The sequence below is a fragment of the Halobacillus trueperi genome (assembly GCF_003386945.1).
Classification (GTDB): domain Bacteria; phylum Bacillota; class Bacilli; order Bacillales; family Halobacillaceae; genus Halobacillus; species Halobacillus aidingensis.
This window is the reverse complement of the sequence record NZ_QUAE01000016.1, coordinates 1-57,671: the sequence shown is the minus strand read 5'-3', so window position 1 is coordinate 57,671 and position 57,671 is coordinate 1. Positions and strand designations below refer to the sequence as shown.

51 protein-coding genes (1 of these 51 running past the window's edge) are annotated in these 57,671 nt (G+C 43.7%); 35 read left to right on the top strand and 16 right to left on the bottom strand.

Going from position 1 to position 57,671, the window contains the following annotated elements; all coding sequences use genetic code 11:
• A protein-coding gene (betA, locus tag DYE48_RS15855; RefSeq protein ID WP_089651669.1) for a choline dehydrogenase crosses the window boundary here: on the top strand, positions 1-1,185 show its 3' portion. The gene continues 522 nt to the left of window position 1, outside the view; 1,185 of the gene's 1,707 nt are visible here — the last part of the coding sequence; the start codon falls outside the window, past its left edge; its stop codon occupies positions 1,183-1,185.
• Between the two features lie 184 nt (positions 1,186-1,369).
• On the opposite strand, the gene ppdK is transcribed toward betA, so the two are convergent.
• Entirely contained in the window at positions 1,370-4,045 is a 2,676-nt protein-coding gene (gene ppdK, locus DYE48_RS15850; RefSeq protein ID WP_115824486.1) for a pyruvate, phosphate dikinase, read from the bottom strand.
• Positions 4,045-4,863, bottom strand: a complete 819-nt coding sequence (locus tag DYE48_RS15845; protein WP_115824485.1) for a pyruvate, water dikinase regulatory protein — start codon at positions 4,861-4,863, stop codon at positions 4,045-4,047. Before DYE48_RS15845 ends, ppdK begins: the two co-directional genes overlap by 1 nt.
• A 522-nt stretch (positions 4,864-5,385) precedes the next feature.
• Here DYE48_RS15845 and DYE48_RS15840 point away from each other — a divergent pair.
• Positions 5,386-6,570, top strand: a complete 1,185-nt coding sequence (locus DYE48_RS15840; RefSeq protein WP_115824502.1) for an MFS transporter — start codon at positions 5,386-5,388, stop codon at positions 6,568-6,570.
• A 110-nt stretch (positions 6,571-6,680) separates the two neighbouring features.
• On the top strand, positions 6,681-8,141 hold the full coding sequence (gene rlmD / locus DYE48_RS15835) for a 23S rRNA (uracil(1939)-C(5))-methyltransferase RlmD (RefSeq protein ID WP_115824484.1): 1,461 nt from the start codon (positions 6,681-6,683) through the stop codon (positions 8,139-8,141).
• Between the two features lie 125 nt (positions 8,142-8,266).
• Here rlmD and DYE48_RS15830 read toward each other — a convergent pair whose 3' ends face one another.
• The 3 genes from DYE48_RS15830 to DYE48_RS15820 all read right to left on the bottom strand — a co-directional run bounded on the left by DYE48_RS15830 (position 8,267) and on the right by DYE48_RS15820 (position 11,421).
• On the bottom strand, positions 8,267-8,713 hold the full coding sequence (locus DYE48_RS15830) for a staygreen family protein (protein ID WP_115824483.1): 447 nt from the start codon (positions 8,711-8,713) through the stop codon (positions 8,267-8,269).
• A gap of 304 nt (positions 8,714-9,017) precedes the next feature.
• A complete protein-coding gene (locus tag DYE48_RS15825) occupies positions 9,018-10,433 on the bottom strand; it encodes a hypothetical protein (protein WP_115824482.1) in 1,416 nt (471 codons plus the stop codon).
• Positions 10,434-10,593: 160 nt separating this feature from the next.
• Entirely contained in the window at positions 10,594-11,421 is an 828-nt protein-coding gene (locus DYE48_RS15820; RefSeq protein ID WP_115824481.1) for an alpha/beta fold hydrolase, read from the bottom strand.
• A gap of 265 nt (positions 11,422-11,686) precedes the next feature.
• On the opposite strand from DYE48_RS15820, the gene DYE48_RS15815 reads away from it, so the two are divergent.
• The 5 genes from DYE48_RS15815 to DYE48_RS15790 all read left to right on the top strand — a co-directional run bounded on the left by DYE48_RS15815 (position 11,687) and on the right by DYE48_RS15790 (position 18,423).
• Complete coding sequence (locus DYE48_RS15815; protein WP_115824480.1) at positions 11,687-12,853, top strand: iron-containing alcohol dehydrogenase; 1,167 nt, start codon at positions 11,687-11,689, stop codon at positions 12,851-12,853.
• Positions 12,854-12,951: 98 nt separating this feature from the next.
• Positions 12,952-13,896, top strand: coding sequence for a nuclease-related domain-containing protein (locus tag DYE48_RS15810; protein WP_167449530.1), 945 nt, complete (start codon positions 12,952-12,954; stop codon positions 13,894-13,896).
• A 445-nt stretch (positions 13,897-14,341) separates the two neighbouring features.
• Positions 14,342-16,489 (top strand): type IA DNA topoisomerase, encoded by a 2,148-nt coding sequence (locus DYE48_RS15800; RefSeq protein ID WP_115824477.1) that lies wholly within the window; start codon positions 14,342-14,344, stop codon positions 16,487-16,489.
• A gap of 364 nt (positions 16,490-16,853) precedes the next feature.
• The gene (locus DYE48_RS15795) at positions 16,854-17,519 is read left to right on the top strand and encodes a cupin domain-containing protein (protein WP_425269307.1); all 666 of its coding nucleotides are present in this window, start codon (positions 16,854-16,856) and stop codon (positions 17,517-17,519) included.
• A gap of 322 nt (positions 17,520-17,841) precedes the next feature.
• Complete coding sequence (locus DYE48_RS15790) at positions 17,842-18,423, top strand: 2OG-Fe(II) oxygenase (RefSeq protein ID WP_115824501.1); 582 nt, start codon at positions 17,842-17,844, stop codon at positions 18,421-18,423.
• A 120-nt stretch (positions 18,424-18,543) separates the two neighbouring features.
• Here the strand turns inward: DYE48_RS15790 and DYE48_RS15785 are convergent, their stop codons facing one another.
• Positions 18,544-18,666 (bottom strand): YfhE family protein, encoded by a 123-nt coding sequence (locus tag DYE48_RS15785; protein WP_115824475.1) that lies wholly within the window; start codon positions 18,664-18,666, stop codon positions 18,544-18,546.
• Between the two features lie 192 nt (positions 18,667-18,858).
• On the opposite strand from DYE48_RS15785, the gene DYE48_RS15780 reads away from it, so the two are divergent.
• The 16 genes from DYE48_RS15780 to DYE48_RS15710 all read left to right on the top strand — a co-directional run bounded on the left by DYE48_RS15780 (position 18,859) and on the right by DYE48_RS15710 (position 35,080).
• A complete protein-coding gene (locus DYE48_RS15780) occupies positions 18,859-19,821 on the top strand; it encodes an ATP-dependent 6-phosphofructokinase (RefSeq protein WP_115824500.1) in 963 nt (320 codons plus the stop codon).
• A 136-nt stretch (positions 19,822-19,957) separates the two neighbouring features.
• A complete protein-coding gene (locus tag DYE48_RS15775; RefSeq protein ID WP_115824474.1) occupies positions 19,958-21,139 on the top strand; it encodes an alanyl-tRNA editing protein in 1,182 nt (393 codons plus the stop codon).
• Positions 21,140-21,401: 262 nt separating this feature from the next.
• Positions 21,402-23,447, top strand: a complete 2,046-nt coding sequence (locus DYE48_RS15770; protein ID WP_115824473.1) for a BglG family transcription antiterminator — start codon at positions 21,402-21,404, stop codon at positions 23,445-23,447.
• 36 nt (positions 23,448-23,483) lie between these two features.
• Positions 23,484-23,969 (top strand): PTS sugar transporter subunit IIA, encoded by a 486-nt coding sequence (locus DYE48_RS15765; RefSeq protein ID WP_115824472.1) that lies wholly within the window; start codon positions 23,484-23,486, stop codon positions 23,967-23,969.
• A gap of 2 nt (positions 23,970-23,971) precedes the next feature.
• A complete protein-coding gene (locus tag DYE48_RS15760) occupies positions 23,972-24,256 on the top strand; it encodes a PTS sugar transporter subunit IIB (RefSeq protein ID WP_115824471.1) in 285 nt (94 codons plus the stop codon).
• Between the two features lie 30 nt (positions 24,257-24,286).
• Positions 24,287-24,571 carry a PTS sugar transporter subunit IIB gene (locus DYE48_RS15755; protein WP_115824470.1) on the top strand — a complete coding sequence of 95 codons (285 nt, stop codon included), beginning with the start codon at positions 24,287-24,289 and terminating at the stop codon, positions 24,569-24,571.
• Positions 24,572-24,612: 41 nt separating this feature from the next.
• The gene (locus DYE48_RS15750) at positions 24,613-25,872 is read left to right on the top strand and encodes a galactitol-specific PTS transporter subunit IIC (protein ID WP_115824469.1); all 1,260 of its coding nucleotides are present in this window, start codon (positions 24,613-24,615) and stop codon (positions 25,870-25,872) included.
• A 14-nt stretch (positions 25,873-25,886) separates the two neighbouring features.
• Positions 25,887-26,918: a zinc-binding dehydrogenase gene (locus tag DYE48_RS15745; RefSeq protein WP_115824468.1), complete on the top strand. Its 1,032-nt coding sequence runs from the start codon at positions 25,887-25,889 to the stop codon at positions 26,916-26,918.
• A gap of 24 nt (positions 26,919-26,942) precedes the next feature.
• Positions 26,943-27,113, top strand: a complete 171-nt coding sequence (locus DYE48_RS21220; RefSeq protein ID WP_167449529.1) for a hypothetical protein — start codon at positions 26,943-26,945, stop codon at positions 27,111-27,113.
• Between the two features lie 19 nt (positions 27,114-27,132).
• Entirely contained in the window at positions 27,133-28,188 is a 1,056-nt protein-coding gene (locus tag DYE48_RS15740) for a galactitol-1-phosphate 5-dehydrogenase (RefSeq protein ID WP_115824467.1), read from the top strand.
• Positions 28,189-28,361: 173 nt separating this feature from the next.
• Entirely contained in the window at positions 28,362-29,354 is a 993-nt protein-coding gene (locus DYE48_RS15735; protein ID WP_115824466.1) for a LacI family DNA-binding transcriptional regulator, read from the top strand.
• A 227-nt stretch (positions 29,355-29,581) separates the two neighbouring features.
• Positions 29,582-30,859 carry an ABC transporter substrate-binding protein gene (locus DYE48_RS15730; RefSeq protein ID WP_115824465.1) on the top strand — a complete coding sequence of 426 codons (1,278 nt, stop codon included), beginning with the start codon at positions 29,582-29,584 and terminating at the stop codon, positions 30,857-30,859.
• 79 nt (positions 30,860-30,938) lie between these two features.
• Positions 30,939-31,799, top strand: coding sequence for a carbohydrate ABC transporter permease (locus DYE48_RS15725; RefSeq protein WP_115824464.1), 861 nt, complete (start codon positions 30,939-30,941; stop codon positions 31,797-31,799).
• Positions 31,800-32,624, top strand: coding sequence for a carbohydrate ABC transporter permease (locus DYE48_RS15720; protein ID WP_115824463.1), 825 nt, complete (start codon positions 31,800-31,802; stop codon positions 32,622-32,624).
• A gap of 16 nt (positions 32,625-32,640) precedes the next feature.
• On the top strand, positions 32,641-34,287 hold the full coding sequence (locus tag DYE48_RS15715) for an alpha-glucosidase (protein ID WP_115824462.1): 1,647 nt from the start codon (positions 32,641-32,643) through the stop codon (positions 34,285-34,287).
• Between the two features lie 274 nt (positions 34,288-34,561).
• Complete coding sequence (locus DYE48_RS15710; protein WP_115824461.1) at positions 34,562-35,080, top strand: YehS family protein; 519 nt, start codon at positions 34,562-34,564, stop codon at positions 35,078-35,080.
• 61 nt (positions 35,081-35,141) lie between these two features.
• Here DYE48_RS15710 and DYE48_RS15705 read toward each other — a convergent pair whose 3' ends face one another.
• Positions 35,142-35,339: a hypothetical protein gene (locus DYE48_RS15705; RefSeq protein ID WP_115824460.1), complete on the bottom strand. Its 198-nt coding sequence runs from the start codon at positions 35,337-35,339 to the stop codon at positions 35,142-35,144.
• A 257-nt stretch (positions 35,340-35,596) separates the two neighbouring features.
• Here DYE48_RS15705 and DYE48_RS15700 point away from each other — a divergent pair, with 257 nt between their 5' ends.
• A complete protein-coding gene (locus tag DYE48_RS15700; RefSeq protein ID WP_115824459.1) occupies positions 35,597-35,986 on the top strand; it encodes a YbaN family protein in 390 nt (129 codons plus the stop codon).
• A 73-nt stretch (positions 35,987-36,059) separates the two neighbouring features.
• On the opposite strand, the gene DYE48_RS15695 is transcribed toward DYE48_RS15700, so the two are convergent.
• Positions 36,060-36,821, bottom strand: a complete 762-nt coding sequence (locus tag DYE48_RS15695) for a sporulation protein (RefSeq protein WP_115824458.1) — start codon at positions 36,819-36,821, stop codon at positions 36,060-36,062.
• 98 nt (positions 36,822-36,919) lie between these two features.
• Positions 36,920-37,642 carry a general stress protein gene (locus tag DYE48_RS15690; protein WP_115824457.1) on the bottom strand — a complete coding sequence of 241 codons (723 nt, stop codon included), beginning with the start codon at positions 37,640-37,642 and terminating at the stop codon, positions 36,920-36,922.
• Positions 37,643-37,860: 218 nt separating this feature from the next.
• Between DYE48_RS15690 and DYE48_RS15685 the strand changes: the two genes are divergently transcribed.
• From DYE48_RS15685 to DYE48_RS15670, 4 genes are all read left to right on the top strand, one after another.
• The gene (locus DYE48_RS15685) at positions 37,861-38,511 is read left to right on the top strand and encodes an SDR family oxidoreductase (protein ID WP_115824456.1); all 651 of its coding nucleotides are present in this window, start codon (positions 37,861-37,863) and stop codon (positions 38,509-38,511) included.
• Between the two features lie 231 nt (positions 38,512-38,742).
• Positions 38,743-40,362: an FAD-dependent monooxygenase gene (locus tag DYE48_RS15680; RefSeq protein WP_115824455.1), complete on the top strand. Its 1,620-nt coding sequence runs from the start codon at positions 38,743-38,745 to the stop codon at positions 40,360-40,362.
• A 315-nt stretch (positions 40,363-40,677) separates the two neighbouring features.
• On the top strand, positions 40,678-42,588 hold the full coding sequence (locus DYE48_RS15675) for an LTA synthase family protein (RefSeq protein WP_115824454.1): 1,911 nt from the start codon (positions 40,678-40,680) through the stop codon (positions 42,586-42,588).
• A 743-nt stretch (positions 42,589-43,331) separates the two neighbouring features.
• Entirely contained in the window at positions 43,332-43,727 is a 396-nt protein-coding gene (locus tag DYE48_RS15670; RefSeq protein WP_115824453.1) for a VOC family protein, read from the top strand.
• 19 nt (positions 43,728-43,746) lie between these two features.
• Here the strand turns inward: DYE48_RS15670 and DYE48_RS15665 are convergent, their stop codons facing one another.
• Entirely contained in the window at positions 43,747-44,241 is a 495-nt protein-coding gene (locus tag DYE48_RS15665; RefSeq protein ID WP_115824452.1) for a GNAT family N-acetyltransferase, read from the bottom strand.
• Between the two features lie 137 nt (positions 44,242-44,378).
• Here DYE48_RS15665 and DYE48_RS15660 point away from each other — a divergent pair, with 137 nt between their 5' ends.
• Positions 44,379-44,729 (top strand): YqfO family protein, encoded by a 351-nt coding sequence (locus DYE48_RS15660; RefSeq protein WP_115824451.1) that lies wholly within the window; start codon positions 44,379-44,381, stop codon positions 44,727-44,729.
• Between the two features lie 45 nt (positions 44,730-44,774).
• Here DYE48_RS15660 and DYE48_RS15655 read toward each other — a convergent pair whose 3' ends face one another.
• From DYE48_RS15655 to DYE48_RS15630, 6 genes are all read right to left on the bottom strand, one after another.
• Positions 44,775-45,539 (bottom strand): DUF1129 family protein, encoded by a 765-nt coding sequence (locus tag DYE48_RS15655; RefSeq protein ID WP_115824450.1) that lies wholly within the window; start codon positions 45,537-45,539, stop codon positions 44,775-44,777.
• Entirely contained in the window at positions 45,514-45,864 is a 351-nt protein-coding gene (locus DYE48_RS15650; RefSeq protein WP_115824449.1) for a PadR family transcriptional regulator, read from the bottom strand. The genes DYE48_RS15655 and DYE48_RS15650 overlap by 26 nt, the downstream gene beginning before the upstream one ends.
• Positions 45,865-46,048: 184 nt before the next feature.
• Entirely contained in the window at positions 46,049-46,993 is a 945-nt protein-coding gene (locus tag DYE48_RS15645; RefSeq protein WP_115824448.1) for a metal ABC transporter solute-binding protein, Zn/Mn family, read from the bottom strand.
• Positions 46,994-47,029: 36 nt separating this feature from the next.
• Entirely contained in the window at positions 47,030-47,887 is an 858-nt protein-coding gene (locus tag DYE48_RS15640; RefSeq protein ID WP_115824447.1) for a metal ABC transporter permease, read from the bottom strand.
• A gap of 3 nt (positions 47,888-47,890) precedes the next feature.
• Positions 47,891-48,631, bottom strand: coding sequence for a metal ABC transporter ATP-binding protein (locus DYE48_RS15635; protein ID WP_115824446.1), 741 nt, complete (start codon positions 48,629-48,631; stop codon positions 47,891-47,893).
• Between the two features lie 392 nt (positions 48,632-49,023).
• A complete protein-coding gene (locus DYE48_RS15630) occupies positions 49,024-49,590 on the bottom strand; it encodes a TetR/AcrR family transcriptional regulator (protein ID WP_115824445.1) in 567 nt (188 codons plus the stop codon).
• A gap of 215 nt (positions 49,591-49,805) precedes the next feature.
• Between DYE48_RS15630 and DYE48_RS15625 the strand changes: the two genes are divergently transcribed.
• The 5 genes from DYE48_RS15625 to DYE48_RS15605 all read left to right on the top strand — a co-directional run bounded on the left by DYE48_RS15625 (position 49,806) and on the right by DYE48_RS15605 (position 57,634).
• A complete protein-coding gene (locus DYE48_RS15625) occupies positions 49,806-51,806 on the top strand; it encodes an efflux RND transporter permease subunit (RefSeq protein WP_115824444.1) in 2,001 nt (666 codons plus the stop codon).
• Between the two features lie 2 nt (positions 51,807-51,808).
• Entirely contained in the window at positions 51,809-53,617 is a 1,809-nt protein-coding gene (locus tag DYE48_RS15620; RefSeq protein WP_115824443.1) for an Mce/MlaD family protein, read from the top strand.
• Positions 53,587-54,486, top strand: a complete 900-nt coding sequence (locus DYE48_RS15615; RefSeq protein WP_341865622.1) for a DUF3231 family protein — start codon at positions 53,587-53,589, stop codon at positions 54,484-54,486. The genes DYE48_RS15620 and DYE48_RS15615 overlap by 31 nt, the downstream gene beginning before the upstream one ends.
• 175 nt (positions 54,487-54,661) lie before the next feature.
• Positions 54,662-55,033: an ArsR/SmtB family transcription factor gene (locus tag DYE48_RS15610; RefSeq protein WP_115824441.1), complete on the top strand. Its 372-nt coding sequence runs from the start codon at positions 54,662-54,664 to the stop codon at positions 55,031-55,033.
• Positions 55,034-55,054: 21 nt separating this feature from the next.
• Positions 55,055-57,634: a heavy metal translocating P-type ATPase gene (locus DYE48_RS15605; RefSeq protein WP_115824440.1), complete on the top strand. Its 2,580-nt coding sequence runs from the start codon at positions 55,055-55,057 to the stop codon at positions 57,632-57,634.
• The last annotated feature ends 37 nt before the right edge of the window (positions 57,635-57,671 follow it).

The window sequence follows — 57,671 nt, the reverse complement described above, 5'->3', positions numbered from 1 at the left end:
ACACCTGATGTTAACGGATTTCGTCAGGAAGGGTTTGGCCCGTTTGATAAGCATGTGTACAAAGGGCAGCGTTTGTCCGCATCCCGTGCTTACTTGCACCCGGTCATGGACCGTGAAAACCTGACTGTTAAGACACGTGCTTTTGTTACGAGCATTGACTTTGATGGCACAAAAGCAAAAGGACTAACGTATAAGCGAAATGGAAAAATGCATCAAGTAGAAGCGGGAGAAGTCATCCTTGCCGGTGGTGCGATCAACACGCCACAGCTGCTTCAACTATCTGGTGTAGGCGATGCGAAGCACCTTCGTTCCCTTGGCATCGATCCAGTCGTTGATCTTCCGGGTGTAGGGGAAAATCTTCAGGATCACCTTGAAGTTTACGTCCAGCACGCATGCCCGGTTCCTGTTTCCGAACAGCCGAACCTTCAGAAACGACGCATGCCTTGGATCGGCCTACAGTGGATGCTTGGACGTACAGGTCCAGCTGCGACGAACCATTTCGAAGGCGGAGGTTTTGTCCGTTCCAATGATGAGGTCGACTACCCGAACTTGATGTTCCACTTCCTTCCGGTAGCGGTTCGTTACGACGGGCAGAAAGCACCGACAGATCACGGATTCCAAGTGCACATCGGACCAATGTACTCTGATGCCCGCGGATCATTGAAGATTAAATCAAAAGATCCGAAAGAGCATCCAAGCATGGTTTACAATTACCTTTCTACAGAACAGGACAAACGTGAGTGGATCGAAGCGATTAATATCACTCGTGAAATTATGTCCCAGCCTTCTATGAAGCCTTATAACGCTGGCGAAATTTCACCTGGTCCTACGGTTCAAACAGAGGAAGAAATCCTTGAATGGGTAAGAGAAGATGCGGAAACGGCTCTTCACCCATCTTGTACAGCTAAAATGGGACCTGAATCAGATCCAATGTCTGTTGTAGACCCGGAATCTATGAAGGTTCACGGACTTGATAATGTACGTGTAGTCGATGCGTCTGCTATGCCGTATGTTACAAACGGCAACATCCACGCACCTGTATTAATGTTGGCAGAAAAAGCAGCAGACTTGATCCTGGGACGTAAGCCACTGGATCCAATCGATGCTGATTACTACCAGCATGGTGTTCACCCAGCTGATGCAGGGACCGTTCCTAAATCCAAATCTAAAGCTGTAACAAAATAAAACGTAAATGGAGAAGGTCTCTTCAAAATGTATGGCTCGTGAAGCGTACATGGATGAAGGAGAGCCTTCTCTTTTTTGTTGTTTTTAATAATTTTGCTGGGCTTTCATAAGGAACATTCTTGAAAAAAGCGTTCCATCCGTTGTTTGGATGGAACGCTTTTTGTACAGAAGGAGCATCGCTCAATTAACTGTACTGTGGTTCTTTTCGGGACTTCTTCCGTTCACTGCGAATGGTTGACTGCGCGGCTGCAAGCCTGGCGGATGGCACGCGGAAAGGGGAGCAGCTTACATATTCCAACCCTAAGTCAAAGCAGAATTGGATGGATTCTTTTTCTCCTCCATGTTCTCCACAAATCCCTGTTTTCAGTGCGGGGTTTGTTGCTTTGCCCAGTTTCACACCATTTTCCACAAGTTTCCCGACACCATCCTGATCTAATGAAACAAATGGATTTCTTTTTAGTACATCGCTATCTACATAATGCTGGAGAAACTTCCCTTCTGCATCGTCTCGACTAAATCCAAACGTCGTTTGAGTTAAATCATTGGTTCCGAAAGAGAAAAAGTCTGCTTCTTCAGCAATTTGGTCGGCGGTGAGTGCCGCGCGCGGCGTTTCAATCATGGTACCAATAAGGTAATCGAATGCTAGGCCTGTTTCCGTCTGAACGTGTTGGCTGATCCGGATGACCAACTCTCGCATTTCTTTCAGTTCATTCACATGACTTACCAGAGGTATCATGATTTCAGGTTTAACTGTGATTCCTTTTTTCATGACGTTAGACATCGCCTGGAAAATGGCCAAGATTTGCATTTCGTAAATTTCAGGATGGATCATACCTAAGCGGCAGCCACGAAGGCCTAACATCGGGTTCGATTCTTCTAATAATCGTACTTTTCGTAAAAGGGTTTGCTTTTCCTGCAGCTCGTTTGAGTCAGGACTTGTGATTTGCAATCTTGTCACATCAACGAGCAGTTCTTCTTTGTCCGGCATAAATTCATGAAGCGGTGGATCTAGTAATCGTATGGTGATGGGATGTCCCTGCATCGTTTCAAAAATTTGTTCGAAATCTTGTTGCTGCATGGGCAGGAGTTGATCGAGTGACTCCTTACGTTCCGTTGTTGTTTCAGATAAAATCATGCTTTGAACGGTAGGAATGCGGGAGGCATCCATAAACATATGCTCGGTACGGCAAAGCCCAATGCCGCCGGCTCCAAATTCCAAGGCTTTCGCAGCATCTGTTGGATTATCAGCATTCGCCCGTACTCCGATCTTTCTTTCTTCATCTGCCCAATGAAGCAGCAATTGGAATTCATCGGAAAGTTCCGGTTCAATCATTGGGATTTCACCGAGGAAGATCTCTCCTGTGGATCCGTCAATCGTAATGATCTCTCCTTGGTTCACAGTCGTATCCCCTACGGCAAACTGTTTGGTGTCTAAGTGAATTTTAAGAGAGTCACAACCGCATATGCATGCTTTCCCCATCCCTCTAGCTACCACGGCGGCATGGCTTGTCATTCCGCCTCGGCTCGTAACCGTAGCTTGAGCAGCGACGATTCCATGGATGTCATCAGGTGTCGTTTCAGGACGAACAAGGATGACCTTTTTTCCATCCTTGGAAAGCTTATCGGCTTCATCAGCATCAAAAACGACTTGGCCTGTGGCCGCCCCAGGGGAAGCGGGTAAACCTGCAGCTAATTTTTCCCTCTTGTATTCAGGGTCGATGCGGTGGTGGAGCAATTGATTGAGCTGATCGGGATCGACACGTAAAAGGGCTTCGCGTTGATCCATGATTTTTTCTTTTACCATTTCAACAGCGATTCGAATGGCTGCCTGGGCGGTTCGCTTCCCTGTCCGCGTTTGAAGAATGAACAGCTTTCCGCGTTCTACTGTAAATTCAATGTCCTGCATATCTTTGTAATGGTCTTCTAATAACTGGCAGGTGTCTACCAGTTGTTGATAGACATCCGGCATTTCATCCTTGAGCGTCGCAATCGGCTGAGGCGTACGGATCCCTGCAACGACGTCTTCTCCCTGCGCATTAATCAAATATTCCCCATAAAGCTTAGACTCACCGGTGGATGGGTTGCGTGTGAAAGCGACCCCCGTGCCGGAATCCTCTCCCATATTTCCGAAAACCATGCTCTGAATGTTGACAGCTGTACCAAGGTGGCCGGGAATTTGATGAAGGCGGCGATACAGGATGGCCCGTTTGTTATTCCATGAGTCAAACACGGCTTGGATCGTAAGGAAAAGCTGTTCTTTTGGATCCTGAGGAAAGCTTCGCTTCGTATTTTTGAGCACAATCGATTTGAACGCTTCAATCACTTCTTTCCAATCTTCGGCTGTGAGTTCTGTATCGGATTGGTATCCTTTTTCTTCGCGGATTTCTTCCAACTGTTGTTCAAAAAAGTAGTTTTCTATATCCAGGACAACATTTCCGAACATTTGAATAAACCGGCGATAGGAATCATAGGCAAAGCGAGCGTTATTCGTAAGTTCCGCCATTCCTTTAACCGTTTCATCATTCATTCCAAGGTTCAAAACGGTATCCATCATACCTGGCATGGAATGTACGGCACCTGAGCGTACAGAAACGAGAAGTGGATTGGTTGGGTCCCCTAATTTTTTGTCTGTCTTCTCTTCAAGGACTTGAAGGGATTGTAATACTTGGGATTCGACTTCTGTTGATATGACTTTTTCTGCATCATAATAGGCGTTGCAGGCAGCTGTCGTAATCGTAAAGCCGTAAGGAACGGGTAAACCGATGCGTGTCATTTCCGCTAAGTTCGCACCTTTTCCACCCAGGAGTTCTTTCTTGCTACTTCCAGATTGATCAAACATGAATACAAAATTGTTTTCCATTATGCAAAGCTCCCCCTTTTATTAAACATGGCCAGGATGATATCGGCGGTCTCTTCAATTGCTTTATTGGAGACATCAATCACTGGACATCCGATTTTTTTCATAATGTCTTCCGCGCACGTTAATTCTTCAAAGATCCTATTCAATGAGGCATAACTGGCTGAATTTGTTAGTCCCAATCTTTTTAATCGTTCTCTGCGAATGTCATTTAATTTTTCAGGTGAGATGACTAATCCAACGCATTTTTTTCTTGGAATTTTAAAAAGTTCTTCTGGAGGCGGGACCTCCGGGATGAGGGGGACATTGGCTACCTTGAATTGTTTATTCGCTAGATACATAGAAAGAGGAGTCTTTGATGTTCTCGACACTCCGATGAGAACAATGTCTGCCTGTTTCAATCCTCTTACTTCCTGACCGTCATCATATTTCACGGCAAACTCAATGGCTTCCACTCGTTTGAAATAGTTCTCATCCAACTTTCTCATTTGTCCAGGTTCGCGGTTGGGCTGCCTATTGAACTTTTGAGTGAATGCATTCATCAAAGGGTACATTAAATCCACAGCAATGATTTGTTCTTCTTCAGCTCTGTGGTCAATGTATTCCTTTAACTCAGGCAGGACGATGGTGTAGGCAATGATGGATGGACGATACTTCGCCAAAGTGATGACGTTATTAATATCCTGCTTGTCCTCCACATAGGAGAAGTGCTGGATCTCAACATCCTGACCAAAAAATTGACTCGCCACAGCTTTCACCATTAATTCAGCTGTTTCCCCGACTGAATCTGACACGATATAAACCATTTCTTGATTAGTCACAATCCATCTCCCTTACGTTTAGTCCTACAGAAAGTGCATGAAATCGTTGGTATATGTACAGGTTCCTACTCTTTCATACCTTCCCGATCATTGTGTTACACTAATGTTATTTTTAAGAGTGAATGTGTCATACTATTACTGAATAGTATAGTATCATTGTTTGCGGATGGATACAACAAAAAGATCGTTTATTGTTCGAAGCCATTGTTAAAAGACTTGGTGGCTTGGCGGTGTAATAGAGCAAGTTGTCTAAAGTTCTAAAGCGTAATATAATGGAAATTAATCTTGTACATAAAGGAGGGAAAATCATGCCTACATTCACCTTAGACATCAAAAGTGAGGACAAACACCTGCTTTTCATGATGTCTATTATTGGAAATTCAGCTGTCCTAGGGACAAGTGTGTCCTTTTTTAGCTGAATTCCATAGTGTGAACGTACGTATGATTTCCTTTAAATAGCGGAAGCTGCCACACGGAATAATCACGTGTGGCTTTTTTATGTATAAGAGAGGACGAATGATGATGTTTAAAACAAAACGCAATATCTATATGCTGTATTTCTATATCTTTTTTGCCCAGTTGTTTTTTGACCGGGCCTTGTGGGTCATCTACCTTGGCGACAGAGGGATGACGTTCGGTCAAATTGGTTTGTTGGAAGCTTTTCTTCACCTGGCGATTGTGCTCTTTGAGGTTCCTACAGGGATGATTGCTGATTTGTATGGCCGGAAAGTGAGTTTAGTCATCGGGAATGTGTTCAGTATTCTTTATGGACTCTTTATGATGATCAGCGGTACTTTTTCCATATTCACGCTCGCCTTTTTATCGATGGGGATGATGGTCACTTTCCATTCCGGTGCTGAGCAGGCGTTTGCTTATGACACGTTGAAAAATGAAAACCGTGAGAAAGACTATACGAAAGTGATCGGAAGCATGACAGCTCTTGCTCTATTATCATTGAGCCTTGCCAAATTCCTCGGCGGTTTTATGGCGGATATCAGCTGGGGATGGGTGTATGGAACAACGATTTTCACCCATGTTCTCGCCCTTATTCCTTTGTTTTTATTGAAGGAGCCGGAACGTGAAAAGACGGAGGACATCGACGGTCGATGGTATAACCAGTGGGTCCACCAATTTAAATTAGGTGTAGTTGTATGGAGGCAAAATCAGGTCATTCACCGGCCTGTGGTGCTGTTTATTTTGGCGAGTGCGGTTATGGTGATAATCGTGTTTTATGGTCAGGAGTACTTCATTCAGTTAGGTTACTCCTCTGTTGTTGTAGGTGCTGTATTTACAGTGGAGGGGCTCTTGGGAGTCGTCATGGCGAAAATCGCTTACAAGGTCGAAAAGAGGTTTGAGTTCTTCAATATCTTACATTACGGTTTAGGGCTGTTTCTTTTATTTTTCATCCTATTCATCTTTGCCATGGACTGGGCCATTCTACTATCATTCTTATTCCTTGCGCAGCTGTTGAGTCTATTCGAACCGATCTTCAGTTCATTTGTGCAAAACTTATTAAAAAGTAATGTCAGGTCTACCTTCTTTTCTTTAATTGGTTTAATGGAAAGCTTCATCATTATGATCAGCTTTCCGTTGTTCGGGGTTGCGATTGAGCGTACCGGTTTTACCAACGGTTTTGCGGGTCTGCTGCTTATCTTTTTCACGGGAGCGGCCGGCTTCCTTATCGTTCAAAAACTTAGAAAGAATTAATGCAAAGAGCTTCCCACTCAAAGGGGAGGCTCTTTTTTCTTTCCTCTGTTTTACCGCCGGCTCCCGGTAGTTTATAATGAGGGGCAAACAAGCAAAGACAGGAAGTGCCTATGAGTAAACGAAAGAATCAAGGATATAAAAAAACGAAGAATAAACCGAACAGGTCAAGTAAGCCATATGGAAAACAGAACTCTTCACAAAATAGACCCTCTAAAGGTAAACCTACACGTGGGCAGAAACTCATAACCGCAGAGGTCACCTGCTCAGGTCTGACGGATGAAGGAAAGGGGATTGCCGAGTGGAAGGGCAAGCGGTTGGAAGTCCCTCTTCTGTTGCCTGGGGAAAAAGCTGAGGTAAACATCATTCAAAAGGGCCGGTTTTTGGACGCAGAGGTCAAGCGTGTCATCACTTCAGCCAAAGAACGGGTCGATCCGCCTTGTCCGTATTATTACGAATGCGGTGGGTGTCAGCTTCAGCATATGAGTAATGATGCGCAAGCACGTTTCAAGCAGGATACAATCGATCAATTGATGAAACCGTTCGGAAAGCCGGATCCTATTTTTACGATGGACCATCCGTATGATTACAGGAATAAGAACCATAATACATTCGGTCTGAATCACAAGCGTCAGGTCATTGGCGGGTTGTATGCGCAGCATACGCACGAAATCATCCCGATGGATCGTTGTCTTATCCATGACCCTAAGGCAGATGAAATCATCGATACCATCAAGGACTATCTCAAGAACTCAAAAATGCAGCCGTATGACGAAGACACGGGACGCGGCTTTTTACGGCATGTGTTAATCAAAGTCGGCAAAGTCAGTGGAGAGATCATGGTCGTGCTGGTCGCAGCCTCCTCTGAGTTCAAAGGAAAAAACAATTTTGTGAAAGCCCTGAGGAAAGCTCATCCAGATATTACGACCATGCTATTGAATGTGAATAAACGGGATACGAGTGTTGTTCTCGGCGAACAGGAAAAAGTATTGTTCGGGAAAGGAACCATCACCGACACGTTGTGCGGGCTTGAATTTGAGATTTCGGCAAAGTCATTCTATCAAATCAATCCGGTCCAGACAGAAAAGTTGTACGGAAAAGCGATTGAAATGGCCGAGCTCAGTGGAAACGAGACTGTGATCGATGCGTACTGCGGGATTGGCACGATCGGGCTCGTGGCCAGCCGCAAAGCTGGGAAAGTCATCGGCGTAGAGGTGAATAAGGACGCCGTACGGGATGCCATCCGTAATTCCAAGCGCAATGGCGTGACCAATGCACGGTTCTATCAAGGCGACGCTGGCGAATTCATGGTTGATATGGCCGCACGCGGGGAGAAAGCGGATGTCGTGATTATGGACCCTCCGAGAAGCGGGAGCGATGAAGCGTTCTTATCAAGTGTTGTGAAGCTCAAGCCGAAGCGTGTCGTGTATGTTTCCTGTAACCCTGAAACGCAGGCGCGGGACATGAAGTACTTGGTCAAGAACGGTTATGAGGTTGAAGGGATCCAGCCGGTGGATATGTTTCCACAGACGTATCATGTGGAATCCGTGGCGAAGTTAGTGTTGAAAAGGTAGTCACTACTTAAATACAAGGTTGTGGAACGTATCACAATCAACTTAACTAGAAAAAGGTTCATCCAGAGCAGTTGATGAACCTTTTTCTATATTTGCATGACTTGGGCAGATGACCTATATCGAATCTACCGGTAATCCTTTGGGGTACCCCAGTACTCATATCGATTATAACGGGGATCTGTGGAATCAAAACAAATGAAAATGGGAGCATGATTCAATTCAGGATAAAATTCAAAATAATATCGGTCTCCATACCTGATGGCTTCAAGGGCTAAGGGGAGTTCCCGCCTGAAAATAGTATTGCGAAGAGCGGGTTGGTTAGACCCATATTGTCCATCCACATAAACATAGACAAAGAGGTAGGGGCAACCGTTTTCTATCCTCCATTCAGCAAGTACTTCATCTCTCATTGGGGTAATCTTGTCATAGGCATACAACAATCCCAGGGTAAGAAAAAGCTCTGCTGTGATGTCTGAGTGGGTCAATGTGTACCTGCGTCCTAACAGGGGAGCGGTTTTTGTAACACCATGCCTGAACTCAACGAAAAGTTTATCTGGATTAAGCCTTTTCAAAGGAAACCTCCTTATAAGAGACATTCATATGTCCGGTAAACGGGTGCAATCCTTATTAATTGTGCTGTCATGAATTCCGTTTACTAACCTTTATTCATGTTCATGATTTCCCTCTTGAGTGTAGAGTTCAAAGCGCATATGAACCCAAACGACCGTTTTAAATCATATGCGAAGAACCCATCTGCCATTTCTTTTTTATGGAAGTGAACGTTCTTTTTATGTTTCAGTAAGGTAGCCTGGAAAAAAGGAAAAGTTGAGCCATAATAGGATGCTCAACTTTTTCGTAGGTTTTGATTTTTTTATCTTATAAGAAAAACAGAACAAACAGCTGGAGATAGATTTGGACCATGACATAAAAGGCAAGGGCATATTTATAATTGAACATCAGTCCGTTCTTAATGATGCTCAACTTGTTCACAGAACTCAAGATGATCGATGGTAAAATCAGTGGAGATAACATGATCGAAATCACGCTTCCTGAAGTAATTCCTAGTACAACGATCTCAGGTGGATAGGGAAGTTCGACCCCTTGCAAAATTCCTGAAACGAGTACGATGACCGTCAAGGGGCCGAGTCCTATGAATCCTAAAATGATCACCACAAATGGGAGTACCCATAGGAAGTTCAAGAATGGTACGGCGTCTGTGATGTAAAAAAGGCCGTCTATAATATACTCTCCATATCCTGACTGGTTCACCGCATTGATTAAAAATCCAGCTGCCAGTAGAATCGAGAACTGCTGGGCTTTGTTAGGGATGCTTTTCGTTACATAGGTCTTCCCATTCTCCGTAATTGCGCTGCTTCTCTTACGAATGATGAAGTAAAGGATGACCCAGGCCACGATTACGATCGGGATAATGAGCAGAAGCTGAACGTCCCAAAATGCGTTGAAAAGAAAAATGGAACCGAATAACGTTACAAAAAGTATGCCGAATTCGAGTGCATCCTGGTTCCCTTTTGTATCCTGTTTCTTTTGTTCGGTGATCTTCTCAAGCTGTTCCTGGATTCCTGCCGTGAGGTCCACGCCATAATGACGTTCCTGATAATAGGAGAACAGGACAGATAATAAGATACCTGCGAATGAAATGAAAAATCCTTGTAAAATCGATAAGCCTAATGATGCACCGAGCGCATCGACGGCAAAAATAAAGCTTGGGATGCTGACGACCCACATCGTCGTTAAAGAGAAAGCACGTAAGAGGGCCGTTCCTTTATAATTCTCCCACGCCTCTCCTTTTTGATTGCTTAAGAAGTCGTTGATCATGCTATAGACCATAGGGATTGATCCGAATAGGAGGAAGTAAGAAATGATTTGGGTGATTACCATCATTCCAAAATAGAACTTCCGGCTAGTATTAAGCAGATTCTGAGCGAAATTGATGACTGATTCGATATAGGGCTTTTCTTCCAGAACCCAACTGATTGTAGGAACAATCAATAAGAGCGCAATCAGTCCGCTCATCACTGTGAACCCAGATACAGTACCTTCTATGAGTGAAGTGCCAGCCGAGATGTGAACAATCAGGGCAATAATCAACAGCAGAAGGGAGATCGCCGCCTGTTTCACCGGCAAGAAGAAGTATCCGAGTACAAAGGCCGCTAAACCGAATAAGGAAAGAGTGGTGGAGAGCATTTCTCCACCTATGAAATATACGATAAAATGCATGAGGACATATAGACTGATAAAAAAGGTATACCCTCGCTTTGCCATTTGTACCATTGTAAATGCTCCGTTCTTTATTGAAATGTACCTTACATATCGTACCATAAGCGAAATTCAATCGCTCGATTTGTGCCCGGATTACTGAGGTGGAAGGTGAGAAGCATAAAAAAGCAAAAGGAATCGTGGTCGCTTCACGATTCCTTTTGCTTTCTTTATATCAATCCAGAGATCCTTTTAAAAATCCTTCCACGATCTTATTAAATTTCTCCCCATGTTCCCAGAACATAAGGTGACCTCCAAGAGCTTTCACAGACGCTTTCGGAGCAAGTTTTTCTAAATAGGGAATCGCTGTTTGAGCCCAATGTTCAGCGACCACATACAATGTCGGTGTAGTTTCACTACTTCTTGAGGCTTCTTCCCGGTAATCAGCGAAAAGTCCTGAAGAAAATAAGTTGGCCGCTATATAGTATGGCGTTCGAAGGGATTGCTCGACAATCCACGACAATTCTTTCTCCGTTAATTTTCGCTGGACCATCACTCCGGATGCATAGGCTGTAATAAATTCCCTCTGTCCCTTTGGATGCCTAAGGTAGTTTGTATAGGCGGCAGCTAAATCATCCAGCGGCCCTTCCACCCAATCTGTATCCTGCTTCAGAGAGAGGGATTTCGGCGGCATGTCAATGAAAACCAGAGATTTAATTCCTTCCGTACCAAACTGACGAATATACTCCCATACGGTCAGGCACCCGAATGACCAGCCGACAAGTGTTGCATTCGTAACCTTTAAAGCATGGAGCACTTTTTGTAAATCCCCACCGTGCGTGACGTAATCATTTCCTTGCACCGTCAGGGTTGATCGTCCGTGGCTTCTAGGATCAATGACAATCGTCCGATGAGTTTTTGAAAAGTGACGGATTTGTTCAGAGAAGACTTCCGTCGTGAATGTAAAGCCTGGGATAAACACTAAAGGTTCTCCCGATCCAACTTCTTGAACGAATAATTCAATACCTGGTTCTACTTCAATATAAGCTTCTTTCAATTTCATGACCTACCTCCTGAGTTCCTCTTCCTCGAATAAGATTTAAAACCCTTTGTTAATCTTATTCGAAGAATTGAGGATCTATTTCTTCTGCAGGAGGTTTGGAAAGTGGCATTTTTATAATGTATTAAGAAGTTATCCATCCATACTTTCATACTAGATTTGCAGGTATAAATGACTAAATGTAGTTGCTAAGCCTACCAATTTGTTTGATGAAAGACTAAAGCGGCAATATCCCCCAATGTAGTCAGAATATATAGGAGGAGATTACATGAACCGTTTTACAATACCGCGCGATATTTATTTCAGTGAAAATGCTCTTGATATATTGAAATCTTTAGAAGGAAAAAAAGCTTTGCTGGTGATCGGTGGAGGTTCTGTCAAAGAAAATGGCAACCTTGAAACGATTGAGAATAACCTGGCAGAAGCGAATATAGAGACAAAGCTTATTGAAGGGATCAAAGAAGAACCTTCCACAGACCTTGTGCAAGAACACCTGGAGACGGTGAAGGACTTTGAACCGGATTGGATTATTGGGATCGGCGGCGGTTCCCCGATGGATGCTGCCAAAGCCTTCTGGTTGTTCTATGAACATCCGAATCTTAGTTTCAAAGATGCGACCAAACCATTTGAGCTGCCTGAACTTCGTTCTAAAGCGAAATTCATCGGTATTCCAACAACAAGTGGCACAGCATCGGAAATCTCCAACCTTTCTGTAATTACCGACTCAGAAACAGGGGTAAAATATCCACTGGCAAGCTTTGAACTAACGCCGGATATAGCCATCATCGACCCTGTTATGGTTGAATCCATGCCGAAACGTGTGACAGCTTACAGCGGAATGGATGCTGTGACACACAGCATTGAAGCTTATGTGGCTAAACCACGAACAACATTTACAGATGCTCTTGCCAAAGAAGCGGCTGAGATCCTGAGGGAAAACCTTCTTTCTTCATACAAAGGAGATAAGGATAGCCGTGAAAAAGTCCACTATGCCCAGGCAATGGCTGGTATGGCCTTCTCCAATGCTGTATTAGGTAACGTACACAGCTTAGCGCATAAGAGTGGTCCGACATTCGGAGTACCGCACGGTTGTGCCAATGCGATTTATCTTCCGTATGTCATCCAATTCAACCGAAGTGTTGTAGAAGATCGTTTCGCCGCTCTGGCAAAAAGAATTGGTTTAGAGGGTCAAAATGATCAAGAACTCGTAGACGCTCTCATTGAGTGGGTCCGTGAGTTGAATCGTGAAATGGAAGTACCGAATACACTGCAGGAATTTGGGGTCTCCAAAGAGCTCTTTAATGAGCACGTCGATACGATGGCAGAAAATGCGGTAGAAGATCCATGTACAGGAACAAATCCACGTGAAACATCTGTTGCAGAAATGAAAAAACTCTTTGTCGCCGCTTATTACGGGCAGGAAGTTGACTTTTAATAGAGGATTAGTAGAGGCCAACCCATCACTGGGTTGACCTCTTTTTTCTGGACAAATATATGGGCATCCATTTTAATAGAATGGAAAGGAGCGGACTTATGATCATTAAACCCCGCATCATCCCACCTGATATTGCCCATCTGGAAATGCTGCTTCATCGAATTAAACCTCACCACACGAAAATACCTCAATTAGAGGAAATCCTCTCCGCAAAACAAGCCGGTTGGAGCGGCGAACAATCCCTTGATTTTCACCTCGATTATTTGAAAGGCCCTCATTACATCCTTCACAACCTGCGCCTAAATGACGGGCGCCACTTTTTCCAAATCGACACGGTTATCTTATTCCCTTCATTCATCCTGATCCTTGAAGCTAAAAATATGATCGGTCAGATTTCTATCCATCGCGAAAAAAGAGAGATGCGTCGTGACACGGAAGGATTCCAGGATCCTGTGGAGCAGGCCGAACGGCAAAAGTATTTATTAGACGAGTGGTTGTATAACCACCTGGGAATCCGTATGCCCGTCGACTTCCTGGTAGTCTTCACAAACCGACGGTGCACGCTGGAATTTGACTCCTCAGACTCTAGTATCTATGAAAAAGTCATACGGGCTACTAGTTTGATTGATACCATCGAAAAGAAAAAAGGTTTTTATCCAAGGAGGCTGTTTGGAAAGAAAGAACTTTCCCGTATCGGACAAGCTCTGGTTGATGCCCACAAGGAGTATATCCCTGACTACATGAGTCGCTACAATTTGAATTATTCTGATCTGCAAAAAGGAGTCAGATGCCCCGCGTGTGGAAAGTATTCGATGAAAAGAACAAAAATGAAATGGGAATGTTCTGTTTGTTTTCATATATCTCTCTATGCCCATGAACAAGCATTGAGAGAATATGCTGTGCTGGTAGCGAAAATCATTAGTAATAAAGAAGCTCGAGACTTTTTAAGGATCAGTTCAAGACATGTGGTGTATCGACTATTAAGCGCTTATTGTAAGGAAAGAAGAGGTTCTACTAAAAAAGCGAGATTCCTATTGGAGTGAAAAACTTTTAAAAAAGCGTCCGTGGCGCCAAAGAGAGAGCGAGTCGCGCCAAAGAGAGAGCGAGTCGCGCCAAAGGGAGAGCGGTTCGCGCCAAAGGGAGAGCGAGTCGCGCTAAAGGAGTGGCGAGTCGCGCCAAAGGAGCATCGAGTCGCGCCAAAGAGAGAGCGAGTCGCGCCAAAGGGAGAGCGGGTCGCGCCAAAGGGAGGCGAGTCGCGCCAAAGGGAGGCGAGTCGCGCCAAAGGAGGGCGAGTCGCGCCAAAGGAGCATCGAGTCGCGCCAAAGGAGTGGCGAGTCGCGCCAAAGAGAGAGCGGGTCGCGCCAAAAGAAAAGCAACCCGCCCAAAAGGTCAAGCGCACCACGCCAAAGAACAAGATACTACGTCAAACCCTTGCTTTAAGCTTCATCCCATAGTACTCTTGGGGTTCAATGAAGGGAGTGGGAGACCATGACACGAGTGGTCATCTTAGCCGAAAAACCCTCTCAGGCAAAAGCATATGCAGAGGCTTTTACAATACAGGAAAAGACGAAGACATATATTGTACTAAAACCAGATGATATCTTCCCGAACGGGGCGACGATAACATGGGGTGTCGGTCATCTGGTGGAATTGAAAGAACCGCATGACTATAAACCGGAGTGGAAGAGATGGAAGCTTGATCAACTGCCGATTGTACCTGATCGATTTCTTGAAAAAGTGTCGAAAGGGAAGTGGGAGCAGTTTAAAGAGGTCAAGCGTTTGTTCCAACAAGCGGACGTGCTAGTGAATGCTGCCGATGTCGACCGGGAAGGTTCGAACATTTTCTACAGCATTCTCCGTTTAACAGGCGTGAAAGGGAAACCGGTTCGACGCTTATGGATCAATTCTCTTGAGAAGGATGAAGTGCGTAAAGGATTTAAGAATCTACAAAACAATGAAAAAGATCTGCGGATGTTTGATGAAGCGAAAGCCCGTCAGATCAGTGATTGGATGGTAGGGATCAACGCGAGTCGTCTGTTCACGCTGCATTTGCAGAAGAAAGGCTTTGGCAGCTACTTAACAATCGGGCGTGTGCAATCGCCTACGGTCTACTTGATTTACCAGAGACACAAGGAGATTGAGAACTTTGTGTCCGAGCCTTTCTATCAAATCGAAGGACTTTTTCAATCAGAGACAGGTTCCTATAAGGGTTTAGCGGAAGTTAAGGAAAAGGATAAAGGTAAGGTTCAGGCGCTGATGGACAAGCATGGGCTGAAAGAAAAAGAAGACCATTCAGGAATGGTCCAACGGGTAGACAAAAAGACCAAACATCAAAAATCACCGAAACTGCATTCGTTGTCTACATTGCAAAGTGTTGCGAACAGACGCTGGAAGTACACACCATCGCAAGTGCTGAAGACGATGCAAAAACTCTATGAGAAAAAACTAGTCTCCTATCCGAGGACTGACTGTAATTACATCACGGAAAGCGAATTCTCTTATGTAGTGAACAACTTGAAGTCCTACCAGGATACGCTGAACGTTTCTTTCACTCCTATCTCTTTGAAACCTAGGAAGCGGTATGTGGACAGCAATAAAGTTCAGGAGCACTATGCCATCATCCCGACGAAGTCCATCCCAACGGAAAAGAAGCTGAATGGGCTGAGCCGTGAGGAACGCAACATTTATACCGAAGTCTTGGCTACGACGCTCGCGATGTTCCATAGTGATTATGTGTACGAAGAAACGACGATTTTCACACATGTTCATGACCTGCCTTTCAAATCGACAGGCAGGAGGGAAGTGCATCAAGGATGGAAAGAGCTTTTTCCTAAGCCGTCCAAAGCGAAACAGGATAAAGATGCACTTCTTCCGAATGTCCAAAAAGGGGAAGAGGTAGGCGCACGCCTTCATATAAAAGAAAGTATGACGCAGCCGCCGAAACCGTACACCGAAGGGCAGCTGATCAATATGATGAAAACGTGTGGAAAGCTCATGGATGACGAGGAAGACGTGGAGATCCTGAAAGAAGTCGAAGGCCTCGGAACTGAAGCCACCCGCTCAAGCATCATTGAAACGATCAAGGCGCAAAAATACATTGAAGTGAAAAAGAACAATGTCTACGTCACGGCCAAAGGAATCACGCTTTGTGAAGCCATTGAAGGGACGCTGTTATCGAGCCCGTCCATGACCGCCAAATGGGAATCGTATTTGAAGAAAATCGGAAGCGGAGAAGGATCGAAACAAACGTTCATCAAACAGACGAGTCAGTTTATTGAAAAACTGATCCAAGAGACTCCTGATTCCATTCAACAGGTTCAAATCCGAAATACTGGCGAGAAGAAGAAGTGGAACCAGCCGATCGCCAAATGTCCGGCATGTCAGACGGGTTCCATCATGGACCGTTACAAATTTTATGCTTGTTCCGAATACAAAAATGGATGTAAGGTGAGCTTTCCGAAAAGATTGGCAGGGAAATCGCTGAGTGCAAATATGATTAAAACGCTTTGCGAGAAGAAACGGACGAAGGTGTTGAAAGGGTTTAAGGGAAAGAAGACGTTCAGTACGGCTTTGACACTGGATGAAGATTTCAAAATCAAATTCGATTTTAAGAAGAAAGCGGAAGAAAAAAGTTAGACATGTTATTCGTGCTTGCCTCTCTTTGTGTGAACCCATTAGCACAAGGAGGCAGGCTTTTTTTGTTGAGGAAGTGTAGGATATTCATTTAGTTTCACCCCATCTAAAGGGGCAGGCAGTGAGTGCCGTCGTGTATTAGAAGAAATGGTGTCATTCACTACAAAACCATATATCAAGGACACTCTTCTCTTTCCGTACATAGGATAAATCAACAAATGGGAAGGGATTTGAGAAAATGTATGTTGGACCCTACACGTATCCATATCCATATTATGTGAATCATCCAGCGTATGGCTACAGAAATTCTACAGGTTATTGGCCTGTTCTTAACCAAGCATATGAATCTTATTGCTATAACAGGGCGATGGCAAAAGATTATGGACCTAGTCCATTTGTCATAAATATCAATGAAGCGACCAAGCAAAATCAAACCTATCGGACGGCTTTATGGACAGGATCAAACTTACAAGTAACCTTAATGAGTATCCCCCCAGGTGGTGATATTGGGTTAGAATTGCATCCAAATGTCGATCAGTTCCTACGTATTGAACAGGGGCAGGGGATTGTTCAAATGGGCGAGAATAAAAATAATTTAAGTTTTGAAAGAAATGTCTATGATGATGACGCCATCATGATCCCTGCTGGAACATGGCATAATGTAACCAATACAGGTAATACGCCACTTAAACTCTATTCGATATACGCCCCTCCTAATCATCCATTTGGTACGGTTCATGCGACTAAAGCAGATGCTATGGCTGCGGAAGAAGACAACAGTCAAGGAAATGAGAATACCCTTGTTTATGGTAAGACTCCGGACGAATGGGTGAAGTACACGGAATACTTGGTGAATGAAGGGTTAGAAGATGTTAAAAGAGGGATCAATGCTACGCATATCCTTCAAGAATTCATCTTAATGGGATTGCTTGTAGGGAAGGGATATACTCCTGAAAAAGCTTATGAAACAGTAGAAGATTGGGAAAGGACAGGAAAATCCAAGCTTCTTCAACAAAGTAAAAAGATGCAGTAGTTTAATCTTGGGTAGGTAAAAACACTATCTCCTTACAATGTGGAAGACGTTAAGGGGTAGTGTTTTTTAATAGAATCACCCATTCTTTGGGGGTCAGATAAATAAAAATAGTAAACTATTTATCATTTGTGAACAATTTTGTAATTTTTATAAAAACTCAGGAATAAATCATAAAAAGGTGGTAAGATATTTCTCATATCCGATCTTCTTCAAGGATATCCGTTTATTTGAAAGCGTTTTATTAAAATAAGAAGAGGTTGATGAAAAGTTGACATTAACAGTGAAAGAAGCTTCCATCTTTGACCACAAGGGCAACAGGATTATGACAGAAGACCGTGAGATTGCGATCATTGCCAAAATGGAGGACCCTAAGATTGCTATATTGGGTAACGTCATCAGTGATGCCGAATGTGACGAGCTTATCCGTCTTTCTAAAAATCGGATGAACCGATCGAAAATCGGCTCGCGTCATGAAGTGAGCGACATTCGGACGAGCAGCAGCACATTTTTGCCTGAGGATGATATTACCACCCGCGTTGAAAAGCGGTTGGCGCACATTATGAATGTACCCGTTGAACATGGAGAAGGACTTCACATCTTGAATTATAAACAAGGCCAAGAATATAAAGCGCATTATGACTATTTTAAATCGAAGGTCCAGGCAAAGAACAACCCGAGAATCAGCACGCTTGTACTTTACTTGAACGATGTTGAAGAGGGTGGGGAAACGTACTTCCCGCACATGAATTTATCTGTCTCTCCTCAAAAAGGCATGGGCGTCTATTTTGAGTATTTTTATTCCGACCCTGTAATCAATGAACGGACCCTGCACGGCGGCTCTCCCGTCACAATCGGAGAAAAATGGGCAGCGACGATGTGGGTACGGAGAAAACAGTATAGGTAAGGAAAGCGACAGAGAGGAAATGACGTATTTAAACAAAATGAAACACCCAGCACTGCCCCAAGGATGGCAGTGCTGGGTGTTTTTCTTATGACAGTAAGAGGAAGGCCGCTGTAAGGACCATTACTTCATTCTTGTGTTTTCTACGATTTTATTCGCTCGTTTAAATTCTTGCTGGAACTTTACTTCTTGTGTTTTCGTTAATGTACTTCTTTTTTCTTTGGAAATTTGGGCTTTCGATTTCATTCCTAATCCCTCCTTTACCTGTCATTAGTTTCATTATGAACGGTTTGGGATAAGGTTATTCTATGGCTGGAGGCGTTAGTCCTCCCCAAAAACTCTTACCATTGCTTTATTGGTGAGGGAGGTCGACTTGTGGCAGGCATTGGAAGGGTATAGAATATATAGTGTTGATTCGTAGGAAAGTGAGTGATGACGATGGATAGAATCGGTGTGTTGACGAGTGGAGCTGATGCTCCCGGAATGAACGCAGCCATACGATCAGTCGTAAGGTCAGGAATCTATTACGGCGTTGAAATGGTTGGAATCAAGTATGGTTTTCAAGGCCTATTGAATGAAACGTTGGAGAAAATGGATGCATCATCCGTGGGCTCTATTATTCAACGCGGAGGAACGATCCTGCAATCCTACACATGTGATGAAATTCACACGGATGCAGGTCAGGAGAAAGCCATCGAAAAACTGCACAAACAAGGAATCGATTCCTTAGTTGTGATTGGCGGAATAGAAGACTTATCAATTGCTGCTTCATTACAAAAAAAGAACTTTCCATGTATCGGCATCCCGGCCACGATCGATAACGATATCCCGGGTGTGGCTGAGGCCATCGGCTTTGATACAGGGTTAAATACAATCATTGATTATATTGATCGTATTCGTGATACGGCATCTTCCCATGAAAAATCATCAATCATTGAAGTGATGGGAAGAGATACAGGGAATCTGGCGTTATGGTCGGGGCTTGCCGGTGGAGCAGAGAATATTTTGATCCCTGAGAAAAAAGAAGACATGAACACCATTATAGAACAGATTAAGAGTGGACCTTCCAGGGACAAAAGGTACAGTATCATCATTGTAGCGGAAGGTAGTGGTGTAAGTGGAATCGATCTCAACACCAAGTTGAAAGAAGAAGCAGGGATTGAATCCCGCGTCACCGTTCTAGGGCATACGCAGCGTGGGGGGGCTCCAACTGCGAGAGACCGAGTGCTGGCCAGTCGATTAGGCGCTTATGCGATTGATCTGCTACTAGCGAAGGAATCTGGCAAGGTCGTCGGTCTTAAAAACAATACGCCTGTGAGCTACATATTTGATGATGTTTTTTCACAAACGTCTCAAATTGATGAAGGCATGTACGAGTTGTCAGGGAGGCTGTCTATTTAAATCGGAAGGTTTGCAAGCGTTGTAGACGCTTGCCCTTTCTTTTTTTAATGAAGGAATGGTCTTAAAGGGGGAGTGAAACACTCCGACCTTCTACACGTGTTAAGATACCCTTAAGAATACATAGGAGGAACGCTCAATGACGAGAAAGCTGTACTATGATGATGTTTATACGATGGATTTTGACTCAAAGGTGATTAAAACAGATGAAGATGAACGCGGTTTGTATGTAGTACTCGAAGAAACAGCGTTTTACCCGACAGGTGGAGGCCAGCCGCACGACGAAGGGACTTTGGATGATGTTGAGGTGTTCGATGTCGAAGAGGTGGACGACGAAGTGCGTCATTACATAAAAGAAGTGTTGTCCACGAAAGGAAAGGTACATGGGAAAGTCAATCATGAGCGCCGGTTTGACCACATGCAGCAGCACTGTGGTCAGCATATCATTTCAGCTGTTTTCGACGATCAGTTCGATATCCCGACCACGAGCTTTCATTTAGGAAAAGATACGGTGACGATTGATTTGGATACGGGAAAGCTCTCTGATGAAACGTTGGAAAAAGTGGAAGAACAGGTAAACCAGATCATTCGCTCCAACTACTCGGTTGAAACGAAGTGGATGTCTGTTGAGGAAGCGGGAGAGTATCCGCTTCGCAAACCGCTCGCTGTTGAGGGTGATGTGCGCCTTGTTATCATCCCGGAGATTGATTACAACGGCTGTGGGGGCACGCACCCTCATTCCACAGGTGAAGTCATGGCTGCCAAGTTTTTAGGATGGACAAAAAACAAGAACCAGGTGCGCTTAGAGTTCGTTTGCGGTAATCGTGTTTTGCAAAAGCTCGGTCAGAAGCATCAGGTGTTGACCGAAATGAAGCGGATCGTTCCGAAACCGGAACAACAGCTTGTCGGTGAAGTTGGCGAGCTCATCCATGCAAGCAAGGAAAAGGATAAGAAAATCGCCGAGCTGGAGGAACAACTCCTTCACTATGAAGCGGAGGAGATCCTTTCAGCGTCCAATAGGCAGTCGGTGATCCAGCGTGTCTTTAAAGATCGTTCAATAAAAACGCTGCAGTCTCTGGGCAAAGCCATCATCGAATCAGCTCCTGAAGCGTATGTGGTTCTGATCAGTGAACAGGAGAAACAGTTACAGTTTGTGCTTGCTCGCGGAGAGGACATCGATAGGAATATGAACGAGGTCGCCAAGCAGGTGATGCCCCTTATCGAAGGAAAAGGCGGAGGAAAACCGAACTTTGTTCAAGGGGGAGGAAAGAGGCTGATGGACGGGCAGTCTTTTGCTGGTCGAATCCATAACCTTTTGTAATTCTTCCTAACAGGATCAAAGAAAGACAATCTGTCGATCACGCAGGTTGTCTTTTTATTTTCCATCCATATGGGCACGTCTCAAATGAATAGACACGTGGCTTCCAAAGGGAGGGAGATGCCTATTTTTCCACTACAAATGTTTGAATTTTAAAAAAGTAAATCCCTATGATGTACAATCCCTATTCACTATCTTGGGATGAAAGCGTATACATAGACGTTTTTATAGGTGCTACAATAAAAATGCGGAAGGGGGACAGAGAGTGGAACTCAATGAAAGAAGCAACAAAATTCTTCAAGAATTGGTTGTCAATCCGAGAATCACAAGTACAACACTCGAAAAGAAGTACGAGTTAACACGGAGGCAACTTGGTTACAGCTTCAATAAAATCAACGATTGGTTAGTGTCTCACAACCTTCCTGAAATTGAGCGTACAAGACAAGGGCAATTCATCATTGATCGGTCGGTCTTCGCTCAAGTGAATGGCGAACAGAAGTCGTCAGTTGACCTGGCCGTCTTATCTGAAAAACAAAGGATTTATTTCATTATTTTGATGCTTCTGAGCAGAGAAGAGCTATCCCTGAATCATTTTACCTTTGAGTTGGATTTCAGCAAGAATACTATTCTCAATGATTTGAAGCAGGCCCAATCCTTTTTGGAATCGTATGGCGTAACCATCAAATACACCAGGAAACAAGGTTATATGCTGGAGGGGAAAGAGTTCCAGATTCGTCGTGTCCTCATTAAGGTGACTTACGAATTGTTGGTGCATAACGGCGCAAGCAAAGTGGAAGAACTGGCCCTTCTATCTTCAGAACAATTAAGGAGATTCACGCAAAAAATTGAAAAATTTGAAGACCAGCTCAATATTCAGTTCACAGATGAAAAAATGGAAACCATGCCTTACATCCTTGCGTTGATATTAAGAAGGATGGAGAGGGGGTTCGTCATCTCCACCTTCCCTGTGAAGCATGAAGATATATCGAGTACGAACGAATATCAAGTCATTGGGGAAATCTTTGAATCCATCGATATCCCTGAAGAAGAGCGGTTATTCATGACTCTTCATTTATTGACGACAAATGTATATCGTTCAGAAGAACTGTCCGATGTAGGTTCGAGGGGGGACTTGATTCCAGTCATAGAACAAATGCTTCAGCTTTTCGAAAGAAGTGCCTGTATCAACTTCCAAGATCGATCTCAGCTGGTCGAAAAGCTTTTTCAACACATTCGCCCGGCTTACTACCGAATCAAATACGGGCTTACAGAAACACAAGTCATCCAAGATTCCATTACAGAAGAGCTCAAGGAAGTCCATCATCTCGTCAAGCGATCCATTTCTCCACTGAAAGCTTATATTGACGAAGAAATTCCAGATAACGAAGTCACCTATGTGACAATGCTTATTGGAGGGTGGATGACGAGACAAGGAGAAAGTATTGAGAAAAAGGTAAAAGCAATAGTCGTTTGCCCTCAAGGAGTTTCGGTATCACGATTACTCTTTAATCAATTGACGGAACTGTTTCCGGAATTTGTTTTTCTGGATTCTTTATCCGTCCGTGAATACATGGAGTATGAATTGGATTACGATTATGTATTCTCCACAACTATGTTGGAAAGTGAAGAAAAAGTGATGGTCTGCAAGGCATTTTTAAATCAGGACGACCGCTTGAGGTTAAGAAAGCAGGTCATGATGGATGTGCAAGGCTACATTCTGAATGACATCCATGTGGATCATCTCATGGATATTATTAAAAGTCACACGACAGTCCATGATGAAAAAGCATTGATTGAAGAACTCAACTCTTATGTTCATCGTGATGAAGAGTCATCCATCAAACGTAGCTTAGAGCGCAGATCCCTACATTTAGAAGATTTCATCCAAATGGATCACATTACAGTAAGACGGTCAGTGGATTCTTGGGAAGAAGCTCTTAGAATCGCATCTGAACCTCTCGTACAAAAGGGATACGTAGAAGAAAGGTACGTGGAGACGATGGTCCACCAGATGGTGAGGGATCCTTATATCATTATCGCTCCTCACTTTGCTATTCCCCATGCAGCTCCAGAAGACGGTGTGAATAGAGCAGGGATGAGTCTATTGAAGGTGAAGGAAGGGGTTTCCTTTAATCCGGATGAAACGGTACACGTTATCGTCGTCATCGCAGCTGAAGATAAGAAAAAGCATATGCATGGATTGATGCAATTGATGAACTTAGCAAGCTCAGATCTGGATCGGAACCGACTCATGCAAATGGAAGAAACGAAAGAGATCCATGAACTGATCCAGAGTTACTCCGGTGAATGAACGGAGTCAATATCTTATAAATAAGTGGTGAATAAGATGAGCAATATTTACTTTAATGAATCTGTCATTCTACTGAACGTAGAAGCGAAATCCAAAGAAGAAGTATTAGAGAAAATGGGTCAGAATCTAGTGGATTTAGATTTAGTCAAGGAGAGCTTCATTCCCGCAATTATCAAAAGGGAAGAAGAATACGCGACGGGGCTGCCAACCTCAGGTGTAGCGGTGGCTATTCCCCATACGGATGTGGAACATGTTCACCGGAAGACAGTGAGTATAGGAGTGTTGGACAGAGCGGTCGAGTTCGGCGTCATGGGTGATGATAAGGAAACGATTCCAGTCCAAATCGTATTTTTGTTAGCTATGGATGAAGCCCATTCGCAGTTATCTTTGTTGCAGCAATTGATGACCGTTTTCCAAAATGAAGAGGTTTTGTTATCCATTCTTGAAGAAAAAAATAAATCGAGCATCAGAGGTCTGTTAGAAGAAAAGCTGGACTTTGGTGCACTTGAAGGAGAGAAATAATCATGGCAAAGAAACAAGTATTGGTCGCATGTGGAGCAGGAATCGCGACGTCTACAGTCGTAAATGGAGCAATTGAAGAAATGGCGAAAGAAAACAAGCTGGATGTCGACCTTGTCCAAATTAAAATTGCAGAAGTCGGTGGCTATGAAGATACAGCAGACTTACTGGTCACGACAGCTATGACACAGAAAGAATATTCGTTTCCGGTCATCAATGCGAGATCGTTCCTAACAGGAATCGGAACAGATGCTACGAAAAAAGAAATTTTGACAGCGCTTCAAAAATAGGAATCTATTAAAAAAAGGAGAGAAATAATCATGACAAAGAAACAAGTATTGGTCGCATGTGGAGCAGGAATCGCAACATCTACAGTCGTGAATGGAGCGATTGAAGATATGGCAAAAGAAAATAACTTGGACGTCGATCTTGTCCAAATCAAAATCGCAGAAGTGGGCAGTTATGAAGATACAGCAGACTTGCTGGTGACGACAGCTATGACTCAGAAGGATTATCGTTTCCCTGTGATTAACGCGAGATCCTTTTTGACTGGAATTGGAACAGAAGAGACAAAAAAAGAAATTCTACAGGAACTAAAGAAGTAAACGGACGATTGGTCACCTGATAGAAAGAGGGAGGATTTTTCATGCAGGGTTTCGTCGACATCGTACAAGGATTTTTAGACTTAGGGGCAACGGTCATACTGCCTGTCGCCATTTTCTTATTAGGTTTACTTTTCGGACAGAAACCGGGAAAGGCTTTCCGATCTGGCTTAACGATTGGAGTGGCATTTGTAGGGATTTTCTTAGTCGTAGATTTGCTGGTCAATAACTTAGGGCCAGCGGCGCAGGGCATGGTGGATCGGTTAGGTGTGGAATTGAATGTCATTGACGTAGGCTGGCCGGCCTCCTCATCAATCGCGTGGGCGTCAGTAGTCGCCGCATTCATCATTCCTTTGGGCCTTATCGTTAATGTCATCATGCTTTTGACGAAAACAACGAAAACGATGAACGTAGATATTTGGAATTTCTGGCACTATACCTTTATGGCCGCCATGGTATATGCGGTTTCAGGAAGTATTATTCAGGGTTTGATTGCAGCGGTCCTTTTCCAAATCGTATGTCTTAAAGTCGCAGATTGGACGGCACCTATGGTCAGTAAATTCTTCGACCTTCCGGGTGTTTCCATCGCCACAGGAAGTACCATTTCTTATGCTCCTGGTATCTTTTTAGTGCAATTACTAAATAAAGTGCCGGTGGTGAAAAATTGGAACGCGGATCCGGAGACGATTCAGAAGCGGTTTGGGATATTCGGAGAATCGATCTTCATCGGATTGTTCTTAGGAGCGACCATTGGAATTCTTGCAGGCTACAGTGTCGGGGAGGTCATTGAAATCGGAATGGCTATGGCAGCGGTTATGGTCCTCATGCCTCGAATGGTCAAAATCCTTATGGAAGGATTAATGCCTGTTTCGGAGTCGGCACGTGAATGGTTATCCAAACGTTTTGGCGATCGGGAAATTTATATCGGGCTTGATGCAGCCGTTGCTCTTGGGCATCCTGCCGTCATCTCTACGGCTCTGATCCTTGTACCGGTTACGGTTGTTCTTGCCGTCGTTCTGCCAGGCAACTCTTTGCTTCCGTTCGGGGACTTGGCCACTATTCCATTTGTAGTCGCTTTCATCGTTGGAGCTGCACGAGGAAATATTGTTCATTCCGTCATTGTAGGGACATTGATGATGGCTTTATCTCTTTATATGGCTACAGACGTGGCACCTGTATTCACGGAAATGGCTGTGAATGCTGACTTTGAAATGCCGGAAGGGTCTGCAAAGATTTCAAGTATTGACCAGGGTGGAAATTTAGTCAACTGGATCATCTTTAAAGTCTTTAGTTTGTTCAATTAAAGGGAGGGGTAATTTTGAAAGCGCTTGTTAAGACAGAACTTGGATACGGTCATTTAGTCGTACAAGATAAACCAGTACCAGAAGTCGGAAAAGACCAAGTGAAAATCGAAGTTAAATACACGGGCATCTGCGGATCCGACATCCATACGTATGAAGGGCACTATAAAGTGAAGGTCCCTGTGACACTGGGACATGAATTTTCAGGAGTCGTTGTTGATGTCGGAGAAGGCGTTACAGAATTTAAAATCGGGGATCGAGTCACGTCTGAAACGACCTTTTATGTATGTGGAGAATGTGAGTATTGCAGAAGCGGGGACTACAACCTGTGTAACCATCGGAAAGGTCTCGGTACCCAGCAGGACGGTGGGTTCGCCAAATATTTGATTGCAAGGAAGGAAAGCGTGCACCACCTTCCGTCACAAGTCGATTACCGTTCGGGCGCAATGACGGAGCCGCTTGCCTGTACCTATCATGCTGTTGAAAAAACAGTCATCAATCCTGGAGACCTGGTGGTCGTCATTGGACCGGGACCCATAGGATTGTTTACGGCACAGGTAGCCAAAAGTCGAGGAGCTACCGTGATCATTGCCGGCTTGTCTCATGACCAAATCCGGTTGAGCAAGGCAGAAGAGCTGGGAATTGATTATGCCATCGATATTCAAAAGCGTGATTTACAGGAGTTTGTCCATGGGCTCACAGATGGCTATGGTGCAGATGTCGTATACGAATGTTCCGGAGCCATACCAGCGGCTGGTCTGGCGTTGGATTTGTTGAAGAAAAAAGGACAGTATGGACAAGTGGGTATATTCGCTAAACCGGAAATCGAGTTTGACTTAGAAAAGATCATCCAAAAAGAAATCCAGGTTGTAGGAAGTCGAAGTCAAAAATCATCGGATTGGGAGCCGTCTTTAGAACTGATGAACAGCGGTCGAGTGAACGCTCGCTCGATGGTGACCCACGAATTTCCGATCACGGAATGGGAACAGGCGTATCAGGCCATCAAAAAAGGGGAAGCAATCAAAGTTCTATTGACGCCTGTCGATTAAGAGTAAAGAAAAGAGGGGTTGTATATGGTCGATGCATTCTTAGAATTTATGCTGGGGCCCATGCGGTCTATCGGAGATGTCTATTTTGAAAACCAAATGATCTTCAACTCTATTATTGTAGGTGGAGCCTGTTTGAAAATCATGAATAAGAGATCCTCCGGTTCCGAACCCGTGGAGGATACGGAAAATATGTAGGAAGAAAAAGGTGAGACATATGAAGACCTTGAACCTTTATGGAGCACAAGATATTCGGTACGAAGAAAAACCAAATCCAGTTGTGAGAAAAGAAGATGAAGTCGTCATTAAAGTGAAAGCTGTAGGTGTTTGCGGTTCTGATGTTTCAAGGTATAAGAAATTGGGACCTTATGTAGAAGGGATGACTTTCGGACATGAGTTTTCCGGTGAGGTTGTCGAAACGGGAGGCAACGTGGAAGGTATCAAACCTGGGGACCGTGTAGCAGGTTGTCCGACATTCTATTGTGGAGAATGCCACAGTTGTATGAAAGGGGATTTGGCCCAATGTGAGAGGTTGACCCTCATTGGAGCGCGTCACCCAGGGGCATATGCTGAATTCGTAACCCTTCCTGCAAGCCATGTCCTTTCCCTTCCTGATCATGTGGACTATGATACAGCTGCCATGGTGGAACCGTCATCAGTAGTCGCCCACGGATTTTACCGTACAAGTGTCCAGCCGGGAGCCAAAGTGGCCATCATGGGATGTGGAAGCATAGGACTTCTAGCCGTGCAATGGGCGAAGATTTTCGGAGCTGAACAAGTAATTGCCATAGACATTGATGATCAAAAACTTGAAATAGCAGCAAAAGTCGGAGCAGATGTGCTCATCAACCCAAAAGACGTCCTTCCTCATGAGAGGGTGTTAGATGTGACAGACCAGTTGGGTGTTGATCTAGCTGTCGAATGTGCAGGCTCTCCTGTTACTTCAGAACAAGTGCTGGCGCTTCCCAAAAAAGGAGGCGAAGTGCTATACATGGGCATCCCTTATGCAAACGTTGATATGGAAAGGTTTTATTTTGAAAGGATTGTCCGTAATGAATTGAAGGTCATTGGGTCCTGGAATGCCATCTCCGCCCCTTTTCCAGGGAAAGAATGGAGTTCCACTTTACACTATATGAGAACAGGACAGCTGAACATTCAGCCGCTGATTTCCCATCGATTATCTTTGGAAGAAGGGCCGTCTACTTTCGAAAGTCTGATTAATCAGAAAGGTTCTTTCATTAAAGTGATGTTTTACCCCCACTCAAATCAATAGATGTATAGAAAAAAGACCGCTTCCTGCGGTCTTTTTTCTGATCTATAGAGCAAGAGAGGAACAAAGGCAAATCATTTGTAGGTAACATCTTTGTTATAGAACATTGAACCTGTTAGAATAATGAGATATGATGAACATGAAACTGATTTCATAAACACGATGGAGTGAATGATATGGCGACGATTTCAGATGTAGCCGAGAAGACAGGATTATCGAAAGCGACAGTCTCTCGCGTCATCAATAATCATCCTTATATATCCAAGGAAAAACGTGAGCTGGTATACAAGGCGATGGAGGAGCTTGGTTATCAACCAAATCCTTCAGCGAGAAGGCTGCGGGGACAATTGACCAACACTATTGGAGTGATTGTGCCGCGGATTGTCAATCCTTTTTTCTCCTATTTAGTTGATGCCATGGAGCAGGTAGCTTATGAGAATAATTACCAGGTACTCATGTTTCAAAGTGATGAGAAGAAAGATAAAGAATTATATTTCTTGAACTTATTGAAGACGAAACAAGTGGATGGTTTAATCATGACATCCATTGAAAACGACAGGGAAGTTATTGAATCCTATACAGAATATGGCCCTATCCTCTTTTGTAATGAATATAAGAGCCGGTCTGATTTACCGGTGGTTCGCGTAGACCAAGCGGAAGCAGCCTATTTAGGGACGAAGCACTTGCTTGATCGTGGGTATAGAAAGATTGCTTATTGTACCGGTGGCTTATTCGTTGAGGATGGAAAGGATAAGGATCGGAACGTAGGGTTTCAAAAGGCGTTGAACGACTATAATATCAATGTCAATACCGGATGGGTTTTCGTCAATAAACATACAATTGAAGACGGCAAACATGTCATGAAACAAATAGCAGAGATGAGGGAGAGACCTGATGCTATTTTCACAGGGAGTGACGAAATCGCAGCGGGCGTGCTTATGGAAGCGAAGGCTCTTGGTATGAAAATCCCGGAGGATCTAGCTGTCATCGGCTTTGATGACCAACCGATTGCTGAAATGATCGATCCAGCATTAACAACGATCCGACAACCGATTAAGGAAATGGGGACAGAATCAGTAGGTATGCTGTTGCGCTTACTGAAAAATCATCCTTTAGAACAAAAGCACCAAGAACTTTCCGTGGAATTAGTCGTTAGGTCTTCCACATAAAAAATTTAAAAATGACTGTTGAAACCGTTATCATATATGTGTATAATACGAATTAATAAAGATGCGCATAGCAAGATCTAGCAAATAGGTGGATGCAGTCGTTTATTTTAGTCGTTTATGAAACCGATATCACATGTGGCGAATGGTTACCTTTGGTTTTTTTATTTAGATTCACGTAATATTTTTTTGCTTATATATGAAACCGATATCATAAAGGAGTGGATGGTATGAAAAAGAAAGGTGTTGCGTGGGTGTCCGTCTTGTTTGCTGGGGTTTTAGCTGGTTGTTCTTTTGGAGCTTCCTCTTCTGAAAGCTCTGAAGATGCGACAACAATTGAAATTTTCCAAGGGAAAGTCGAGTTCAATGATCAGTTTGAAGAACTCGCCGAGAAGTACGAAGAAGAAAACCCAGAGGTCGACATTAAAATTACGAGTGTCGGCGGAGGGTCTGACTATGCTGGATCACTGAAGACGAAGTTTGCATCAGGGGATGAACCAGAAATTTTTAGTATTGCAGGCCCAACGGAGGCTGCCAATTACGAAGAATATTTAGCGGACCTCTCGGACACGGAACTTGCTGACATAGCTTTAGAAGGAACATTGAACCCGGTCACGAAAGACGGGGAATTGCATGGTCTTCCTTTTAACCAAGAAGGATATGGGTTGATTTACAACAAAGCAATGTTTAAAGAGGCTGGCATCGATCCTTCTGAAATACTAACTTATGAAGATTTGGAACAGGCTGTGGAAACCCTGGACAGCCAGAAGGATGAGCTAGGGATCGAGGCGGTCTTCGCTTTCCCTGGGAAAGAGAAGTGGGTACCGGGAAATCACTTGTCTAATGTCTTTCTTGCCCCGGAATTCAACCATAGCGTGATGGACGCATACCAAGCGGAAGATGTTCAATTTGAGAGAAATGAAGAATTCAAGCGCATGATCGATTTACAAAATGATTATTCGATTCAACCAACGTTAAGCTTGGATTATTCTCAACAAGTCGAACAATATTTCTCCCTTCAGGAAGTAGCCATTATTCAACAAGGGAATTGGATTTACCCATCAGTGGAACAGATGGATTCTGATTTTGCGAAAGAAGGGATGGGGATTCTTCCTATCCCGGTAGATGGAGAGGAAGGCAAGCTTCCTGTAGGTGTTCCAAACTACTGGGCGGTCAATAACAATAGTGATGATGAAACGGTTCAAGCAGCTAAAGACTTTCTTGATTGGATGTACACATCCGATGTAGGGAAGGACTACGTGCTCAATGAGTTCAAATTCATCCCTGCTTATGAGGGGTATAATACAGACCAAATCTCTGACCCATTGTCCAAAGAGATCTACCAATACGCTTCTGAAGATCAAACGTCTGGATGGGTCTTTCTTGGATACCCTGGTACTTGGGGCGATTATGTCGGATCGAACGTTCAGAAATATATTGACGGAGAAATGACATGGGATGAGCTTGTCGAAGATTCGAAGCAACAGTGGACGAAAATGGACCAATAGAAGGTGATTTAAAGAACGGCTAACATTCGCTACTTATCTGTGATGTTAGCCTCTTTTTTTAAAAATGAGGAGGGGAAATATGAGTAATCGGAGTCCTTGGTTTTGGTTGTTTCTTAGTCCTGTAGTTTTAAGTCTTTTACTAGTCGTTGTCGTTCCGTTTGTTTACGGATTTATCTTCTCTTTTACGGATTGGAATGGGCTTGTAGCGAATTCTTTCGTAGGCTTTCAAAACTATGTACAGTTATTTCAGGAGGCCGAATTCTTAAATTCCATTTGGTTTACAGTCAAATTTGCGGTCGTCACCGTCCTCTTATTAAATGTTATGGGGTTAGGGCTGGCGTTGTTAGTCACGAGAAGCATTCGCTCCAATAACTGGCTTCGGACGATCTTCTTCATGCCGAACTTGATTGGTGGGTTGATTTTAGGATTCATCTGGCAGTTTATTTTTATTAATGTCTTTTCTGATATCGGAAATAGAATAGGGTCGGAAGCTTTACAAGGTTGGCTGTCTACGACAAGTACAGGATTTTGGGGCCTTGTTATTTTGACCGCTTGGCAAATGGCGGGCTATATCATGATTATCTATATTGCCTACTTAGAAAATATTCCAAAAGAGTTGATTGAAGCGGCTAAGATCGATGGGGCGAGCAGTGTCCAGCGTTTCAAAAATATCACTTTTCCCTTGGTGGCACCAGCCTTCACTGTAAGTATGTTTTTAACCTTATCGATGGGCTTCAAAATCTATGATCAAAATCTTTCTTTAACGAATGGAGGGCCTTTCAATTCGACGCAGATGGTGGCGATGGAAATTGTGAGAACGGCTTTTTCTGATAATGAAATGGCCTATGCACAAGCAAAAGCCGTTATTTTCTTCTTGATTGTAGCTGTCATTGCATTAACGCAAGTATTTTACAACAAGAAACGAGAGGTGGAAATGTAAATGGGGAGAAATAAAGAGCGTCGGAACTTATTAGGCCTGGAAGTGTTCGGTATCGTCCTTGGTTTGATTTGGCTTGCTCCTTTTTATTTGATGATCGTCAATGCATTCAAGACGAAAAGAGAAATTTTCAGCGGTGTACTAGGCCTGCCTGAAACGTTTACCATCGAAAATTTCATTCAAGCTTTTGCGGAGCTTACTTTCCTGAAATCATTGTTCAATTCGATTCTCATTTCAACGTTGAGTATAGTAGTCATCATTTTATTTTCTTCAATGGCTGCCTATGCGTTGAATCGAAACAAAAGTAAGTTGAGTGGTGTATTTTTCTTTGTATTCGTAGCGGCTATGTTAATTCCTTTCCAGTCCGTAATGATCCCTTTGATTTCCATGTTTGGATCCGTGAATATGTTGAATGCGTCCGGACTTATTTTTATGTACCTCGGGTTTGGATGCAGCTTGTCCATCTTCTTGTACCACGGAGCCTTAACGGGTATCCCGAAAGCGTTGGACGAAGCGGCGATTATTGATGGAGCGAATCGTTTCCAGTTGTTCTGGTATGTGATTTTCCCTTTGCTGAAACCGATTTCAGTTACAGTCGCCATTTTGAATGTGATTTGGATTTGGAATGATTATTTATTACCTTCTCTTGTCCTTGGAGAAGCGAATGCTACGATTCCGTTGAAGATGTTCTACTTCTTCGGGCAGTACACCAAACAGTGGCATCTAGCGTTGGCGGGACTTAGTATTGCGGTCATTCCGGTTATCATTTTTTACTTTTTTGCACAAAAACAAATCATCAACGGTGTTTCGGAAGGCGCTGTGAAATAGATCTAGGGGGAGAATGATGGAGAAGCAATGGTGGAAAGAAGCGGTTGTCTATCAAGTGTATCCACGAAGCTTTATGGATGCGAATGGAGATGGAACGGGAGATTTGATGGGGGTTTTAAGTAAGCTGGATTATTTGCAGGATCTTGGGATTGATGTCATTTGGCTGTCTCCTGTCTATCAATCTCCGAATGATGATAACGGCTATGATATTAGTGATTATCAAAAAATTATGGATGAGTTCGGTACAATGGAAAACTTTGACGAACTTTTGGGAGAAGTTCATAACAGGGGTATGAAGTTGATTATGGATTTAGTCGTTAACCATACTTCGGATGAGCATAGGTGGTTTCAGGAGTCCAAGTCTTCCAAGCAGAATCCGTATCGAGATTACTATATATGGCACCCCGGTAAAGATGGGAAGGAACCTAATAACTGGGCATCAATTTTCGAAGGGTCGATTTGGGAATACGATGAGAAGACAGAAGAATATTACATGCATGTGTTTTCTAAAAAACAACCTGATTTGAACTGGGAAAATCCAAAGGTACGCCAAGAGTTGTACAACATGGTGAACTGGTGGTTAGATAAGGGAATTGACGGGTTTCGAATTGACGCCATTTCCCATATTAAGAAAGTACCTGGGTACCCTGATCTTCCTGAAATCGAAGGACACACGTTTGTTCCTTCGCATGAGGGTCACCGAAATAGGGAAGGCATCCAAACCTTCCTGGATGAACTCGTGAAGGAGACTTTCTCTAACTATGACATCATGACAGTTGGAGAAGCAAATGGGGTCAGCGTAGAAGAAGCGGATCAGTGGGTTGGTGAAAAAGATGGAAAGTTCAATATGATCTTCCAGTTCGAGCATGTAGGACTTTGGGAGAGAAGCAAGGAAAAGGTGGACATCCATGAATTAAAAGAAATCTTCACTAAATGGCAAACCTCTTTGAATGGGAAAGGATGGAATGCTTTGTTTTTGGAAAATCACGACCTTCCAAGAACCGTTTCCATCCTCGGAGACGATGGTCTGTATCGAGTGGAATCAAGTAAATGTCTGGCTACTCTTTACTTCTTTATGCAAGGAACCCCTTTCATTTATCAAGGTCAGGAAATAGGGATGACGAATGTCCAGTTCCCCTCCATAGAAGATTATGATGATGTAGCCATCAGAAATTTTTATAAGAAGGAATCGGAGAGAGGAGTACCTCATGAGGAAGTGATGCCCGTCATATGGAGAACGGGAAGGGATAATTCCCGTACCCCTATGCAATGGTCCGCCGAGGATTCAGCTGGGTTTACTACAGGGAAACCTTGGTTAAAAGTGAACCCGAATTTCAGAGAAATCAACGTTGTTGCGGAGCAAAATAATCGCGATTCCATTTTCTATTACTATAAAAAAATGATTCAAATACGGAAGCAGGAAAAGGTACTTATTTATGGAGACTATACCCCTTTTTTAGAGGAACATGATCAGATTTTCAGCTATATTCGTTCGGGTGAAGAAGGGAAGTACATGATTTTAGCTAATTTATCATCTGAAAGGGCCTTTTTTAACTGGTCGGATGAGTTTGCAGCGAATCAAGTGCTTTTATGTAATTACGCTGACCCCTGCGAATCCTCTCTTTTACAACCGTTTGAAGCAAGGGTGTATAAGATTGAGTAAGGGTTAGATGAATTTTTAAGGTAAACAAAGGAGGCTCTTCTATTAAATTGGAGGGCCCTCTTTTAATGGAAGAGAAGAAAGTTAGGGATGTTTCTTGCAATGCATTTCATTAGAAGCCACTCTTTTACCTCCAGCAGTGGATATTTAACCCATCATTCGCTTAGAACTTATCCCGTTCGGTTACACTAACTTTTAGTAGAACATGTTATGATTAGGACTTGAAAGTTTTTCTGAAATTACTGTAGTGTGAAGGCTATAGTTTGGAGGTTTATATATGGATAATAATGATATACTGATTCGATTACGCTACGCCCTCGATATCAAAGATCAAGATATGATTGAAATTTTCAAGCTGGGCGGAGTCGATATGACGAAGGAAGAAGTTCAAAAGGTTCTCACAAAGTCAGACAGCGAAGATGAAGAGTATGACGATGAAGCCTATGAAGACGAAGATCATATCAAATGTACGAACAGCATGCTGGAGTCCTTCTTGAATGGATTCATTACATTCAAGCGAGGGCCTCAGCCGTCTAAGCCTGGTCAACCGAATAAACCCGATCGTTCGATCAAGAATTATTCCAGTGTAAATAATGTCATGTTGAAAAAAGTGAAAATCGCACTGAAGCTGACGAACGAGGATGTCATTGATATTTTGAATGCAGCGGACGTGAAGATCACTAAAGGGGAATTGAGTGGCTTATTGAGAAAAGAAGGTCACAAAAATTATAGACAGTTCGGTGATCAATACGCCAGAAACTTCTTAAAAGGTTTAACGATCAAATATAGGGGTTAAAAAAAGAGGTCAAACCATTCGCTGGTTGACCTCTTTTTTCAGAATCATTGAAAGAGATGGACTAAAACGTACGCACATGAACGGGGTCGATGGTACTTGAGAGTGGATATTTGACTCGGAATTTGCGGTTGATGGCATGGATAAGTTCGTGCTTTGCTTCTTCAGAGGCAATTTCGCCTTCTGTTATGTCCTCATGGTTCATCCTTACTTCAAAATCAATCTGGTGATGTTTATAATGAATCTTTCCAGATACGACCATGTTCAGGTCCTCCTTATGTACTTACTTTTTAAAGAATTATTCTGTGTAATAAGCGGTGACAAGCAAGTATCAAATTCCCTGCTGCATTTATTTCTAAACGTTATCAATAGCAGTAATGGAATTTAATTGGTTGAACAACGAGCAGAATGTAGAGTAAGCTGAAAAGAAGGAAAAGAGCCTTTGCTGCCCGAGCAATCATGACCAGTGGGGATTTTAGGGGAGTTTAAAGGAGTAACGATGCGTTAAGGAGTTTATCTATGAAGCAAGTGAAAAGAGTATTACTCATTATAATTGGAAGCATATCCCTGGTTCTGGGCGTGTTGGGAATCGTGCTTCCACTTCTTCCCACGACCCCCTTTTTACTTTTGACGGGAGCTTGTTACGTACGGAGTTCGGATCGTTTGTATAACTGGCTCATGTCGAATAAGTGGTTCGGGTCTTATATCAAAAATTACAAAGCTGGCCGCGGTATTCCATTTCGGGCGAAGGTTTCGCTGCTCATCATGATCTGGTTTTCCTTTCTGTTTTCAGCTTTTTATATCACATCCCATCCGTTGTTGAGAGCTGGTTTCATCTTTGGCGGAGTCTTCTTCACGGTCCTCATTCTTAGAACAAAAACATACCACCCTGAAAAGCAACAGCCTTAAAGGCTTGCTCTGTCTTGATCAATGAAACTATAAAAGCGGACCCTCACCGAAGAATGGAGAGGATCCGCTTTTTTTACTTTTTATATTGATCTATGGTTTGCTGCAACTTACGGGCTACTGTCTCTAATGAACCGTTCAGCTCCCGATCAGTGAACGACACTTTTGCACGGCTTTCGTCCATTTCCAAAGCTTCGGCAAACAATCCTCCGAGTCCACGTGCCCGGCGATCGACTTCAAGCATCACATCGATGCGGTCTTCATGTAGGAAGAAAATGGCTTCCAGTTCATCCAAATAGGAACGGTATTCTCCACCAGGGGCGAATTCAAATTCCTGTACATATCCGTAGCGCTTGGAGTATTCCATTTCGACTTTTCTTAAATGAAAACCTAGATGGCTTTCTAAAGCTTGCAGCACTTGGTCGATGTATGGATGGGGGGCGATTTTAATCGGATCGCGGTCCTCCGGGTCCAATGCCATCGGGATGTCGAGGCCTGTTTCGAACCAAATCGGAAGTCTCCCGTGCGAAGCGGGGACGTGATAAGGAAGGTGGATAGAGAATGGGATTTCTTTCGTCTCGCCTTCCTTAATGGTCTCTTGATCGGCGATCGGGTACTTTTGTAATGCCACTTTTTCTTTCACTTTCTTATCATCCACTTCACGGATGGCTTCGGTCATGAGAAAGATATGGATGGAGTCGATGGATTGTTCAACGTCTCCTCCCTGGATGACCACTTTTCCGTGGACGGTTTCACCTGGGATGAATTGGTCTTTTTCTAATTGTGTATCCACTTTGGCAGCGCCTACGCCTACACTCGCTAATAATTTTTTGAACATGCGGATCTCCTCCTTCTTTTGATTATACGAAAGAACAGAAGGAAAAGGTTCAACTTTCTAATGAGAAAATCTTTTTATACGAATGCTTAAGCTGCGAGTCAGGTGTGTTTGGTGGAACGGTGTCTTTCGGCCGTTCGCGAACGCGTTTCGTTTGAGTTAGGTGTAGAATCCTTAGATGAATGGCTGGCATACGATTTTTCTTTCACTACATCTGTTTTACTTTGATGGTCATGGTCTCTTGAAACGGAATCGTGACGAGTAGAGTGATCATGATTCTGATAATGATTCGGGTACATGGATGAGTTTTCCGTCTTATTGGAAAGGAACGTACGGTAAACTTTGTCTTGTAATTTTTCAGTCGCTTCAACGATGACAATAATTTTTCCATCTTTCAAATGGTTCTCGTACTGATGGGCATCTTTCTCGGACATGCCTGCTCCAACAAGCGCACCGACGATTCCACCACCGCCAGCGCCTACGCCTGCCCCCGTAAGAGCGGCAGCAATGGGGCCTGCGGCAGCAATCTGTCCGATTCCAGGAATGGCGAGAAGTCCCAATCCTGCAATTAATCCACCAATACCGCCTAAGGCACCTCCAGATAGGGCCCCGAGTCCTGCTCCTTTTCCAGCATTCTTGCCTCGGCCGCCTTTATTGGATGTGACCGATGTATCCATTTCTTCCTCAAGCACGTTCACTTTGCTTTTGTCTCTTGCAAAAACAGAGATGTCGTTCGACCCATATCCGTGATGCTGTAAATCCGTAATCGCTTTTTCTGCATGTCCGACTTTTGAAAAAACACCGCCTATGATTCTTCTATCCATTATAAGTATCCTCCTTTAATTTCCGTTAGTAAGCTCATACCCGTTCTCGCCATCTGTAACCTTTCTCTGGATAAAATAGTCTCTTAGTTGCGCTTCTGAAAAATAGTGGGGAGATTCCGTTTGCGAAGCGCAAGTTGGTTTTCTTTCTTTTGGTTTGGGTAACATTTAAGGTAGGAATAAGAATCAATTAATCGAGAGGCATAGAAAGGATGAAGAAAATGAAAGTACTCGTTGTAGGTGCAAATGGTCAAGTAGGGAAACATCTCGTCAAGTTTATTCAAGAAACGGATGGGATGGAAGCCAAAGCTATGATCCGCAAGGAAGAACAAGCTTCTTACTTCAAGGAACTCGGGGCAGAAACGGTCTTGGTGGATCTTGAGGATGATACCGACACAATAGCCGAAGCCTATAATGGTGTGGATGCAGTCGTATTCACGGCTGGTTCCGGACCGAATACAGGACCGGATAAGACCGTTCTGATCGACCTGGATGCCGCAGTGAAAACGATAGAAGCAGCAAAACTAAAAGGTGTGGACCGCTACATCATGATTAGTTCCTTTGATACGACACGTGAAGCGATTCAAGAGGCCCCTTCGTCGTTCGCTCCCTATGTCGTAGCGAAACACTATGCGGATGATTGGCTGAGAAGAACGGACTTAAATTATACGATCATTCATCCTGGTATGCTTACCAATGATGAGGGAAGCGGGAACGTCGAGGCTGCTGAAACCGTCGAAAGAGGCGAAATTCCTCGAGAAGATGTAGCTCGCGTGATCCTGTCTACATTGGAGAATGAGTCAACGATTGGAAAAGAGTTTCAGGTTGTAGGTGGGACGAAATCGGTAAAAGAAGCGATCAACTCCCTGTAAAATAAATAGATGAGTTAAAAAAGCAGCCTGATATCATGCAGGCTGCTTTTTTATGTGTAAAAAGTGGACCAGGAATGATCCCTAGTTTCAGTGCACAAATCAGCTTCGGGATGTGTCTGTACATGGTTGAGTAAGAGGGAGAAGGGTAAGGTAAATGAGAATCTATTTTTATCGTAAAGCCATTCTTTGTTTCATGTTGTGCAGAAGATAAGATTGAAAGGGGAGTAAGGGATGACTTCTGTCATTGAAACCGATGTTCTGATTATTGGAGCAGGGCCGGCTGGACTGATGGCTGCCAATGAGTTGCAAAAACGGGACATGGATTTTATCTGCCTGGAGCAGAGATCTAGTCCTTCAGAGCTCTCAAAAGCTCTCGGCATCCAGGCGAGAACGCTTGAAATATTTGAACTCTTAGGCGTTCATCAGGAATTTTTGAAAAAAGGCTATCCGGGACCTGGTTCTAAACTGCATCTCGGAGGGGAAAATCCTTCTGTGGTGGAACTCTATCATATCAATAGTCAATATCCGTACCTACTGATTATTCCTCAGAGTGAGACCGAAAGTATATTAGAAGACCATCTTTCCTCATTAGGAGGGAGTGTCAACAGGGGACACGAAGTGGTGGAAGTGATGGAAACTGACGAGGGGGCGTATGTCACAGCGAAACATAATGGAGAGCTTAAGAGATATGTCACCAAATACCTTCTTGCATGTGATGGTGCTCATAGTAAAGTTCGTCAGGATTTGAATGTGCCTTTTGAAGGAGAAGATGAAGGGTACACGTTTTTCCTCGGGGACGTTGATGTTCCTGCCCTAAACGAAATTTATATTAACATGCACCTGAATGACCGGGGAGCTGTCGCTTTCTTTCCATATAAGGACGGCAGTTACCGGGTTGTGGGAATGAATCGAGCCAAACAAGAGCTGCCTCATAAAGATGAATTGTCTTTGGAGGATTTGCAAGAAAGTTTGAATACGGTTTTGTCAGAGCCTTACCAAGTAGAAAATCCTAAATGGCTCTCTTACTTTGGAACCGCCCATCGGCAGGTGCCCAACTACAAGAAGGGGCATGTGTTTTTCGTTGGGGATGCAGCACATATCCATAATCCGATTGGTGGGCAGGGGATGAATCTTGGTTTGCAGGATGCAGCCAACATCGTCTGGAAGCTGGATGTCGTTCTTAAAGGCCATGCAGAGGATTCTTTCCTTGACAGCTACGATCACGAACGAGCACCGATCGGATTGGATGTACTGAAAGAAACGTCGCGCATGCTTAAAATCATCGACCTTCAAGGTGCCCAAGGGAAAATACGGAACTGGACGGGAAAAGCAGCATTGACGCAGGACTGGGTTCAAAAAAAGATTGCCAATCATTTTTCCAATATTTACAACGAATATGAAGAGACCTCCAAAAACAAATCCATACAAGACTCTTCTCTTTCTAAGGAAGCGATCCGAGCAGGTGAGCGGGTGCCTGATCATCTTTTATTATTTGATGGTTCCAACGATAAAAGTATGTACCCTTTGATCCGGACGTATGGATATGTCTGCTTCATCTATATAGATGCACAGGAAAAGTCATTGATTGAAGAAGCGTATGATTTTTCCAAAAAGATCGACGAAACGTATGCCGGACTTATCAAGGTTTTCCTCGTTGCTAAAGGTGGGACGGTGAGAACAAATGGTGATGAGCTTCCAGTTATTTACGACGTGCACCGGCATCTGGGCAATAAGCTTGGCATGAAGAAAGGACATACCCTCTTCATCCGTCCTGATGGTCATGTGGCTTTTCATGAATCATCTTCCTACCTTGAAAAGACTCTGGAAAAAGTAAGACAGTTTTTTAGTTAGTGGAGAGGAAAGCATTATGAAGAAAGCTTCTTCATAATTGTATATGCATTTATAAGAATTTATTAGGAAATCCCATCTGAAGTTCTTAACTGTTGGTGGGATTTTTTGTCTGTTTTTTAACTTCTATGTAACGGTTATGTCATCTCTTTAAATGAGTTTAACAGTTTTATGATAATGGGATATTTCTATCAAACATGTGTTATGATAAGTTTCGTCGTCATTTACACGCATTTGAAAAAATGATAGTATACGAGACTTAATGATGGAAAGACTGATAAAAAATTAGATAAAGGTTAAATCAACGGAGGTTTGATCATGTTTTCAAAATTAAAAATGAAAATGAAAGACCCCGCGTTTAAGAAGAAAAGTATGATTTACGCTGCAGTAATGGCGATCTTCTGGGCGAAGATGTACTTCATTCAAGGCGGTATTTTTACGCTTGATATTGAAAACGCCAATGAAGCGGCTATTTTAGCTTTTAACCCATTGAGCAGTATTTTCCTCTTATTCGGAGTGGGGATTATGCTGGCAGGTCGAAAAGGGATGTTGGCCACGTATATATTCGGATCCCTTCTATTATATGTAAACGTTCTGTTCTACAGGGAATACAGTGACTTCCTGACGATTCCGATGTTAGGGCAAGCCGCGAACTTGGCTGGTATGGGTGGAAGTATCACTAAAATTCTATCTGTGACAGACATTTTCTTGTTCGTCGATGTATTGATTGCTGCGTTTCTACTATTCTATTTAAAACCGGAACGCTTCCAAAGCTTTATGCCGAAACGAAAAGAAGGCTTGATTTTGGCTGTCATCGCGATTCCTCTGTTCCTCGTGAACTTAGGCTGGGCGACGACGGAACGTACGGAACTGTTGGAGCGTGCCTTTGACCGCAACATGCTCGTGAAATATATCGGTGTTCTCAACTTCCACGCATATGATATCGTCTTGCAAGGTCAGACAGAGGCGAAAAAGACGTTTGCCGATAGTAATGAATTGTCACCTGTCTTGAACTATATTAATGAACAAAAAACAGAACCGAACAGTAAGATGACAGGCGTGGCGGAAGGGAAAAACGTTATTGCTTTGTCTCTTGAGAGTACGCAGACCTTTGTTGTCGATAATACGGTGAACGGGAAAGAGTTGACTCCTTATTTTAATGATCTGAAAGAAGAAGGGGCTTACTTCAGCAATTTCTACCATCAAGTCAAACAAGGGCGTACGTCCGACTCTGAATTCTTACTTGATAATTCATTGTATGGACTGAACCGTGGGGCGGCCTTCTTTACCCATTCAGGAAACGAATATCAAGCGACTCCTGAAGTGCTGGGTGAAAAAGGATACTTCTCCTCAACGATGCACGCCAATGATGAAACATTCTGGAACCGTAACGTCATGTATGATTCTCTCGGTTATGATGAGTACTATTCTAAAAAAGATTACAATGTGACCGAAGAGAAGTCTTATGGTTGGGGCTACCTGGATGAGTATTTCTTCAGTGACTCATTGGATAAAATGGAACAGATGGAGCAGCCTTTCTACAATAAAATGATCACGCTGACGAACCACCATCCGTTCACATTGCCTGAAGATAAGAAATTCATCGAAGAAGGAAATACGTCCAGTGAAACCTTGAACCGTTACTTCCAGACGATTCGCTATCAGGACGAAGCATTGAAACAGTTCGTCGAGGAATTCAAAAAATCTGATCTTTATGATGATACAATTCTCGTCATCTATGGGGACCACTTCGGTATTTCCGAAAACCACAAGCAAGCGATGGGAGAGTATCTCGATAAAGACATCAATGAATACGAACAGTTCCAACTTCAGCGTGTGCCACTCCTTGTTCTAGGAGAAGGCATTGAGCCGCAGGAAAACGACACCGTTGGTGGGCAGGTCGATTTACGCCCGACGCTTATGAACCTTCTAGGCGTTGAAGATGAAAACCCTGTTCAATTCGGACAGGACCTCTTCAGTAAAGATCGTCGAGAAATGATGATCACACGAGATGGAAACTTCGCCAATGAAAAGTATGTCGGTGTGAATGGAAACTGTTATGACAGAGAATCAGGGGAACCCGTAGAAGGAGAGGCCTGTGCGCCAGGTTTCAAGCAGGCAGAAGAAGAGCTTGCCTTATCTGATTCCGTCGTGTACGGAGATTTACTTCGTTACCTTGATGAGATTGAAATGATTGAAGAAAAGGATTCTTCAAAAGATAAGAAATAAATCACCAGCTTGCAGAGGAACGTCCTGTTTCTCTGCAAGCTTTTTTATTTTAAACAAAACTATTCCTCTTACATATAAGCTCCCTATACTGGAAGACTCAGTTTCGAGATGTTTTCGGGGTTTGTTGCCGTGTTGGGCGTCAGGGGTGGTTGGGAAGCCACTCGCTTTCCTGTGGGGGAGCGCCGAGCTTCCTCGGCCTGCGTCCTGCGGGATCTCGCCTATCTCCTTCTCCCACGGGAGTCTCGCAGCTTCCCAACCACCCCATTCGATGCATGTGAGAAACGAACCCCTATACCAAAGTGGGACGTTTCCCACTCCAACTCAGGACCAGGCATAAAGCGCTCTAAATCAAGCTTTCACGCTCGGAATGACCACTGGGGAGAGTTTTTAAATTATCAACTTCTCTTAAGCATACAAGCAGCGTTTCCGGGAAGTGGTTTCGAGTCACTCACATGGTAAAGGGGCGGAGGGGAATGGGGAGACTCCTGCGGGAAAAGAGTGCTAGGTGAGACCCCGCAGAACGGAGTTCGAGGAGGCTCAACGCGCTCCCGCGGAAAGCGAGCTATTCCCCGCAGCCCCCATCCGCTCAAAAAACATCTCGAAGCTGAGTTTTCAAGAATCCTGCCAGTTAATTGAATAACGTTCTTAGAAAAATAAGAAGGAGTAGGTCATGGTTAGGCGAATATGTAAGCGTAGAGCAATTTCTAGTGAGGATCAAAATCTAAGCAAAGCAGGTGGAAATGATGGGGAGAGTCGTGCATTTTGAAATTCATGTCGATGACATGGAACGAGCTAAGAGTTTTTACAGTGAGGTCTTTGATTGGCAATTCGAAGACTGGAGTGAGTACGCGGGAATGCCTTATTTCGGCGTAGTGACAGGGGGAGAAGATGAGCCTGGGATCAACGGAGCTTTAATGCAGCGGAAAAGTGCACCACCAGAATTGAACCAGGCGTTGAATGGCTATGCTTGTACAATAGGAGTGGGAGACTACGATACGGTTGAAGCTAAAATCCTGGAACACGGCGGCAAGGTCGCTTTGCCTAAATACGCCCTGCCTGGAATGGCCTGGCAGGGATATTATTTAGATACTGAAGGCAATATATTCGGCGTCCATCAACCTGACGAGAATGCAAAATAGTAATAAAAGAACCCTTTAATCAAGGGTTCTTTTTTGTATATTCTTCGTTTTTGGCAGGGAGGTCTTTTTCCATTACTACATTTGTCGTTTGGTAAGATAGGTTCTCGTACAATTTTCTTGCGACCGTGTTATGGCCAAATACGTGAAGGCCTATTCTTTGCACCCCGATTTTTCTGGCTTCCTCTTCTGCCAGGATCATCGCTTTCTTTCCATGTCCTTGACCTTGATAGTCATCTGAAACTCGAATGTCATAGATAAAGGCTTTGTCAGGGGACTGTTTACAAATCCACAAGGACCCTACATTTTCACCCTTTTCATTCAGGATGGTATAAAGAAAATGATCCTCTGTATGTCTTCCTTCAGGGAGCAATTCTGCATGGGTGGTTTTGGCTTTTTCAAGCGCTTCTTCTTCTGTCCAATTTCCCGCAGCCACCTTTTCCTTCGCAAAGGCAACAATTGAAAAATCATTGTATTGCACAAACTCTTCTTCGGACATCCTGCGTAAAGTTGTCATTTGATGATCTCCTTTTTACGTTATACTTTTCTATACGGTTAAGAATAGGAAAAGTTCCATTCAGTAACCGAGGATAGGGTAAGTTCTTCACCCTGGAAGATACTACTCTTAAAGAAGTATGGAGGAGGTTGGGTTCAATGAAATTGGTGGATATATACCGTGTTAAAACCTTTGTTGTTCCAGAATATGTGGATGCAGTGGTACAGGGAGTACTAAGCATTGATGACTTGAGAGTAGGAAATTACAAAAACGTGATGTGGCAGTCGAAGGATGGAGTGGAGCAGTTTGTACCCGGGGAAGAAGCTGTTCCTACAGAGGGGGAGTCCGGAGAAAAAACGACTCTCACTTCGCTTCGGATTGAATTTTCTATTCCAAGGGATGAATCCTTATTAAGAAGGGTGATTGAGGAAGGGATTTATCCGAACCATCCGTGGGATGAACCAGTCGTACAAGTTTCGGAGGAAAGAGAAGCAAGAAAGCAGGAATAGAAGGTGAGCCTCTGTATGTTTCCACATGTGGAGGCTCATTTTTCATTAGGAGGAGAAAGCTTTACTTGCATTTTCACGCCGATTGATCGTCCAAAAGTAAACAAACAGCGCACCGAAGATTAAGGTGCTTTTCGTAATAAGGCTTGCTTCTTCGTTTAATTGGAGGATCTGAACAAGAATTTCAGGCGTTACCAGTATCAAAGCAATGATGATCATCACCCATGTTTTTGCCCAGAGGGATGCTCCGATAAAGAAGCTGATGGTCAATAAGGCAGCAATTACATTGCCCAGTGGTGACAGCACAATAATTGGAGAGTCAATCGCTTGATCAAGAGTAATGACGCTGATGAAAAGTGAAATTTTCAGAAAGCCGAAAATGCCGATCATCACATACTCTTTTGTTTTATCAAATTGGTGTAGGGCCGTATAGCGTAAGAGCGCAGTAAGAGAGAGAAGGTACACAATCATAAGAACAGGATAGCCGATGATTTGGATCAATGACAATTGTGCGCCTCCATTAATGATATCCCCTAATAAAAGGTAGGAAAGGGTGCCGAAAAGAAAGACGGTAAAGGCACTGATGAGCGTACGAAAATCAAATGGCATTTCCTTAGATACTTGCTCAATATATTCTTTTGGGGACTGACCGATGATGTCATTTACATCCTTGCCTTCCTTTTCCGCCTCTGTTAAATGATCGCGAAGTTCTTCAACAATCTCATAGGCTTCGGCTTCCTTTTTCCCACTTGATATCAGGTACAGATGCAGACTTTCCAGGAACTTTTCACTCTTTTTTGTCAATGTTTCCATGGAACTCCTCCTTCATTAATTCGGCAACACTGCTGGAGATGGCATCCCAATGTAATTTGAATGCTTCCAGTTCTTCACGTCCTCTTTCTGTAATCGTGTAATACTTTCGCTTCGGACCACCGGAAGGGAGTTGTTTTTGACTTGTCTCGACAAGACCTTGTTTTTTCATTCGTAAAAGCAGGGGATAGATGCTTCCTTCTTTCACCATCGTGAATCCATAATGGTCGAGTTTTTCAATCATTTCGTAGCCGTAGGTTTCACCTTTAGCGATGATGGAGAGTAGACAACCTTCTAAAATACCTTTTAATATTTGACTAGAAGACAAAGTTTCACCACTTTCGAACCTATATTGCATAACAAGGTAGTGGGGTAAAAATAACTTGCAATGCAAGGTAGTTTAACTATACCAGGTTATTCCAATAAAATCCATATATGTATGAAAAATAATAGCAAAAGAAAAAAACGTGAAAAAAGCTGCCAACTTGAAACAGTTGCTGGCAGCTTTTGAGTTATTTGCTCAATCCTTCTTTAATGGTATTAATATTAGACTCCATCATGGAAATGTACGTATCGCCTTCTTCACCTGGTTCAGCTAAAGAATCAGTGAAAACATCGCCCATGATGGGAACATCGGTTTCTTCCGAGACGGCTTCCATGCTGCGCGCATCGATACTCGTCTCTAAGAACAACCCTGTGATTTGTTTTTCATTGATGATATCTACAATCCTCGTAATTTGTTCTGGAGTTCCTTGATTTTCCTGGTTGATCTCCCAAATGTATTCCGCTTGGAACCCATAGGCATCACTGAAGTACTTGAAGGCTCCTTCACTTGTCACAAGTACACGTTCTTCTTCAGGGATTTCGTTGAATTGTTTAACAGCCTTGTCATGCAACGCTTGCAGTTCGGCGATGTATTCCTCCGCATTCTCTTCGTAAACCTCTTTGTTTTCAGGATCAATTTTGATGAGGCCATCTCTTGCATTTTCGGCATATTTGATTCCATTCCGAATATCCAGCCATGCGTGAGGGTCTTCTTCACCTTCGTTCCCTTCTGACGTTAAGTACATCGCTTCAACCCCATCACTCATTAGGAATACGGGGGCATCTTCGTCGTCTTTTCCTGCGGTTTCCATCAATTTGTTGAACCAGGCGTTCCCTGCTTCAAGGTTTAAGCCATTGTAGAACACAGCATCCGCATCCGTAGTCTTTTTTACGTCTTCCGGCAGCGGATCATACTCGTGGGGGTTTGAGCCAATAGGGGCTAAGCTGTGAATGTCGACCAGATCACCGCCGACGTTTTTTACAATGTCATACACAATCGAGTACGTCGTTACGACTTGAACTTTCCCATCCTCTTGCTTCGTGTTTCCGTTCGCTTCTTCTCCACCACAAGCAGCTAGCATGAGCAGGCTGAAAAGGGTGGCTGCTAACAATAAAAACTTTTTCTTCATCATGAAAATTCCTCCTTTTTATATATGAAAGTTTTCTATTTAGACAAGGGATGCTTTTTTCTTTCTGACTTTCAACATTCTCCATAACCATCCGTGCTTAGGTGAGAACAGGAAGGTAAGGATAAAGATTGCTGTTGCTGCCATGACGATTGTCGCACCTGAAGCCAGGTTATAGGTGAAGCTGAAGTAGAGACCGATAACAGATGAAAGAACACCGATGGCAGAAGCAAGAAAAATCATCACCCACAAACGATCGGTCAAAAGGTAAGCAGCCGCTGCCGGGGTGATCAGCATCGCCACAACCAGAACAATTCCTACGGTTTGTAAAGAAGCGACAGTCCCCATCGTAAGCAGGGTCATCAGGAAATAATGAATGAGTCTTACGGGCAACCCGTAAGCCGCTCCCATCGTTTCATCGAAAGAGGTGACCAGGAGCTCCTTATAAAAAAGGTACACAGAGGCTAAAATGACGATTCCGATCCCGAGCGTAATCCACATATCAGAGGCTCTGACCGCGAGAACATTCCCAAACAGAATATGATAGAGATCCGTGCTGCTTTTTAACATCGTAATGATGATAATTCCTCCAGCGAAGGCCGCTGTGAACATGATGCCGATGGATGTGTCGTGTTTAATCCGGCTGTTCTGAGTGACGAATCCGATGGCAATCGCTGTGAGGACACCACTGAAAACAGCGCCAAAAAAGAAATTGATTCCGAACATATAAGAAATGGCGACGCCGGGTAAGACCGCATGAGAGATGGCGTCTCCCATGAGGGCCATTCCTCTGAGAATGATGAAACAACCGACCACTCCACAAATGATTCCAACCATGATCGACGTTAATAACGCCTTTTGTAAAAATCCATATTGCATAACCGCTTCAATAAAAGCCATGACTTACACTCCTATCTCTTTCATGAAAGCAAACTGTCCTTGGTAGGCTTTTTCGATGATTTCTGTCTGGAAGACTTCCTGGACGGAGCCGAAACCAATCAATTCTTTGTTTAAAAGAATGAGCTGGTTGAAATAATCATTGGCTTTGCTCAAGTCGTGATGGACGACAATGACTGTCTTTCCCTGAGAGCACAATTCTTTTAAGATGCGTACAATTGTTTCTTCACTCGATACGTCCACACCTACAAACGGTTCATCAAGGAAAAACAACTCGGCTTTTTGTGCAAGCGCCCTGGCTAAGAAGACGCGCTGCTGTTGACCGCCGGATAATTCGCCGATTTGTCTTTTACTGAAATCTTCCATACCGACCCTGCGGAGACATTCCATGGCCCACTCTTTGTCTTTCTTTTTCGGGCGCTTGAATAATTTTAAATTGGGATAGGTGCCGATCAGTACGGCATCAAGGACGGTGATCGGGAAATCCCAATCGATATCATTCCGTTGAGGGACATAAGCGATTTTCTTCCGTACTTCTTTCACCGTTTTTCCTAGAAGTTTGATTTCTCCTTTATCCCGTGGGATCAAGTTCAGCAGGGCTTTTAAAAATGTGGATTTACCGGCACCGTTTGGACCGATAATTCCGACGAGATTTCCCGGGTTCACGGTTAAGCTGACTTCTTTCACCGCTTCATTCCCATAGTACGAAACGTGCAGGTTCTTTATGGATAGGGCAGCATTCGCCATCTTTTCTCCTCCTTTGACCTGAATATCATCATTCCTTACTTTTAAGGTTTAGATATACTCATAGTTTTGTCGTATTATCACAAAAATTTGTATGAGTCATTAAATTTTCCTTAGTGCAACTTTTTGGGTAAAAAAATAGTCCTTTTACTATATGGGGGATACCAAAGAAAGTTGACAAAAATTGAAGATCACTTAAAAAAGTTTCCTTAATGCAAAATATATAGATGGAACCAATAAAAGTCAACCATTATTCAAATTGTTATCTAAATGAATAAAAGTATAGAAGCTAGAATAGGAGGGAGGGACCTCAATGGGAGTGGAATTTTGTTTTCTGGAAGTCTATTTTTGAACATTCTATTCCATGAAGTCCTGAAGTAGCGTACGCCCCTGCGTCAATTTAGATAAGAAAAACCATAATTAATGAAGTGATTGATCATGACCGCCATCTCCCTCGGCGACTGATCCATATCTTTTTCAATCCAATCTTTGATGACATGGATTGCTCCACTGATGACGAAGGAGCTTAAGTACTCAGATTCATGCTTATTTGGCATATGTTCGTCCATCCAATTGTTCCTCATGAACCCCCGCGTCAAGTCCATCATTCGTTTTTCAAAAGTCGGAGCAGCTTCTTTATTGAGCAAGGTCTGGAACATGAGTTTGTTTTCAATGACATATTCTAATATTTTTTCTGTCATTTGAATGGATTCTTCTTCATGTTCGTAGTTATAGCTGTGCAGGTAGCGGTTCATATCTTCTGTGATTTCTTCTTCGATTTTGCTGAGCAGGTCGTAATGGTCGGAGTAATGGGTGTAGAAGGTTGAGCGGTTAATATCAGCAAGAGCACACAATTCTTTTACAGTAATGTCGGAAATCGGCTTTTCTGCAAGAAGGCTGATTAAACTTTCCTTTAGTACTTTCCTTGTATATTTTTTTCTGCGGTCGAGTTTTTCGTTCATAGTTCTGGCCCCTTTTTGTTACATTTATGTGACAATCCAACACAAAATAAAGTTGTGTTGGGAAACTGACGCTAGTTAAGAAACTGTTTGTTGAATATCCAACACGGTGTTAATAAAATGATAGAATGTATGAATGTCATTTGCAAGAGAGGTGAGGCCTTATTGGCTGGGCATCAAGAATAATTAAACATAAGAAAAGCATTGTCATCATTTTTATGATTTTAACCATTCTCAGTACGGTGGCGCAGTTCGGGGTATCGGTCAATTACAACATGGTCGATTACCTGCCGAAAAACTCTCCATCCATGCAGGCGATGGAGTTGATGGAGGAAGAGTTTGATGAGCCGGTGGAAAATACCCGGGTCATGATCCAGGACATCTCTGTTACTGAGGCATTAAGTTATAAAGAAGACCTTGATTCGATCGAGGGTGTCACCAATGTGATGTGGCTTGATGATGTCATCGATTTGAAAGTACCGCTCGAGATGGCGGACTCAAACACCGTCGAAACGTATTACCAGGAGCGTTCGGCCCTTTTTTCTGTAACGATTGAGGAAGGTTATGAAGTGGAAGCGACCGATGCCATTTATGATTTGATCGGTGAAGAAAATGCGGTCGCAGGCGAAGCGGTCAACACGGCGGTCTCTCAGAAGATGGCGGGGAGTGAGTCGATGTATGCGGCGGCTTTACTTGTTCCGATCATCATCCTCATTTTAGTTTTGTCCACGACATCATGGGTGGAACCGGTCTTTTTTTTGACGGCGATCGGAGTTTCTGTCCTGATCAATTTGGGGACGAATATCTTCATTGGAGAAGTATCCTTTGTCACCCAATCGGTCGCCCCCATTTTACAGCTCGCGGTGTCGCTCGACTATGCGATCTTCCTGCTGCATAGCTTTTCTGATTATCGAAAAGAAGTATCCGACCCTAAGGAAGCGATGCTCCTTGCGATGAAACGGTCGTTCCCTGCGATCATCGCCAGTGCATCGACGACCTTCTTCGGGTTTACGGCTCTCACGTTCATGGATTTCGGCATCGGGGCAGATTTAGGTCTCAACTTACTTAAAGGAATTCTGCTGAGCTTCCTCAGTGTCATGATTTTCCTTCCAGCGTTGACGCTGATGTTCTATCACTGGATTGATCGCACACAGCACCGTCCGTTCGTTCCGGATTTTAAAGGAATCGGAAAACGTGTCATGAAATTCCGTATTCCTAGTTTGATTTTCGTCATCTTGATTATCGTTCCTGCCTTTTTGGCGCAAAGTGAAACTTCTTTCATATATGGAACGGGCGAACACCCTGAAAACACAAGGGCAGGGCAGGATGCGAGAGCGATTCAGAAGGAGTTCGGGAAGAACATGCCGATGGTTCTGCTCGTACCTGAAGGCGACCGGGCCAAGGAGGAGGAGCTTGTACGGGAGTTGGAAAGCCTTCCGCTTGTCTCCAGCGTCATTTCCTACGTCAACATGGTCAGCCCGGCGATTCCACCCGCTTATTTGGAGGAGTCGATCACTGAATCCTTTTATTCGGAAAACTATGCACGGATCACTCTTTACACCGAAACGGATGCCGAAGGGGATGAGGCTTTTTCTCTCATAGAGAAAATTAAAGAAACCACCGACAATTATTATGAAGAAACGCACATGCTCGGTGAAAGTGTCACCCTGTATGATATGAAAAATATCGTCCAGGAGGATAACAGGCTCGTCAATATTCTGACGGTTGTGACCGTGGCCCTCGTGCTGTTACTCACGTTCCGTTCAATTTCCATCCCTGTCGTCCTGCTTGTGACGATTCAGGCATCTGTATGGATCAACTTATCGTTCCCGTACTTTATGGATACATCGCTTGTTTATGTCGGCTATCTCTTAATCAGTACCATCCAGCTGGCGGCTACGGTGGACTACGCGATTTTGTTTACGGAAAACTATAATCATTTGAGAAAAGAAATGCCTGCCCTGAAGGCTATCAAGAAGACGATTGATGATAAAATTTTTGCGATTTTCGTATCAGCGGCCATTTTGTCGAGTGTCGGATTCATTTTATGGATTACATCCTCTAATCCGATTGTATCCTCCATCGGACTGTTGTTAGGACGGGGAGCTCTGCTTGCTTTCCTTATGGTTGTGTTTGTGCTTCCGGCCCTGCTTGTCATCTTTGACCGTGTGATTAAAAGAACGACTTGGAAAGCTAACTTTTATAAGGAGGAGAAGTGAGGATGAGATTTAAACGTGCGACAGCTATGTTCACAGCATTTCTTCTCGTCTTGACGACGGTTCCTGTGTCGGCAGAAGAAAATGGGAAAACAGAGCCGGCAACGAAAGGCTCCTACTCGAAAAAGCATGAAGTCGTGTACACCACGCTCGATGCTACCGGGGATCAAGAAGAAATGTACGTCGTTAACAATTTTACAATCGACGAGCCTGGTGAAATCGTTGATTATGGACCTTATACGAGTGTTCAAAATCTAACAGATGTGACAGAAATAGAGCAGCAGAATGAAAAAATTGAGTTGACTGCAAAAGAAGAGGAGTATTACTATCAAGGGAATTTGGAAGGCAAGCCCCTGCCTTGGAATATCAATGTTTCTTATCAATTAGATGGAGAAGCCATGAAACCTGAAGAGCTGGTCGGAAAAGACGGCAAGCTCAAAGTGAGCATTGATACAATAAAAAACGAAGGGGCCGATGAGAGCTTCTTCAATAACTACTTGATGCAGATCACGATGAAGCTGGACTCTATGATTTACGAAAACATTCAGGCTCCTGAAGGTACGGTGGCGAACGCCGGAAAGGACAGGCAAGTAACCTTTACCGTCATGCCTGAAAAAGAAGGGAGCTTCACTCTGACCGCGGACGTCACCGATTTGGAGATGGAAAGCATTGAATTTGCTGCTATTCCATCCTCTATGTCCATTGACGCGCCGGATATCGGAGGGATGAAGAACGACATGGGCTCGTTAACGAATGCCACCGCCGAAATTAACAATGGTGTCGGAGAACTCAAAAATGGAATCGCTGAACTGAATGATGGCGCAGCAAGCCTTTATGATGGATCAGAACAATACAATAACGGCATCCAGGGGTTGAGTAATGGTTCGTCAGAGCTTGTTGAAGGATCAGCTTCGATCAAAAATGCGCTGCAACAGATGAACGAGGCTGTCGCTTCAGGATCTGGCGAAGTGAACGTGAGCGATTTTGCCAATATGGAAGAGGGGCTGAGCCAACTGGCTGGAGGTCTGAGTGAAGTCGAAAAAGGCCTGACAAACTTGAAGGAACAGTATGGTCAGGCTCATCAGGCATTGAGTCAGTCGATCGAGGCCATCCCTCAGTATGAGATTACGGAACAGGAAATCCAGGCCTTACATGAAAGTGGGGCCAACCCGGAAGTCGTTAACAAGCTGGTAGAAACATACGAGGCCGCTCAGACGGCTAAAGGAACGTATGCCAATGTGAAAGAAGCGTATCAGGCGGTCGGACCGGCATTGGAACAGAGTGCCGGCTCATTGAATGAAATGAGTACAAACCTAAATACGATGGCAGACCAAATCGGTAGCAGCATGGAAAATATGGATATCGGCGAATCTGTCAAACAGTTGCAAGAAGGCTTGCAGTCTCTTTCATCCAAGTATGGGGAGTTTCATTCTGGACTCAAGGAATACACAAGTGGTGTTGACCGGCTGGCAGGTTCCTATGCAGACATCCACAGCGGTATTGGAAGTCTAACGAACGGAACCGCTGAGCTCGAGAATGGAGCCGCAGAACTTCATGACGGCACATCCCAATTAGCAGCTAACACCAGCGATTTACCTGGACAGATGGACTCAGAGATTGAACAAATGGTTGAAGAATACGATAAATCCGATTTCGAACCAACTTCCTTCGTTTCAGAGAAGAATAAAAAGATCGGATCGGTGCAGTTTGTCATTAAAACAGAAAGCATTAAAAAGGACGAAGAACAAGAAGAGGCTCCAGAGAAAGAAGAGGAAAAAAGCTTCTGGGATCGCTTGTTGGATTTGTTCAGATAACGGGAAACCTTCTCTCAACTTTTGTTGAGAGAAGGTTTTTTTACTGTCCCAAAGAGGAACACCCCCGCGCCAAAGGAAGGGAGAAACCCCAAAGGAATCAAGCACCTGACCTTTATACAGATACTTTTAAACTGACCTTTATGTTACACATGGGACGGGTTGGGATGGTCGTTCATACGGGTAATTTGGCTGTGGCTTCAAGAAGGGATATCCAGGATTTTTACGGGCACGCCCTGCATCAGGTGCAGAATTTATATCGAGCGGCTTCAGAAACGGCGTTAGAGAAGGGTTTGTTTTTTAAAAGGCCCTATATTCCCTATCCGAAACAGTTCTCTTTCGTTAATGATGTCGGATACTTGAAAGGGATAAATCCACTGAAAAATCACCGGATCCTTAACGCGATTGAGATTACCCATTTAAGTTTGAATATCGAAACAAACCAAATCGGAATTATGCTTACTTCAAGCTTTATGCAGTCGTCGCAATCTCAGGTCAGCCAATACATGAAACGCGGAAAAGAAATATCTAAAAAACATATCGATATTCTTTCGAAGACGTTAATGAAAGACGATATTCCGTCCCCGATTTCTCCAAATCATGCGATTACAGATAGTACGACACCTGTTTTTTCTGATAAATTGATGATGTTCCAAGTGAGCCTTCTTAACTCTGCAGGGTTCGGGAATTACGCTACGGCAGCCGCTGCCAGCCAGAGGAGCGACCTCACTTTGAATTATGAACGGTTATCTGCAGAAGTCGGCCAGTATGCGCAGGATGGAGCGGAAATTATGATCAAGAATAAATGGCTGGAAGAGCCTCCTGCGGCTCCAGATCGTGACCAGTTGGGCAAAGGGTTGAAAAGAAAATAAGAAAATAGAGTATTTGATCAGATCTGTTGTCTAAGTGCTTCAAACTCGAGCATGTTGGATAACAGGTCTTTTTACATTCAAATGATTATTTGATTAATAGTGTTGACGAAAATTGGTGAGGGGGCATACACTATGATTAAACATTAAAACAATTATTTGAATGAAGGTGAATGGATTGAGTGAAAAAGTATTGAAAAAAATACCCAAAGATACCTGCGATACCTTTTGTTATGATGAAGAACTTGTACAAAGAGTCCAGCCCAAGATGGATGAAGTCCTTGGTGTGGAGCTGATTTTCAAAGCCCTTTCCGATGCCACACGCTTGAAAATCGCGTATGCCCTGACACTTGAAAACGAGCTCTGTGTCTGTGATGTAGCGAACATTATTGGTTCAACGACTGCCACCGCTTCTCATCACCTCCGGTTACTGCGAAATATGAAATTAGCCAAATACCGTAAGGAAGGGAAACTCGTTTTCTATTCTTTGGCTGACGAGTACGTACACCAGTTGGTTTCTATTGCGATTCAACACTCGAATGAAGTATAGAGAGAAACAGAGGTGAGAGGGATGAGTGAGGAGAAAAAAGCGAGCTGCTGTTCAAGTTCGGAAGAGGTTTTGAAAGATGAAGAAGTGTCTTGTTGTTCCAATGCTGAAGAAGAACAGGAGCCGGAAGTAAATTGTTGTTCCAGTTCCAGCGTTAAGGAAGAAACGGAGGCAAACGCCACTTGTTGTTCTAGTGATACAAAGAGAAATGAAGCGAATCAAGACCATTGTTGTGGAAATGAACAAGAAGAGGTTTCTTGTTGTAGCTCAAGTGGGGATGTTGGAAAGTCTGAAGGGTTACACGTGGTGAAATTCGAGGTAAAAGGCATGGACTGTCCTTCTTGTGCCGCCACGATTGAAAAAGGACTGCAGAAGATCAGCGGCATCCAATCGGTCAGCGTGCAGTACGGGACAGGGAGGATGACGGTAGCTGCTGAGAATGAGTTCCCTCATGATCAGATTCCGAAACATATTCGCAAATTGGGCTTTGAGGCCGAACCGGTGGATTCTTCTAAGAATAAACAAACTTATAAAATAGAGGGGATGGATTGTGGTTCTTGTGCTATGACGATTGAAAAGCATTTGAGCAAAAATCCTGCCGTTCAAGACGTTCAAGTTCAATTTTCAACAGGGAAGATGCAGATCCAACATACGACCTCCGCGAAAGAAATTGTAAAGGAAGTAGGCAGGGCCGGCTTTCAGGCTTCCTTGGAAGGAAAATGGGGCGACCATAACCAAAAAGCTGCCAAAGGTAAAGGGATATCAACGACGACTTTATCTGGGCTGTTCCTAGGTCTCGGCTTTATTGGTTCGTTCACAAATATCCCTACTGAATTCTTCACGGCTTTTTATGCAGCAGCCATCCTAATTGGCGGGTATAAGCCTGCGAGAAGTGCTTTTTATGCAATTAAGAGCGGCTCCTTGGATATGAACGTCCTCATGGCATCCGCCGCCATCGGGGCTGCCTTGATCGGAGAATGGTTTGAGGGAGCAATGGTTGTATGGCTGTTCGCATTAGGAAATACACTCCAAAACCGATCGATTGAACGAACACGAGAATCGATCCGAAGTTTGATTAATCTCACACCCAAAGAAGCTAGTGTCAAATCAGGCAACCAACTCGTCCTTAAAGCGGTAGAAGACGTTGGGATTGGTGAGGTCATCGTCGTTAAACCTGGCGAGAAGATTCCCTTGGATGGTGACGTCATGACTGGCACATCCAGTGTCAACCAAGCTCCGATAACGGGAGAATCATTGCCTGTAGATAAACAAACGGGAGATATCGTTTATGCAGGTACAGTGAATGAAAGTGGATCGTTAGAGATTGAAGTCACGAAGCTCGTAGAAGATACAACGATAGCAAAAATTATCCACCTTGTAGAAGAGGCTCAAGAGAAAAGGGCCCCCACCCAGGCTTTCGTGGATCGTTTTGCACGTGTCTATACGCCGATTGTTTTCACTCTTGCTCTGTTGGTCATGATCATTCCGCCTATTTTCGGCTTTGGTACGTGGGGAGAGTGGCTGTATAAAGGGCTCGCTTTACTCGTGGTCGCCTGCCCTTGTGCTCTTGTCATTTCTACACCGGTCGCGATTGTTTCAGCCATCGGAAATGCAGCTAAGAATGGTGTGCTCATCAAGGGCGGTACGTTTCTGGAAAAAGCGGGCACTATTAAAGCCATCGCTTTCGATAAGACAGGGACACTTACAGAAGGGCGTCCAAAGGTTTCTGAAGTGCACGCACTAGGTGTAAGCGAAGATGAGTTGATCCGTGTGACGCGGACCATTGAAGAACATTCCACTCACCCGATTGCTAAGGCGATTACGACGTATGCATCAGAACGGAACATGCTGGCGATAGATGGCGAAGACTTCCAAGCAATCCCAGGAAAAGGTGCGAAGGCGAAGTTGAGTGGCGTTAAATATTTTGCTGGAAGTCCGAAGTTGTTTGAAGAGATGCAGGTGCCTTTTTCTGAGATTAAAGATCGGATTGATCAGTTGCAAAAAGAGGGGCATACCATTGTCGTTGTAGGAACTTCAACCAAAGTTCTAGGCCTCATCGCTGTTGCTGATACTATCCGTGATATCACCGTTCAATCCATTCAAAAGCTGAAGCAGGTTGGTATGCAGGAAATGGTGATGCTCACAGGGGACAACAAAGGAACAGCGGATAAGATTGCCAGGGAAACAGGTGTCGATCGCTATTTTGCTGAGCTCTTACCTGAGGATAAAGTTTCAGCTGTGAAAAAGCTCCAAGCGGAAGGGAAGAATGTGGCCATGGTTGGAGATGGGATCAATGATGCTCCGGCTTTAGCGACCTCAGATCTTGGAATCGCTATGGGAGGAGCAGGGACTGATACAGCCATGGAAACCGCAGATATTGTCCTGATGGCCGATAATTTGGAGAAGCTCCCTCACACAATACGTTTGAGCAGAAAAGCGATGAAAATTATTAAACAGAATGTGTGGTTCTCCTTAGTGACGAAGCTGGCGGCCTTGATGCTCATTTTTCCGGGAGTCCTGACTTTATGGATGGCTGTGTTAAGTGATACAGGGGCAGCTTTACTTGTTATTCTCAACAGTATGAGACTATTAAGAAATAAATAATATAAAAAGGTGCGATCATTGGATCGCACCTTTTTTG

Excerpts from the sequence above, each read along its gene's own strand:
- ppdK (WP_115824486.1), bottom strand. The coding sequence starts at position 4,045 with ATGGAAAACAATTTTGTATTCATGTTTGATCAATCTGGAAGTAGCAAG.
- DYE48_RS15840 (WP_115824502.1), top strand. The coding sequence starts at position 5,386 with ATGTTTAAAACAAAACGCAATATCTATATGCTGTATTTCTATATCTTT.
- rlmD (WP_115824484.1), top strand. The coding sequence starts at position 6,681 with ATGAGTAAACGAAAGAATCAAGGATATAAAAAAACGAAGAATAAACCG.
- DYE48_RS15825 (WP_115824482.1), bottom strand. The coding sequence starts at position 10,433 with ATGGTACAAATGGCAAAGCGAGGGTATACCTTTTTTATCAGTCTATAT.
- DYE48_RS15820 (WP_115824481.1), bottom strand. The coding sequence starts at position 11,421 with ATGAAATTGAAAGAAGCTTATATTGAAGTAGAACCAGGTATTGAATTA.
- DYE48_RS15815 (WP_115824480.1), top strand. The coding sequence starts at position 11,687 with ATGAACCGTTTTACAATACCGCGCGATATTTATTTCAGTGAAAATGCT.
- DYE48_RS15810 (WP_167449530.1), top strand. The coding sequence starts at position 12,952 with ATGATCATTAAACCCCGCATCATCCCACCTGATATTGCCCATCTGGAA.
- DYE48_RS15800 (WP_115824477.1), top strand. The coding sequence starts at position 14,342 with ATGACACGAGTGGTCATCTTAGCCGAAAAACCCTCTCAGGCAAAAGCA.
- DYE48_RS15795 (WP_425269307.1), top strand. The coding sequence starts at position 16,854 with ATGGCAAAAGATTATGGACCTAGTCCATTTGTCATAAATATCAATGAA.
- DYE48_RS15790 (WP_115824501.1), top strand. The coding sequence starts at position 17,842 with ATGACAGAAGACCGTGAGATTGCGATCATTGCCAAAATGGAGGACCCT.
- DYE48_RS15785 (WP_115824475.1), bottom strand. The coding sequence starts at position 18,666 with ATGAAATCGAAAGCCCAAATTTCCAAAGAAAAAAGAAGTACATTAACG.
- DYE48_RS15780 (WP_115824500.1), top strand. The coding sequence starts at position 18,859 with ATGGATAGAATCGGTGTGTTGACGAGTGGAGCTGATGCTCCCGGAATG.
- DYE48_RS15775 (WP_115824474.1), top strand. The coding sequence starts at position 19,958 with ATGACGAGAAAGCTGTACTATGATGATGTTTATACGATGGATTTTGAC.
- DYE48_RS15765 (WP_115824472.1), top strand. The coding sequence starts at position 23,484 with ATGAGCAATATTTACTTTAATGAATCTGTCATTCTACTGAACGTAGAA.
- DYE48_RS15760 (WP_115824471.1), top strand. The coding sequence starts at position 23,972 with ATGGCAAAGAAACAAGTATTGGTCGCATGTGGAGCAGGAATCGCGACG.
- DYE48_RS15755 (WP_115824470.1), top strand. The coding sequence starts at position 24,287 with ATGACAAAGAAACAAGTATTGGTCGCATGTGGAGCAGGAATCGCAACA.
- DYE48_RS15750 (WP_115824469.1), top strand. The coding sequence starts at position 24,613 with ATGCAGGGTTTCGTCGACATCGTACAAGGATTTTTAGACTTAGGGGCA.
- DYE48_RS21220 (WP_167449529.1), top strand. The coding sequence starts at position 26,943 with ATGGTCGATGCATTCTTAGAATTTATGCTGGGGCCCATGCGGTCTATC.
- DYE48_RS15740 (WP_115824467.1), top strand. The coding sequence starts at position 27,133 with ATGAAGACCTTGAACCTTTATGGAGCACAAGATATTCGGTACGAAGAA.
- DYE48_RS15735 (WP_115824466.1), top strand. The coding sequence starts at position 28,362 with ATGGCGACGATTTCAGATGTAGCCGAGAAGACAGGATTATCGAAAGCG.
- DYE48_RS15730 (WP_115824465.1), top strand. The coding sequence starts at position 29,582 with ATGAAAAAGAAAGGTGTTGCGTGGGTGTCCGTCTTGTTTGCTGGGGTT.
- DYE48_RS15725 (WP_115824464.1), top strand. The coding sequence starts at position 30,939 with ATGAGTAATCGGAGTCCTTGGTTTTGGTTGTTTCTTAGTCCTGTAGTT.
- DYE48_RS15720 (WP_115824463.1), top strand. The coding sequence starts at position 31,800 with ATGGGGAGAAATAAAGAGCGTCGGAACTTATTAGGCCTGGAAGTGTTC.
- DYE48_RS15715 (WP_115824462.1), top strand. The coding sequence starts at position 32,641 with ATGGAGAAGCAATGGTGGAAAGAAGCGGTTGTCTATCAAGTGTATCCA.
- DYE48_RS15710 (WP_115824461.1), top strand. The coding sequence starts at position 34,562 with ATGGATAATAATGATATACTGATTCGATTACGCTACGCCCTCGATATC.
- DYE48_RS15705 (WP_115824460.1), bottom strand. The coding sequence starts at position 35,339 with ATGGTCGTATCTGGAAAGATTCATTATAAACATCACCAGATTGATTTT.
- DYE48_RS15700 (WP_115824459.1), top strand. The coding sequence starts at position 35,597 with ATGAAGCAAGTGAAAAGAGTATTACTCATTATAATTGGAAGCATATCC.
- DYE48_RS15695 (WP_115824458.1), bottom strand. The coding sequence starts at position 36,821 with ATGTTCAAAAAATTATTAGCGAGTGTAGGCGTAGGCGCTGCCAAAGTG.
- DYE48_RS15690 (WP_115824457.1), bottom strand. The coding sequence starts at position 37,642 with ATGGATAGAAGAATCATAGGCGGTGTTTTTTCAAAAGTCGGACATGCA.
- DYE48_RS15685 (WP_115824456.1), top strand. The coding sequence starts at position 37,861 with ATGAAAGTACTCGTTGTAGGTGCAAATGGTCAAGTAGGGAAACATCTC.
- DYE48_RS15680 (WP_115824455.1), top strand. The coding sequence starts at position 38,743 with ATGACTTCTGTCATTGAAACCGATGTTCTGATTATTGGAGCAGGGCCG.
- DYE48_RS15675 (WP_115824454.1), top strand. The coding sequence starts at position 40,678 with ATGTTTTCAAAATTAAAAATGAAAATGAAAGACCCCGCGTTTAAGAAG.
- DYE48_RS15670 (WP_115824453.1), top strand. The coding sequence starts at position 43,332 with ATGGGGAGAGTCGTGCATTTTGAAATTCATGTCGATGACATGGAACGA.
- DYE48_RS15665 (WP_115824452.1), bottom strand. The coding sequence starts at position 44,241 with ATGACAACTTTACGCAGGATGTCCGAAGAAGAGTTTGTGCAATACAAT.
- DYE48_RS15660 (WP_115824451.1), top strand. The coding sequence starts at position 44,379 with ATGAAATTGGTGGATATATACCGTGTTAAAACCTTTGTTGTTCCAGAA.
- DYE48_RS15655 (WP_115824450.1), bottom strand. The coding sequence starts at position 45,539 with ATGGAAACATTGACAAAAAAGAGTGAAAAGTTCCTGGAAAGTCTGCAT.
- DYE48_RS15645 (WP_115824448.1), bottom strand. The coding sequence starts at position 46,993 with ATGATGAAGAAAAAGTTTTTATTGTTAGCAGCCACCCTTTTCAGCCTG.
- DYE48_RS15640 (WP_115824447.1), bottom strand. The coding sequence starts at position 47,887 with ATGGCTTTTATTGAAGCGGTTATGCAATATGGATTTTTACAAAAGGCG.
- DYE48_RS15635 (WP_115824446.1), bottom strand. The coding sequence starts at position 48,631 with ATGGCGAATGCTGCCCTATCCATAAAGAACCTGCACGTTTCGTACTAT.
- DYE48_RS15630 (WP_115824445.1), bottom strand. The coding sequence starts at position 49,590 with ATGAACGAAAAACTCGACCGCAGAAAAAAATATACAAGGAAAGTACTA.
- DYE48_RS15625 (WP_115824444.1), top strand. The coding sequence starts at position 49,806 with ATGATTTTAACCATTCTCAGTACGGTGGCGCAGTTCGGGGTATCGGTC.
- DYE48_RS15620 (WP_115824443.1), top strand. The coding sequence starts at position 51,809 with ATGAGATTTAAACGTGCGACAGCTATGTTCACAGCATTTCTTCTCGTC.
- DYE48_RS15605 (WP_115824440.1), top strand. The coding sequence starts at position 55,055 with ATGAGTGAGGAGAAAAAAGCGAGCTGCTGTTCAAGTTCGGAAGAGGTT.